The following is a 57,671-nucleotide window of genomic DNA, read 5'->3' on the forward strand; positions in this document are numbered from 1 at the left end:
GTTGATTCAGCTGCTGCTAAAGTTGACTCAGCTGCTAAAGCTCACTAGTCAATAGTTAACGACATAAAGATCCCGAGGTTAGCCTTGGGATTTTTTTTTACAATTTAACATCCTAAAAAACAATCAATTATACATTTATTAATTTTTTTTGAAATTTTTAGGGTTACCTTTTCAAAATAGGAGTATTAACAAGTAATTAATTAATTTATATAAAGTTTAAACTTAAAAACAAAATGAAAAACTTATTCAAATTTGGCTTTTTAGCATTAGCATTGTCTTTAACTGTAGTTGCTTGTTCATCTGAGAAAAAAGCAGAAGCTACTGATTCAACTGCAATGGACTCAACAGCTGTTGTTGATTCAGCTGCTGCTACTGTAGATTCAGCTGCTGCTAAAGTTGATTCAGCTGCTGCTAAAGTTGACTCAGCTGCTAAAGCTCACTAGTCAATAGTTGAAACAGCATAAAAAAGTCTCGAGTTTAATCACTCGGGACTTTTTTCGTTTACGACATTTCGCTTTTTAGCTATGTTAATAGCCAACAAATGTTAACTTTGCAAATCTTTTTAAAAAACCAGCAACTATGACTTTATCTCCATTGCAAGCTATATCCCCTATTGATGGCCGTTACAGAAAAACCACCTCAGCATTAGCTGATTACTTTTCGGAATACGCTTTAATTAAGTATAGAGTTTTAGTAGAGATAGAATATTTTATCGCACTGGTTGAAGCAAAAATACCCGGTACCGAAAACTTCGATAGTACTTTATTCTCCAAACTGAGAGCCATCTACGAAAACTTTAGCGATATAGATGCGCAAAGTGTAAAGGAAACAGAAAGTGTGACCAACCACGATGTAAAAGCCGTGGAATACTTCATTAAAGCAAAGTTTGATCAATTGGGCCTTGAAGCCTACAAAGAATTTATCCATTTTGGATTAACTTCACAAGATATTAACAACACCGCAATTCCATACACTTTTAAGCTTGCCCTAACTGAAAGTTACTACCCAGCCTTAGAACAACTTATTACCACACTTTCCAACATTGCAAACGAATGGAAAGAGGTTTCGTTACTGGCGCATACCCACGGTCAACCTGCATCGCCTACTAAATTAGGGAAAGAGTTTATGGTGTTTGTAGAGCGTTTAAAAGTGCAGTTGGCCAATTTAAAGCAGCTACCAAATGGTGCTAAATTTGGCGGTGCAACTGGTAATTTCAATGCGCATCACATCGCCTATCCACAAATTAATTGGGTTGACTTTTCAAATCAGTTTGTAAATGAAACCTTAGGCTTAAGCAGGGCGCAATACACCACACAAATTGAGCATTATGATCAGTTTGCTGCGCAGTGCGATGCTTTAAAACGTATCAACAATATTATTATAGATTTAGATAGAGATATCTGGACCTACATTTCCAAAAATTACTTTAAGCAAAAAATAAAAGAAGGCGAAGTTGGCTCATCGGCAATGCCACACAAAGTAAACCCTATTGACTTTGAAAATGCGGAAGGTAATGCAGGAATTGCCAATGCATTATTCGAATTTTTAGCCGCTAAACTGCCAATTTCGCGTTTACAGCGAGATTTAACAGACTCAACTGTACTTAGAAATATTGGCGTGCCGATGGCGCATACTTTAATCGCAATCAACTCAACGCTAAGAGGCTTAGGAAAGATCATACTTAATCAGGCAGCTATTGATGCCGATTTGGAAGAAAACTGGGCAGTAGTTGCAGAAGCAATCCAAACCATTTTACGTAGAGAGGCTTATCCAAATCCTTACGAGGCACTGAAAGCGCTGACTAGAACCAATCAAAAAATTACTGCGAATACAATTGCAGCCTTTATTGATGAGCTAGACGTTAATGAGCAGGTAAAGGCAGAGCTAAAACAAATTACACCTTTTAGCTACACTGGTATTTTTTAAGCGCTAATGGGCTAATTGGTTCTACTATCAATACTAAAATCAATAGACCATTTTAATGTTTAATGACCTAAATTAGACAAGAAGTGGAATAGCAATTCCATATTTTTGTATTATTAAATTTTACATCAATGACTATCAACGTATATACTGAGCAAACTCCTAACCCAGCTACCATGAAATTTATGGTAAATAAGCTGCTTATTAATGGCAGTGAGGATTTTGCCACAAAAGAAAGTGCAGAAAGCTCTCCATTTGCAAAAGAATTGTTCAAATTTAATTTCGTAAACGGCGTTTTTTTTGCTAGTAATTTTGTCACTATCACTAAAACTGAAGATGCAGAATGGACTGATATCGAGGCGATTTTAAAAGAATTTGTAAAAGGTGCGGTTGAATCTGAGTTAAAGATTAAAGATGCGGCAGACGAGGCTCCTAATTTTGAGGGAACGGAGACTGAAATCAAGATTCAGCAGATTTTACACGACTACGTAAGGCCAGCGGTAGAACAAGATGGTGGTGCTATTACCTACAAATCTTTTGATGAGGGCGTAGTAACTGTGGAACTTAGAGGTTCTTGCAGCGGCTGTCCATCAAGTACCATCACGCTAAAATCGGGCATACAAAATCTACTGCAGCGCATGGTACCCGAAGTAAAGGAAGTAGTATCAGAAGCGATGTAGAAAAAAAGAGCTATCACCAAAAGATAGCTCTTTTTCTATTTTACCTTAGCCTCTATCTGTGTTTTAAGACTGTTTGCCCAATCCGCTAGTTGCTTTTTCTGCATATCATTCAGCTTCGCATTTCCATGAATAATGGTGTAAGAAGACAAAGGCATGTCACCATTAGCCACTAATTCAGCTACTTCATCTAGTTTATGAGCTTGTTTTTTAAGAGAATAAGTGCCAAACGCTGAAAAGTTAAGCTCTTCCTTCCCCTCTACAATATGATTATTTAACCACCAAGCCACCGGCTGGATATTGGCATACCATGGATAATTGGTATTGTTAGAGTGGCAATCATAACAGGAAGTTTGAAGTAGCCTACCCGTTTCTGCAGGAACCTGATAAACGGCAGCAATGTCATTAACTTCTTTTACCTCTGATTTATTTTTCTCTGGTCTAAATAACTGTATAGCCAAAAAAGCGAGCAAAAGGCCCAATAATATTTTCTTCATTGCAGTAATATTGATAAAACAATATACAACTATTGAACGAAGAAAAAGATAGCGAAAAGAGCTTATCCTTAATTTAGAATTTGATTAAAAACAAATTGGCAAAAAGCAGCTTCATTTACGGCGTTAGAAAACAAAATATCAGAAATGCCTTTTAATCGTATCTAGGATTTCCTGAGTGATTAATCCATTTGTAGCTACAATTTCTCGGGTTTCCAAATACTCACTACCACCAGAAAAGTTAAGTAGCGTACCACCTGCCTGCTTCACCAAAAAGGCACCAGCAGCCATATCATAAGAATTCAGATTGTATTCGAAGTAAGCATCAAACCTGCCACAAGCAACATAGGCCAAATCTACTGCAGCGGACCCTATCCTACGCAAACCATGACATTTCTGCATCATTTCAGTAAACAATTTGATGTATTGTGGTTGCTTATCAAATTGATAATAAGGGAAGCCAGTAGCAAGTAAGCACTGTGACAAATCTGTCGCTTGCGAAACCCTTATTTCCTTCTTATTTAAGAATGCAGGAGCACCTTTGTAGGCATAAAACATTTCGCCCCTATTGATCTCATAAACTACGCCCAATATAGGTTCGTTAGCTTCATAAAGTGCAATGCTGATGGAGAACGTGGGAATACCATGTATAAAGTTGGTGGTACCATCTAAAGGATCAATTATCCAAGTAAACGGCTTGTGGTAAGAATTTTCTGTTTCGTCCTCCTCGGTAATAAAACCAGCTTCAGGGAGTATCTTACTCAAATTTTTAACCAATTGCCTTTCAGCAGTTTTATCCACATAGGAAACCAAATCGTTCAAACCCTTGTACTCAATGGCGCTACTATCAAAAGCTAGCGCTTCCTTACGGATAAAATTACCGGTAAGTCTAGCGATGTTGATTACCTTATTACATAACAGTTCTAAATCCATCGCTTAGTAATTAGCCAATTTTTCTTTGTTCTTATACGAATAACCAACTAGTGCAGCTCCCGCGATAAACAGAATAGCAGAAATTAACTCAGCCTGTGTAAATGGAATGCCTGCAACGTGATATTTAGAGTTCACACGGATAAGTTCTACCAAGAAACGCTCCAAACCGTTAAACATCAAATAAATGCCGAACATCATCCCAGGGGTTGTAATTTTATCCCTAATTTTCCAAAGGAACCAAAAGATTAATAAGGCAGCGATAACTTCGTAAATTGGCGTTGGATAAACCGGCTGGGGCAATTCATTACAAAATTTACCAACGCAACCTGGAATTGGATCACCTTCGCCCGCTACGTTATTTGGATAAGTGTAAGCCCAAAGCCAATCAGGCAGCCAAGAAAATGGTTTTGTATTCGAATTTACAATGCCCCAATCTCCATCGCCAGCCATGTGGCAACCAATACGGCCAACGCCATATGCCAACATCATTCCTGGAGCGCCAACATCAAGCATGTGCAGTGGCTTAATGCCATTTTTATGTGCGATATACAATACAGCAGCGCCACCGCAAATCAATCCGCCGTAAAATGTTAAGCCACTAAAAGAAAGTAAACTTTCGATCGGACTCTGTATGAAACTATCCCAATGCTCTAAATTATCGAAAATTTTAGCTCCTAAAAAGCCCCAAATTGCTGCCCAAACTACCATGTTGCTCATCAACTCATACGGATGAACGGTAACTTCAACTTTCTTGGGGCTTGGTAATTTATTTTTGTCTTTCTCTTTGTACGACCAGTAAACGAAAAGTGCCGCCAAGGCTATACCTCCTAGCACGTTGCCTTTTGTAGATAACAACACACTTTGCGAATCGGCCACAAAAAGTTTATAATTAACAAGCGCATAGATTAACTTGTAACCAATTAAGAAGCCAAATACTGCATTTGAAATTAATTCGCTAGCACTTGCGGGCTCACCTACATGAGTAATCCGTTTAGTTGGCATGATTAAACCCAATGCTTCTTTTCTTTTAAGTTCTTTAGTAAAAGCCCAGTAAGCGGCTAAAAAAGCCAAGGCTACAAAAACACCAAACGTATTAAAAGGCAAGGGGATATTTACACCAAATAAATAGGATAAGAAATGAGATACCGTAGGAAACATACTTAATAAGTTTTATCGCAAAAGTACATTTAATTGTTGAATTGTGCGATTTATAAACTCTTTTGTTTCGCTTAAGCTGATTTGCCCGGTAACTTGCGGATACTAGCTGAACACGGCTTCTGCCTCAGCCACTTCCACTTCACCATCGGCGGTGATAGCCACCAATTTTACATTTTTTAGTTCGTTCACCATCAGCGGATCGTACTTGGCTTTTACTTTTACATAATTTTTAGTAAAACCATGCATGAAACCATTTTTTTGATCATCTTCAAACAGTACTTGTGCATGCGTACCAATTTGTGATTGATAGAAAGCACGACGTTTTTTATCAGATAAAATTTGTAGCATTTTATTGCGCTCGAAACGAGTACTGCCCACTACTTTTCCTGTCATTACTGCGGCTTCGGTTTGTTCGCGTTCCGAATAGGTGAATACATGTAGATAGGAAATGTCTAGACCGTTCAAAAACTCATAGGTATCCAAAAAATCCTCTTGTGTTTCGCCTGGGAACCCAACAATTACATCTACCCCAATGCAGCAATTAGGCATTAATTCTTTGATTTTTGCTACCCTATCCGTATATAGCTCACGTTGATAGCGGCGTTTCATCAAGCCTAAAATTTTGTTAGAACCTGATTGTAAAGGAATATGAAAATGTGGAACAAAACGTTTTGAAGTAGCCACAAACTCGATGATATCATTGCTTAATAAATTAGGCTCTATAGATGAAATTCTAATTCTTTCAATTCCTTCGACTTCGTCTAAAGCCTTCACCAAATCAAAAAAGCGATCTTCGCGTTTGCCTTCCCTTATCCCGAAATCTCCCAAGTTAACACCTGTAAGTACAATTTCTTTTACACCACTAGCAGCAATTTGCTGTGCCTTTTGTAGTACATTTTCGATGGTATCACTACGGCTACCACCTCTGGCCAAAGGAATTGTGCAATAAGTACAAGGGTAATCACAACCATCTTGAACCTTCAAAAAGGTACGTGTACGATCACCAATGGAATACGCGGCAATGAAATTATGATTCACCTTTTCGATATCTTGTTGATGCACAACCGCCTTAGGTTGCTTTGTTAAATCAGTGATGAACTCAACAATTCGAAATTTTTCAGCAGCGCCTAGCACCATATCCACCCCTTCAATTTCTGCAATTTCCCGAGGTTTCAATTGCGCATAGCAACCCACAATAGTTACATAAGCATTTGGCGAATACTTAAGTGCCTCTTTCACTACCTTTCTACATTTTTTATCTGCATGATCTGTAACAGAACAAGTGTTGATTACGTAAACATCAGCTGCATCAGTAAATTCTACTACAGCATAACCGGCATCAGTAAACAACCTACCAATAGTTGATGTTTCAGAGAAATTCAACTTGCATCCCAGTGTATAAAAGGCTACTTTTTTCATTAGAGGACGCAAAGATACAAAATTGTAATAAGTTGTTGATTTTGGGTGGTAAGTTTTAAGTCATAAGTTGCTTTTATGCACCCTACTTAACAGTTAGTCGTTCCAGCGGTAACTATCTTTTTCCAACCCAGCTAAATCTATCACCCTATCAACTACCGTCTGAGCAACCTCTTCTATAGACGTTGGTCTACTGTAAAAAGACGGATTGGCTGGACAAATGATCCCTCCCGCTTCGGTTACAGTTTTCATGTTTTGCAGGTGAATTAGACTAAATGGTGTATCTCTAACCACAGCAATTAATTTTCTTCGCTCTTTCAAAATCACATCCGCTGCTCTAGAAATCAAATCATTAGATATGCCATGGGCGATACGGCCGAGTGCACCCATTGAACAAGGAACAATAATCATCGTATCATATTTTGCGGATCCAGACGCGAAAGGTGCATTGAAGTCCATCTTTGCATAAAAGTCGAAATTGTAGTTACTGTATCCTTCGTCACCTAGTTCGTAAGTCCAGACTTCCTTGGCATTGTCAGACATTACTACGCCTACTTTCTCTATTTGCTCAGATAGTTTACTTAGGTTGTCTAGCAACAATTTGGCGTAAATTGATCCGCTGGCACCAGTGATAGCTACTACTATTTTTTTCTTCTTTTGCATGACACAAATATACAAGCCAAACAGTAATTGTAAGCCGGGTTTAAGTCAGCCAAATCTCATCAATTACTAGCTCGGCATTATCAAAAACGCATAAATTTCAAATAATCGAACTATAAATCAAGGAAGTACAAAATATCCTTAATTTTTATTTGCAGGTAATTTAACATAATTCTATATTTGCACCTCCTTAGAACAAAGGAAGATTCCGTAGCTCAGCTGGTAGAGCATTACACTTTTAATGTAGTGGTCCTGGGTTCGAATCCCAGCGGGATCACATAAGGCGCAAGAAGTTGCGCCTTTTCTGTTTAAATGACAATTTAAACGGCCATCCGTAAAAAATAATAGGTCATTTCTACCCATGTATATCCCTGGTCATTGTTCCTAAATACTACAGCGAGCTGTCGTTTTTGTAGTTCGGAGATAAAGGTGTTTTTGCTTATCGATTGGTAGCTATTCAGCACTTTATCGATATGCTCCTTGATGCTGTCCCTATACGTTTTTCTGATTTCCCTGCTCCGTTCAAATTTCTTTTCTACCTTGTCCAAGGTTGGTCTGCCAGTAAGCTGGCTTGCCTTAAAGGGGATGCCGGTTCTTTTGCCGTTCTGGTCAATAATGGAATAGACTAGCCCACGTTTTTCGAACATTACCGTTTCCTCTTTGCCACGGTCTGCGGTGATATTGAACTGTTTCAGGATCGCGTTGTATTCGGCAACAGAGGTAAATTTATAGCTGCGCATGACGGCCGACACTACGTTATTGATCGCTCTTTTGGTGGGCGTTTTTCCGTAAATGACTTTTTCGATATCAATAGGTGGTATCGCCAATGCCTCGCTCTTTTGCCTGCCCTCGGCCTTGATCAGCCCATATTCGATTTCCAGTTCCTTACGTGCGGTTTCCGATACCGTTCTGCCAATGCCGTGGATATCCATTCTTTCGCCATCCGCATTGATATTCGTGGTCACGATGTGCAGGTGCGGATGGTTGGCATCTTGGTGCTGATAGACCAGAAATGGTTGTTCGCCAAAACCGATTTTATCCATATAGCTGTCGGCAATCTGTTGCAAAACGGGAAGTGTTAGCTTATCCTCCCTGTCGAAGTTCAGCATGATATGGATGGCGTTGGTCTTGACGTTTGGTTTAAGGAAAGTGAGGTGTTCAAATCGGGCAAGCTTGGCATCGAAGTCCAATCTGTCCAGTTCTGTACCAAAACGGCTGGCCATGATGAGCTTCGCTTCTTTATCCGCAACCTTATTCTCATTATAGAGCAGCAGCCCTCTGATGCTCTGCCCGCTGATTATCTTTGTAACCATTTTTCGGTAAGCTGGGAGATGAGAGACAGTAGGCGTTCTACTTTTATATCGACTTTTTTATAGAGGTCGGCAATTTGTAGCACGTATTGTTGCCTGTTGTTTTCTCTGGTCTTTTCTTGGTTGAATGTGCGAGTAATCTGGTTGATATTGATACCTATGGCCTTGAGCTCTTTGCGGATGCTGGTGAGTTCCTCCATTGGGGCATTCATCGTAATGTCCCTGTATGTGCAGTTGATCTTTTCCCTTGTGATGAGTTTTCGGGCAAGTTCGCCGATGCTCTGGCAGGTACTGTTTGCAAGTAGCCTTTCTAGTCGTTGGTAGGTCTCCTTGTTCACCCTTGTCCTAATGGGATGGATCAGTTTGTCGCTATCCTTATTGGCTGCTTTTATGCTCATATAGGTACATCTCTGAGAAGTTCAGGCAGGCACGAGTTCCGAGTGCCTGCTCCGACCGTAAGGGCGGCAAGATATTTTTGTCCTGTGGACAAAAATACATCTTGCCAAACACTCGGGTTTTTGCACTTGACCCATGGAACAGTGGTGCTGAACTTGGATTTTTTACTTGATTAACGGAAGCAAAAATGAGTGGTATTATTGGGAGTGATTGACAAGGTGGTGGGCAGTTGTCAAAGATAAATTAGCCGTATCTCAAAAAGCTAATTGGACAGCATTGGTAGCTTCAACGTAGGTTTGGATTTTGGTGTCGTTAGTTATAAGAATGCCATCAACATGTATGGCGCTAGATAAAATAATTTTATCATGATTTTCCAGTTTGATGATATTATTGTCAATTTGGGAATAAATCTTTAGCACCTCTAGCTCTATACCTTTTATCTCAACATCTTCGTTATCAAGCAATGGAGATAAAATTTCATATTTAAATTGAGATGCTATCTCATCGTCTTTTGTGTTTAACTGCTTTTGAAATAATTCTACCAATACTATACTTGGTAAAATAATTTTATGCGTTATGTAATCAGGGCTTAAGCAATGGTCTATTTCCTGACGTATTCGCTTAGAAAGTCTATCTTGCTCTTTGAAGAAAGTATTATAATAATTGATAAATGAAACTGAATCAAAAACATAAAGATGAGTCATGAGTGTGATCTTTATAATTTTGCAGTAAAATAATCAATGCGTCTTCAAGACTTTCACCAATCTTATACCTGCTATGGTTTAATATATATTTAATAAAATCTCTATTTAACAGCTCTATATCAAAACTGCCCACATTTGCTAAATCAAAAAAAGTATCAATCTGCTCCAATGTAACTGGCTTACCTGAATTAATCTTTTTCTGTATATAATGGGTAAAAAAATATGCAAGTATTGCCAAATTGCTTTCCCAATCATAGCATTGTTGGATTAAACATTTAAGATCTTCATCATCAATTTCTGAGGAGTTGTAATGGGATTCTAGAAATTTTTCTAGTCCATCTCGACTTAAACAAAAATTCATTCCTATTTTCCAGCTTTAATTTTACTTATCAGGTCAACAGTTTGTGATTTAGCTACCATCTCTTCATCACTAATTGATGTATCAGATTTTTTAGAAAAATATCCCTTGATAAAGTCTGTGTCAATATTTTTAACGTCAGCTTCTGATGCAAGCTCCAAAATATGATTGGCATTTTTTAACATCTTGGAAATATTCATCTCTGAATTATTTGCAAGTGAAACTATACTATCTTCGTTGAAAGGGTATAGCTCATCACCAGTATATGAACTCTCTCTAAATTCTAATAAATATTTTTTTATCAGAGTTACAGCATGCTTATTTTCCAGTTTACTAAAGTTGATTATATGTTTTTGTTCGGTTGAAGAAGGAATCATCGGCACACGCTGTTCCATGCCAGCTAAACTCCATGCTTCTTGCATTAAACGAGGAACACCAGCATGCAATGCTAAGAAAAAGTTAAAAAATCCGATTCTTGCATTCAAATATCCACCATCAAAAAGTACGGCTCTTAATTGAGTTGAGAAGTCTTTTTTCTGATTTGAACTTTGAAAATCAGGGATTTTCTCAAAATCGTCAACTAACACATAAGAACCGTTGAAACCAGCGGCTAGGAATAGACCAACTAGATGGTCAAACACGAAATCAAGCTTTGCCTTATCTTTTCTAAGTGTTTTGTAATATTCTACAAAAGTTTCTTGGTTAGAAAGTGATACAGTAGTCAAATCTCTATACAAAGGAAATTCTGACGGTAGGGACGTCAACCATGAATTTTCTAGAATTACTTTAGTGAAATACTTTTTGTAACATGAGACATTCGATCTGACCCATTCTGTATTATTTAGATTGTTAATGAGCTCCGCTTCTTCAAGTTCACTTGGATCACTTCCTTCATTCCACTTATTTAAGTTTGTTATAGCTTCATATCTAAGCACAGCTAATGCTTCATTTATAATATTACTCTTACATATCGCAAGAAAAAAATTGTCCACAAACTTGTCGAAATTCTTAACGACCCCACTACCTTCTGGAGAAAAATATATAGAAAAACATTTATTCTGATTGTCAGAAATATCCAAACAGTAATCTTTATTGATCGTTTTATGAAGCTGCAAAAGAAATGAAGATTTGCCATTTCCCCTTCCGATGAATGACGTATCAGATATAAAAGCTAAGCGTAAATGGTCGGGGTTTGCCTGAGGAACCTTTAAAAAATTAAGCGATATTTTGTTAAACTCATCCAGCCTAATAGATTCCTCATAAATGCTTCCATTATATTTTTTCTCTGGAGAATCTTGATTTACATACGGAGTACTCGGAAATGGATTTTCCACTAGAGCGTATTGCTCAAATTTTTTATTAAGTGTTTCTCCACTGATAACTCCGGTGGCTTTTTTTAATATTTTACTCATTTTATATCTATGGCTATAATATTCCTAAGCTTGTTGTCAATCAAGATTGGGTCACGTTTTAAATATATTGCTTTATTTTCAGACGGCAATTTATCTGCTTCTAAAGATATACTAATTTTTAGTTGTCCTCGAAGATTAAGATTGTACACTACAATTAATAATTCTAAAAATTTTCTATAGGAAATTTTTGTTTTGAAGCAGACTATATCTCTTAAATCTGCCAAGTTTACAAAGTAACTACTGTACGATCTCTTTAATTCCAAATATGATTCATATAGGGTAGAGATAAAATTATCATCAAAATCATCCCATTTCGGGTTATGGATGTATAAACTTTCACCATTACTATACTCAAATGCTTTATCAAAGCCATCAGAATTGACATCTCTGTAAATTACAGATGTGGGATAAACAATTTTCCCACTTATGCTTGGAAAGAACTCGGTAACGTTTAAAAATCCTAGTTGTTTGGCTCTATATGTCCAAAGGTCAAAATAACTCAAACTGTTGATCTTTAAGTTATACACACTCCTTAGGAAGAAATTAAGCCAGAAATCTCTAATTCTCTTAATAATTAAATTGTATTGGTCAGGATCTAAAAGTTGAAAGTTATTTCCAATTAACTTAGTTTCAATTAATCTGTTAATAAGATCGTTGTTAGCAGAAGAAAGAGACATTGTTTTAGAAATATGCTTTTTAATATCTTTTTCCAGTTGATCTCTTAGCACCTCTAGATACTCCTTAAGCATATTCTTAGCAACAATTTCTTCCTTTGAAAAATGCAATTTTAACGGTGAGTAAATGGGAAAAATTAAAGTTCCTCCATTTTTTGGATTGATCTTGTATAGTGAAGAAATTAGGTAATGAAATCCATAGGTGCGGCTTTCGATAAGAACGAACATTTTATCATTGAATTTGTCAGCACCATATTTGTTGTATATTTCAAGTAACTCTGTTCCTTTTTTTGTTAGTTCTAGTTTTAGATCACTTACCACTATTAGCCCCAAGTTAGAGGCTTCTTCCTCGACCTCTTGAAACGTATATCTGTATCTAGTTAACTGTTTATGCGTTAATTCTGTAGCAAAGGAGCCAATTTTTTTATATCGAGACTCTCCAAGATTAAGGTTTTCCTTTAACGTCCTAAAATGATGAAATGCTCTATCTTTTTCATAATACTTTTCTACGGATCTTAGAAGAATATGGAAGTACTCAAAGAAATAGAATTTCTTCAGTTCTGTAAGCTTGTAATCTAATTCTTCAAAAATGTTCATCTAAATCCGCAGAAATTATCTGCTGTTAAAGTTAGCTATTCTTATCGAAGAATAAAATCTTCGATAAGAACCGCAGATAGATAAAGTAACCTCGGTTTTTAAGGTGCAGCATTTTCATTTAAGTCATTTTCCGTTAATTAGGGATGCCACATCGTCATATTTGTAGAACATTAAGCCACCAACCTTACTGTACTTAAGCTTCCCCGAGTCCCGAAGGCTTTGAAGGGTTCCAGGTGAAATGCTAAGTAGCTTGCGGACTTCATAGCTTTTCAGCCATTCCTTTTGCTCGCTGTTTTTGTGCAGCTTTTGTCCTGGTCTTCTTAATTCGGAAAACAGTTCCTGTTTGAATTGTTCTAGATCTTCTTTCGTTATAAATTCGATAATTGCCATAAAAAACATTTCTATTGTATGGCACAAAACTGCTTGGAACAGCTTAAATTCGTTGACAAGTCCATAGCAAGGTTGCCAAAAAAAATAGCAGTAATACCGTTGGAATTGCCAATAATGGGATTTTAGTAATACCTGTACTTAGCTTTTAACGAACTTAAGCAATCGTTTTTGAGTTCTGTTCTCAAAACGTGAGAAGAGGAGGCTGTTATTTGATCTACCAATCCGACCTCTTTTTGTATTCTCCTAGAAACGATACGTCTTGTATAATCCTGATCAAACAAATTAAAATTACCAGCATATTGTATCATTTGGCTAACGTCATCTAGTATCGATTCATTAAAGTAAATTGGCCCGTTTGTTAATTTAAATCTAATACCTCTACAAATAAGATCAAATAAAGTGCCTCTAACAGCATTCAACGTTGTATTATAAATATGTGTTATTGAATTACCAATCCATAATCCAGCACCTATAAAATTTTCATTTTTAAAATCATGGACTGTTGAAATTGCTTCCTCCATTAGTGATGGGAATACCATGCTACTTATGCCATGATTTAACATAGGAGAAGCATCTTCTGAAAAAATTTTCTGAACATAGATAATTTCTGCTCTGCCATTAGCTATTTCATTATTAATAATCGTCTCGTAGTTAGCATCTAGCTTCTTGCCATTCTCATCAATTATTAAGATTAAATAGTAATCTTTAACATCAAATTCTTTCAAAGCAGAAATAATTTCACAGATAGCTCTGCCGGAAACTACCGTATCTAAAAAAACGAACCCTTCAGAATCGTTGTTCAGAAATCGTTCTGAAGGAAGTAGTTCCCAAGTGTTTATGGCAAATCTTGGCGCAAGTTCATCAACCATCAATCGGTAGAATGAAGTAAAAGGAGTAGATCTTTTATTTAAAAAATCATCAAGTACTTTTACCCAAAATCGCCTGCTTTGCTCAGATGTCATTTCTAAATCGGCATTGCCCCAATCAGATGTAAATGGTAAAAGCCATACTTTACGTTTTGTGTTGAAAGTATGCAAATCTAAAAATGAAGTGCGAAAATGATTATAAACATGATAAGTGTAGTAATAAAATGGATAAGCCCCACGGCTTGGAATTATAAAGTTATTGTAATTCTGTTTTTGTAATTCCAGCATTTTATCGCAAAGCTTAAAGCAGGCATCAGCATATGAAATAACGGCTGATGGGGTAATTATTTCTAATAATTTTTCATTCATTTTAAATGGCTGCTACATTATATTCATATGGCTAATAAAAATAGTCAGGGCCATCAATATTTAAGTCTTTGCTATTGTTTATTTCATCTATTTGAGGGTCATCGTCATATTCTTCAGTATCTACAATTTCGAAAAATATTTTAACAGGTATTTTTAAATCATCATCAGATAGAGTTAAATCTTTAGTTTCCCTCCAAAGCATTACTTTATCTTCGCTGTCCCAAATACCTGTTTCTTCATCATCAATATTTAAGACAACTTTGTACCGAATATGAGCCATTACTTCGATGTAAATATATTGATCGTCTATCTTGTCGCTTTCTACTCCTATAATTTCGTAAGATTTGGATACAATTTCGAGTTCTTCTATGGAGATTTCGTGTATATCCATATAATTTACAGCATTATCATAAGTGCTATCTATCCATAATTGATCTTCTACCCAATCTAATATTTCCTTATCAATCTGTTCTGATTTTTCATAGTAGATCTTTTCAAGTATACTAATTCGATCTTCAAGCAGTAATTTTAATTTATCTTGAACGTATTTTTCATACTCATGGTCGACAACGACACTGCCATAGGTATGTTTTGTAAAATCTTTATCTTGAGTTAGAATGATAGCTTTAGATTTATGATCCGCTGACCAAGAAGCTATATGGGCTAGAGCAAAGGCATCAGGAAATTCTGCTTTTTTATCAGCACCTCCAAATGGAGAACGGCCATGAAAATAATCCTCAAAGACACTTTTGATATTTAAAACAGGATATTCGAGAACTGTCGCCCCAGCTTCATCAATTGCATCAGATAATAACTCATTAAATTCTAGGCATAAATCGTTGACTTTAGGAAACTTTTGAAGTATATCTTTTCCAGACTTATTATTTCTCAGAACCCTGATATCATTCGTTTTATCATTAATTAGTTGATTGTGCTTTTCAATTGCTCCTGTAATCCTTTTTTTATATTGGTTTTTTACTTCTTCAATCGTAATTATTGAAAAATATAATTTAAAATAACCTTTAGTCGCAAGGGAGAATATCGACTTTATCCTTTTTCCTTCAAGAAAATTTTCCTTAATAAAAAGCGATGTATCTAAAAAAATGTTGTCTATTTTTTTTGCCATTATCCAAAGTTAAATATTTCTAAATTCAAAATTTGTTTAGTTAGAACATTAATTAATAATGGATATTAAGTACTAATTATCAAATAAATAGATTATATTTGTAAGTATCAAATTGTTCTTTAAAGTTAGTCAATTCATATTAAAATAACTGGTGCCCAATTTGGTGCCCAATTAGAAATGACGATTAATTATTATTTATAACTTGCTCATTTAGTATCGCTTGGATTATTAAGTTATTATCCCAGCGGGATCACAAGATGGGAAAGACTAGAAAATCTAGTTCTTTCCCATTTTTACTTTTATCTAACTCCTTACCGACCAATGAAATAAGCGATACACCAGGATGCCGCTTGGTTATTCGATACCCTACTCCATTAAACACCAATTTTTGCGGATAAATTGCCTGTATTACTTTTCTTTGATATTTAACCTCCTTTTTCGGATATTCCGAAATGATCTTCATAATCTTATTTACCATTATATCGATCAGTTCTGAAGGGCAATCACTAGGAACTCGCGACGCTTTGAACCATTAGAAAAGCGTCAATATCAACACTAGAACGGTAGTTGAACCATTCCATCACGGAAAAAAGCCCTCAAGGAAATCCAGTAGATTACCAAGCAGAGCGAAGCCGAACTGATGGAATTGGATAAGTGGTTGCAGAAAGCCTACAATGATTATAGGAGCGGATAATACAATCTATTTCTTGTTGAATATTTTGTCCCATAAATATAATATTATAGACTATCTAATGTTAAAGATCTCAATGATATAAGGCCTCATAAAAATTGCTTCGGTAAATAATCGGGTAACTTTATTCTGCTGTTTGTACAATCTTTCTGAAAGCGAAGTTTCTGCATCCCTTTCGTTGCTATATTTAATGACTGGATCATTTAAAGCAATTGCCGCATTGACTGCTGAATTAAAGCTGATAAGCGGCCTGCCTTCGTTGTCCTTATATTTTTTCTGCTCAGGAGAACTCCCAAAAATTATCACAGGAATCACAATTTTTGCTTTTGTCTTGCCCACTAAAATGGCAGAAAAATCGATTTTCTTAAGCTTGATGTACTCTGGGAATATTTTAAATGCGAGGCTATCATTGGCGACTATATTAGTGGCGAACGCTTTTCCATTGACTTTTAATACCGTCAATTCAAAATTTAGCGCATAGATCAGTAAACTATCTTTTGGGCTTTTCCATTCGGAAAGAACATTATGTATCGACTTTCCGATTTTTTCCTCAGCGACATATCTATTCTGGCCCAACGATACGGTCCAGATTAGACAAACAATTATTGATAAGACAGTGGCCTTTTTCATATGCATTAATTATGGACATTTAGTTCCCACATAGCCAACCAAAGTAGTATTTCTCTCTTGACCGTTCATCGTAACTTGTGCTGAAGTTAAAGATATTACGCCCGCTATCGCCATGGCATATGCACGGTCAGATGGAAAGTTAGGATTAAAGGCAAGGATTGCATCCCGCATACCGTTTACAAAATTAGTATAGCCCATAGGCCAATGTTGTGGGTCTTGAACGCCAATAAGTCGACCCCCATTAACGGTTAATCCACCAAATTGGTTGTTAAATTCTACTTCTCCCAGTAGCCGTTTTTTTTCGGCGAGATAGGCATGCAGCGCTTCATGGTACATCGTTACCAGAATGTATTCCTTGGTCGCATTATTCAGTACATCAGGATTCAATCCTATTTTATAACTGCTGGTAGTTACGCCGTTTACGGTGTATTGGCTTAAACCATTCTGATGACCATCAATGGTACCACCAGCAAGTGTTGAATCAACTGAGAAAACAACATTTGTTTTATCATCCTTCCCAAAAGCACTTTTAATCAAATTTGCAATATCAGCTTTCAACGTAGTTAGCTGTTTCACTAGATTCTTTGCGCATGGATATCCAGTAAGATTATCCCTTACATCTAAGCACGGCTCCAGTCCAGTATTCCCACCTACGCACTCTTCACATACATCATAATAGGCATTTCCATTAACATCTCGATTGCAGTCCACATAGATATCGGTATTACTTCCCCCGGGATTAGGACTGCCAGGATTGGTGGACTTACAGATGGTGTACTGGTACCCAAGATTCTCCCAATATACAATGTTGCCAAATTCGTCCCGCTCGATATAGACCAAGTAGTAGTTCTCACAGTCCTGTCCCTCAAACTCGGGAGTGATTGCACTGATGCTACCCGCCGTTACCGCGAGCTTTCCTATGCCTCCAGAGGTATTTCCCGAACCAGGCAGGGCAAGCTGGCCGTTAAGCAGTGTTTTTTTCTTCGCAACCTTTGCAATTCCCTTTCTGACTCTGCCATTTTCATAGTAGCGACCAATCTTGTACACATAATTCAAATTATATGTCATCACCGCTCCTGTAAATCCACTCAGGTTTTCATCCGATACCTCCATGAGTATCTTTTCGCCACTGTTGCCGATTTCCGTAGCGTTAGAAAATACTTCCACGATTTTGCCTTCCTTTATACTTTCACCTTGAGTCTCAAATATTATCTTCCTAGCATAGGCACTTGTCTTTGTGCCTAAACTAAATTCGGGCAATGGCACCGTTACCAGCTTTTTGCCACTTGATGTCGTCTCTATCACTGCTTGGTCCCAAATGGGATTTACCTTAACGTTACTACCATTGTTCGTGCCTGTTTTTTCTGAAGAGAGCACATACCTGTTACGAGACTCGAAATTAATAGTTTCCCGTTGGAAAAACTGTTTCGCATTTCCGATAAGGGCTTGATTTAATTGGGCCATTCCCTCATTGCTGTCACGCTTGCAGGAATACATTAAAATTGTAGTTAACAGCAGGACCAATGCCCATGCTGAAATTTTGAGGTTAATTTTTTTCACTGACTGCTGGCCTTACGTCTATTATCGGCCTATGACCAAGGTATGAATAGCAAGTCATCAAGCCAGTATTGTAAACAAAAAGTTACATCGTTAAATATAATGCCAATGAGCCAGGCCTCGGGAAAGAGAAGTTTATTTTTTTGCAGAAATTAAAAATATTACACCTTCTAAGCTGGTAAAAATTTTATACATGATTTTAAAAGCCGGCGTAAGAATTGCGCCGTTCCTGTTTATATCGCAACAAGTAAGGATTTCATCAAAAGTAACCACAAACCTTCGCTCCAAACTGGCACCAAACTCATAGATAACAACATTCACGATCTAAGATTCTATAGAATTTCAAGCAGCTGATCTTTCTAACTTTTTTGATACGCAAAATCCTGCATATCCTACATTTACAAACAAAATCTTCAGAAGATAAACCTACTACACCCGAGCCAGTAATGCTCTTTCGATTTATGTAATTTTAAGAGATTTAAAGTAAAAACAGCGTGATTAAATATTGCTAACTAGCAATTTCAATGCTATACAAACCTATTAAAATCAGTCGTTTGTTATTTTTCCTAACACATAAATCTTCTGCTAAAGGGATCAAAATATCGACGATTACTGTTCAGACTGTAAACTATGAGTCTTATTTTTAGATGTGCGGTTTTTTACGTTACACACAATGTAAAACGGCATTAACTTGCAGTTTTAATTTATTATTCTTACACTTACACTATCAGACAGTTATCTATGAAGTTATTATTCTCTTTATGCATTCATTTACTATTAAACTCTTTATCAAAACATATTCAATATGAGACGAAAAATACCTTCTATTTTAAAAACTGTCGTTTTAATTTTAGCACTGTCGTATAGCGCCAAGGCACAAATCAAAAGAACCGACGAAGACTTGATTAAATTGGTAGATAAAAATTTAAGCTCACCAATAAAAAAAAGTGTCTATAAAAACGGTGACGTGTTTTTGCAAAGAAGTATGAATGACTTTCTTTCAAATACCAATCGCGAACGCCAAGCTGCGATACAAAAACAAAATCAATCAACTAAGCTCCAAGGCGTTGTCGTTGAGTATGATCATGAGGGCGAAGACCACGAACACCTTGCCGATATTTTAAATCGTCCGCATCCATCTGTAGCAACAACAGAAAAATACATCAATGACGCAGCAGCTGAATTTCGAGTACCTGCAATCATATTGAAAGCAGCCGCTCAAGTACAAAGTAATTGGGCACAAACGGGACCTTCTTTTTATGGCTCTTATGGGATGATGGGCTTGATAGAATCTGACAATATAAAACAAATTACACTTGCTGAAAGTTTGACGAATTTAAGTGCAGACGATATTAAAAATCAAGCCAAAGCAAATATTAGAGCCGCAGCCGCACTGTTAGCCTATTATCAAAAAGGCAAACCTGCATCAGGTAATTTAGTGGATTGGTTTGAAGCAACTAGAGATTTGACGGGTTTAAGCAACGAAGAAATGAAGACTTCACTAGCAACAAGTTTTTACAACGTGATCAAAAACGGAAGTAAAACGGTATCGCTTTGGAGAGAAATCATTCAAATTGATCCCCAATCGGTTAGTATTCCTGAATATAAAACCCAATCTGAAAGAAAAAATGAGCGTGTTGGAAATGTTGTTCAAGCAGGTACCGATTACCCAAATGCAATAAATAGAATGACTACTTGTAATTATGCTTCTGGGCGAAACGGCTATAAGGTTGATTATTATTTTGTTCATTATATGGCGACAGGAACTTATGCTGGTGCCATATCTTGGTTTAGTGATTGTACACGTACTTCACCATCTAGCGCCAATTATTGCATTCGAAATTCTGATGGTGAAATATCGCAGGTAGTGAGAGAAAGTGACAGAGCCTACGCACAGGGTGTAACTGGTTTTCCACAATGGAACGGTGCAGGCGTAAGTACAGAACATGAAGTTTTAGCGACCAACTTGGCGATGTGGGATAGCGAACCTATGCTAGTTGCTGCCGCAAACCTGGCTATAGATGTTTGTAATAGAAATAACATTCCAAGAGTAAGAAGAGCAGTTAATGGCGATCGAGGGATATACGGCCATAATGACGTTAAATCCACCGACTGCCCTAATTTGACGACCGCACGTTGGACAAATTTATTAAACAGAATTGCTGGCGGAATTGTAATCCCATCGGTTTCATTACCAACGCTTTATTATATTACAGGGACAGGAGGTTCAAATGTAGTAAATGCGGCATGGAAAGCCAATACTGAGCCTACCTTAAAAGGGTATCGTTTATATTATGCTTTAGATGATGATTTTAGTGGTTGGGCATTGGCTGCTGACGAATCTACGTTAACACCCACCACAACGAGTATCAGTTTAAGTCCGAATCAGTTTTTAGTGGTGCCTACAACAAGCGCAGTTCACTTTAAACTTACTGCGGTTGTTACCAATGGTGCTAATCCTGATGTTGAAAGTGCACCAAGCGATGTTTATAGTAGAACTGTAAATACTACCACAGGACCAAGGGTGCTTATTGTTGACGGATTTGACCGAATTAAAGATTATAAATCAGGATCGCATAATTTTTCTGCCATTTATTTTGAAACGCTACGAGATAACGCCACCCTTCGAATTAATTCTGCTGCCGACGAGATGATAGACGCAGGAACCATTTTACTAAGTGATTACGATATAGTGTTATGGTTTAGTGGTGATGAATCTAGCGCTGATAGGATTTTTAACGGAACAAATAAAACAAAAGTTAAAGCTTTTTTGGATAATGGTGGTAAACTGATCATTACAGGATCAGAAATTGCATACAACTTGGGCAGGTCAGGCGCAACTGAGTATGATTTAAGTTTTATGAATAACTATTTGAAGGCAAATTATGTTAGTGACGGGGTAATTACGGACACCCCTGTTTCAGGCGTAACCGGAGGTCCATTTGAAGGCGTGATACTCAATCTTGGAGAGAACTATCTAGCCACATACCCTGACAATATTAGCCCATTTGGAACTGCAACAACAATTTTAAATTACAATACTGCGGGACGTTTTGCGGGAACTGCCTACAAAGGTACATTTGGGTCGGGAACAACGCCTGGTGGGGTTATTTATCTTGGATTCCCATTGGAAACTGCATCTCAACCACAAATTACAGCTTTTATGGCAAAAGCATTGACCTATTTTCAGGTAACTTTGCCAGTTACACTACACAGCTATAATGCAACGCTGCAAAATACAGGAGCTGTTAAGTTGCAGTGGCAAACCGCTTCTGAAACTGATAATAAGGAATTTATCATTTCCCGATCGATGGATGGACAGCAGTTTAGCGCTATTGGTAAAGTTGTAAGTTCAGGAAATACAACAACCGGAAATAATTATGTTTTCTATGATAAGAAACCAGTTAACAGTATTAATTATTATCGATTAGAACAACAAGATTTTGATGGTAAAATAACAGACTTAGGGATACGAGACGTTAATGTCTCTTTAAAGGATAATAAAGTTGAAGTTTATCCAAATCCAACGCAAGATATCGTTAACGTTGCATTTGTAGCGGGTGTGTACAATCAAATACAGCTTATAGATATCAGCGGTAAAATATTAAAGCAAATCTCATTAGGGAGCTCAACAACGCAAACAACGATTAGCTTAAATAACCTAGCTTCAGGCACCTACTTATTAAAATTTAACGGTAACGTACCTTTAGTGAAAAGGATTGTAAAAAACTAGAGTTAATGATTTTTAAAGATACCGTAGGATAGCACCTACGGTATTTTTTTATCAGGCTTTTCGGTCAATTGAAAATTAAACTAACGTGTTTGAAATTTTCATAGCAAACAACTTTTTTTGATTAGCCATGTTTAGATATTGCCTTTGACAGCAACTCAAAACTTACTGTTTGATCTTTTGATGCTACTGTTTTAATTGCACAGTATCGCAATATATTATCGATTGATCGACCTGTCAACTCATACTTATCGGCAATTGCAGCCAAATCAATGTCAGTAGCTAATTTGAGCTTTCCGTTAAAAGCATTTTGCCACAAGCGCAGTCGTTGTTGGGCATTGGGTTTTGGAAAATGAATATAGTTTTGAAAATAACTTGGCAAGTTTTTTTCTATATTTTGCTGATCAACATTAATGGAAAGTATAGCTAAACCTGGGAAGTTCTGTAGCAGCTCTAAAAAAAGCAAATCGCCGTTTTCCGGAACTTCATCTTTAATTCTATTCAACATCGATTCCATATGCGCAAAATACAAAATAGCGTTACGTTGAGTAGCCAGCTTAAAAAGTTCTTTCAACTTTTTTACTGTATCTTCACCTTTGAGATGAAATATCTCACTGGAAACGAGGTACACGTTGCAAGCCAACTCTCGTCCTAAAGCTGCCGCCGCTAGTCTTTTACCGGTTCCTTCAGCACCGTAAAAGAGCACTCGATAACCAGGCTTAAGTTTTTGATGTAAATCCCAATCTTGCATTAGCGTTTGGCGATGGCGGTACCATTCTAAAATTTCAACTAGGTCATCGGCAGTGTTGGGTGTCAAACCTAAATCCTGCCAATTTAACGGTGTAACTAGCAAGTCGCCCAGTTGCTTCCCAATGATCTGATCAACAAGCTTACCAGTAAGAAAATAATTAAGCCAGTTGGTATTTAATGCAATTACAGCATTTAGTTTTGGTAGATGCTTAGCCATTTCTACAAATTGCAATACCTCCTTTGCTTGTAGCATGTGCTCTGGCTGTAGCAACTCAAAAACTTTTGTTGAAAGCACCGAATCTTTTACAGACAAAATGAAAAGAAATGTTTGGAAAGTCGGTAAAAAACCATTGTGGTGTGCATCTTTATATCCTCCAAATTCCGAAAAATTATTATCGATGATTGTATTTTTCGTCAAAAGAGCATCGAGCAGTTGTGGTTTTAAATTTGGCGCTATTGCTAATGCCAAAGCCAAGCGACTTTCGCTATCCAAGGAATGATTTAACACAAAACTTCCGTAAGCGCTTTGATTATCTAATGTAGGTGCTTGAATATCCTGCCAACAGTTTTGACTTTGATCCTGGTTGAAATAGCTCTGGAGCGTGCAGTTGATTACCTGTTCCAGCCAAGCAAGTTCTTCGTTCAGCGTTTTGAGGTTTAAATTGATTGATGACATGGATTTGAGTTAGTTAAGGCTAAGTTACATACTTGATCTTATTTTTCTATAACACGACAATAATTGCTAATGTAAATGGATAATTATCAATTTAACACGTATTGAATTACCTAGTAAGCCTTAATCTTACTGCTTGAAAAACCAAAATTTATTCCTGCGAGCGCAATGATGTTATTGGTTCCTGAAAAGTTTTTCCCGAAGGTAGAAGTGATGTAAAAGTTTTCGGAAATTTGATAACTTCCAACGGCGGCAAGCCTAAAATCTGAATACTTTTTCGCCGTAACATTAAGTCGTTGCAAGTATTCCAAGGAAATACAAAACTTATTGATATCATAGTTAAGTCTAGTTCCAAGATCTATTAAATTGGCATTGATGTTATAATCTTCAAATTTTTCGTTGTTAATGTACCTCGTTAATGCGGTAATGTAAAAATCGTCACCTTTTGGTCTAAAGTTAAAGGATAACCAAGCGGCCCATCGATTTAGCGTTAAATTATCGAATGAGTTTGTTGTTGAACCTCCGGCAAGAGCCGCAGCCATATCTATAGTGAAAACTGGCTTTTCAATTAAAGCTGCATATTGCTTTTGCAGTTCTTCAATCTTTTTTAAATCTAAATCTGCCAAGGCATTTTCTAATTCACCTTTTACCGCTTTTAATTTTGTGGTTTTGCTTTCTGGGTAAAACTGAAACAATCGAGTTCTTATACCACCGGCTAAATAATTCATTTCGTCAGATTTGGTGGAGGCGACTGATATTGAAAAGTTGTAGAGAATAGGAAATTTGTTTTCAAACATCATTTCGGCAGTCAATTTAGGATGCGATAAGAGCCAAAAAGGGGCCACCTCCATAGCACCTCCCGTACCTTGCAAAATACCTATTACATTTACACCAAAGCCTTGCGGCGTAGTTGGTCGTTGAATGGAAGAAGGCGTTTTATCCAGCAAAATAAATCCTGGAGACGACGGCGTTTCTAAATCTTGGAACTTAATTTCATTAGCTTTTTTTTGTGCCGATGAAAGTGTTGTGCTGAATGCAAACACTAAAAGCAACATCAGTAACTTTAGCAGGTAATTTCCTTTAAAGCTAGCAATTCCACCATCAGGGGCCTCCCCTTTATCAATTTTAGAAAAAATTAGTTCGTTATGTTGATTATAGAACTTAGTTGTTATCACACAGGTATTGGTGAAGGAATTTACATCTAAAACATTTGTTTCTACCTGAATGACCTTATCATTTAGCGTTACGGCTTTTGCCAGGAATGTTTTATTTGCTAAGTTTCCCTTGGCTAGCAATTTATCACCGAGTGTTACTTTGCTACCTCCAATTTGTCCGTTTCCAATTTCTATTGAAAGGTAAATTTCATTTTCATTGCCTGTTACATTTAGCTCCCTGGGAGTAGGCAGTAATTGATGTTCTTTAATATCCATTGTAGTTAATTTAGTGACGTTTTAACCAATTTTTGCAGGTTGACTTATAGTTTCGCAGTTGTCCACTTCGCTAGACTTTGCCTTACTACAAGCTATTTCTTAAACTTTAAAAAGGTATATCCCTTACTTGTAAGCAACTGCATCACATCTTCATTAGGATGCAAGATGTTTTTGACGTTAGTGGATACTTCTGCAATGCTTCTTTCTGAAAGCACCCAATTCATTGGAACTTCCTTGGACCTAAATGGCGCATCAATTGAAATTCCATCGAGATTTTTGACGAATTCTTTCAGCTCTTGTCTGGCTGTTTTAGTGCGACCCGCTCGAGTATTATAGGTCGCTAAAATTACTTCAGACAATTCATTAAGCCATTTAACTTCGGTTTTGTCGGTACTTTCATCTGGTGCAAACAACAGGGTGATTACCACGGGAGCTACCTCCTTACTAAGCGTTCGATCTGCATTGATATCCTTCAATAATTCCAACATGCTTGATGATCCCGTATTTTCTACGTAACCTCCATCAACAAAATGAAGCGTTTCATTAGCATTTTTAACGGCAGCGGCAGGCGAAAATAGAGGAAACCTAGAACTAAAGTTTAACGCAGTAGAGTAAGGTAAGTTATTAAGTTTTTGATCAAATAGATCTCGGTTTAAACCAAAACGCAACGTGCTAATTTGATGGTTTGAAATAATGCACTGCAAACCAGTTTCAACCTCCGTTGTGTTAATAATAAGCGTAGGCGAAATGTTTGTTGAACTATCTATAAACTTCGATTTATAGACATTTTTTTTGCTTTCAAATATATTTTCATAAGCATACTCCCAAGTTCTTTCAAGGGCTATCGCTCTATCAAAAATCTCCATTGGGTAAGGAATAAATAGATTGACGAACTCTCCAAATAACATCTTTCCAATTAATGGAGAAAGAGAATCGTTTGTAAAAAACTTCTTCGCTTTTTCTACTGTGTTGTCTCCTATTGGCAGCTTGTCCCTAAAAGCAATAGCATTGTAATACCCTAGGCCTACAGCGCCTCCAGACACACCAGACATCCCATACAATGAGTTCCTCAAATCAACGCTTTCTTTTGACTCCGCTAATGCCTTTTCGAAACTGGACAGGAAAATACCCGTATAAGCACCCGTTCTGAAAGCACCTCCTTCTGCACACACGAAAATTACAGGATATTTACTTTTTAGTGGCTTACCTTGCATCTTATACTTTGTTTTATAAGCAGTAAACCATGCTCTAAAATTTTCTTTAGCGGTTACCCTATTTGTAACCTGTTGCTTTGACACCCTTGCAGGATGATCACTATTGACATAAGACACTACAAGTAACAACAATAACAAGAAAAATCGAAGAGAAAAGAAACGCCAACTCCTGAAAACGGATTTATCGAGATAGAGCAACCCAATGTAAAGACCCGTATAGCAAGCAAAGGCCAAGCAAATTAAACCTGGCGCACCGAAAGCTCTAAAAAAGAAACAATCTGCGGGCAAAAATGCGACGAAAAATATAACAACTACACTTATCCAAAGAAGTTGTTTTACCTGCTTATGGAAACCATTGTAAAAACTCGATGGAATGTGGTAAACCCATTTATACAAATAGCTGGTTTGCGTTTCTACATATCCACTATTAATCAGCTCAAACTGTTCTGGCACCAGCCTACCCTTGGTAAATATCTTTTTATCCTGAGGCAAATTTTCTAATCCAGCTGACGAGCTATCGACCAACTGATTCAAAAAATCTTTATAGCTTTCCTTTGGAGAGGATTTAAAACCAGATGCCTTTGGAAATGTAAACGTAAAATCATTGTATATTCCGTATAATTTATTCAACCACGATTGCTCTAATGGCGGTAAAGAGCGTTTTCCCAAAATGGTGCGTTGAGGCTGATTTGGCCCATATTGACCAAACTTTGAGAAATACAGATAAATTACAAACGAAAAAAGTAAACCGACAATGAACACCGAACTTCCTAAATAAATTCCTCTTTCAACAATGGGAATAAATGTGGCCAAAAACATTAACCTAATGAGTTCTGTTAGTACAACAATAAACGGAAAAACCAGAAAAAAAGCTGCCAACATGCGTTGCACCGCTTTCCGCCAGCGTACGCGTTGTTCGCTAAGGTTAAGTCCGGAGTTATCTGAAATAGCTATTGCGTAGCGTACACCCAGTTCGGAAGCGTAGGCCCAACAACAAATACTTAACAACAAGCAAACAAATTGCTGAAATTGCCCTGAAATCATTTTTTCGATAACAAGAAGGAAAGCGTCTCGGCCCTGTGGAACAATTAACAGGCACAATCCAAAAACAAGCGAAGGAATAATCACAAAACCAATACTCAGAGATATCGATAAAAAATCGGCCACTAAAATCCTAAACGGAATACACCTAAAAGAGATCCGAATGTGGATGCTGAAATCTTCGAAGGTTGTTTTGATTGCTTGAATCAAAGAGGTTAAATAAAATTTCATATAGAGCGTTTGTTTCGATGGTTAATCGTGTTCTTCATAGGACTTGTGATACAGGTAGATAGATAAATGAAGTTACGAAATTTAGCTGACTATCTTATGGCGCTGATGTTTAGCTGAGCATTGAATTGTTCAATTGCTTTGAGAACTTTAAACAACTGGTTTTCGGTTAGCATTGGTTTAAAAATGCCGACACAATTTTGAACTATAGAAGTTGACTCTTCCGACTGCCATTGCGACATTCCTAAAAATATTCGTTGGTTGTCGTGTCCGAAAACAGTGTATCCATAATCTATATTTACTGCCCTATCAAATTGAATGTTTTTGGTATCAGCATTAGTAGTTCCAACATTAAATCCCAGGGCACCAATGTAACTTCCGTTTACATCGGTTCTTGATTTGGTGTAAGATGAGCCTCCCGTTTGCACATATAGTTGATTACTGTAATTTGTAATGCCCGGAGTACGTGTAGAGCCTAAATTCCTGATGCTCAAATACTGTCCATTTTTATTTATTAGATCTTTATTAGGATGACAATAAGTAATTATCGTAACATTATTAGATAGTCCACTATCCCATGTTAAACCAGTATCGGCTATGCCGTTTAAACCGCGTGGTAACGCTGCGAACGATCTAATTGGGACTGATATTGAACCACAGTACGCTGAAGCGCCTAAATCCAAATTTGGATTTAGCGAATTGATGTTTTTTTTGATCATATCGTTTGTCCCGCCTATCATTGGAAAAAAACAAACAATATTTTGATATACGCCCCAAGCTTTTAAACTTGTAATTAAATTATTTATGGCAGTTCTTGCCTGGGCTGCATTATATAATCCTGCAACATTCAGGTTCGAATCGTTATTTAAGCCGGCAGCATCAATAAAGTCTTCTGCATCTTTGTCAAAGCTCGATAACAATCGGTTATTGCTAATTCTTCCCCACATTAGATATTGTATTTAAGTTTAATATATGTTTGTAGCCTTTTCACCTCATTTTGAGAGAGTGTCCTTTTCCAATAAGCAAATTCATAAAGACGATTTTTACACTTACTCCCACTATTGGAAGATGAAATCACAACATTATTCGGATTCCCGGTGTTACTGCGCCCTCTAAAACCAAATGTTATGGGATAGTTTAGTGTAGATATATTACTCGAAGTAACCGTATTTACAGTCTCTTTGAGAAGAATATTATCAGAAGAAATTATTTTTGAACCGATTTGACCGTCAAATGTCCTAATATCAGAAAGAAAGCTTCTTTTATGCCTATCTGCATTGATAAATCGTATATCACCAGCAAATTGTGTTTCTACATTTCCTAAATGTGTCTGTCCGTTTATCGTTGAATAGTCATTACTAGTACTTACTGCACCAATTACAATACTACCAAAATTTGTACCTATGTCTCTAGATACGACACCGTAATTATTACTGTCAATTATGGTGATATTTGAAGCTACAATCAGGAAGGAAAATTTGTTCACACCAGCAATCCAATTATTGTCAGGTATAAATAATGCTTTTGACACACCTATACTCGGATCAATATCGATATATGGTTTATTATTTAATCCACCGTTTGCCCTAAATGTCGGTGGGAATATATTCACATTATCAACTATGGCATTAGCAACATTCCCAATTGAGCCCAAATTTGTAAAAACATTCACTCCTGCGTTATCCAAAGGTTGAGGGTTATCCAGCCCGTTAACATTTTCCGAATCCAGCCATACTTGTGGATTTGTGGAAGTTATATATTCTTGAAGTGCGTTCATCATGCCCTCCCTATTGACCTTTGTGCGATAAAAATGTCATGTGAAAATATTTTAGCATTATAATCACTCATGCCATTACCTACAGATGCAAAAGCACATCTATTGATTTCAAAGCTTCCTGCTGTCTTATTCGCTGTATTTCCTCCCGCAAATAAATATATTGTATTTGATACAGGATAGCTATAAGTATTATCAGAGTTGCTTTGAGCTATTATATTTGCATTATGATATAACTTATTTGAATTTATAGCATTTCTATTACCTAAAAACATACCTTGCCTCGTATACGTAGAAGAAGAAAAAGCGGCATTTGCATTTTCAGTGCCAATAATAGAATTAAAATTATTATTAAAGTTTGTTCTCAATAACAGAAATGTTGTTCCTGCAACGTAAGGTTGTGTCCCTAATCCTAGTAAAATTCTTGTTCCTCCTGTTATATTTTCATTACTATAATAAGATAAATGTGTGTTATTTAAAATTAGATTAGAGGAAGAAATATAAGTTTCCGCATATCCGGTAGTTCCGTTAGGTTTAACACCCAAAGCAGAATGAGTTAAACCACCAAAAAATGCTAATCTAAACGCTGAATCCAAATCTCTTGGATCAAGAAGATTAAATTGATGACTAAACGCAGTTCCACCAATAAATGGATAAACTGCGCCAATTGTAATACCTGATTTTACACAAGCTATATCAATCAATCGTAAATAATTCAAATTGGCCTTACTATTTTTAATGTTGCCTCCAACATCTGCGGCATCAACAAAATCTGATACCCTTTTTGAAAAAGTTAAACCAATCATTTACCACCTCCTTACTACATTATCATTTACCGCGAAATAAGTGAAGCTGCCGTCATCATGCATTTGACCTTTCAACATCACTTTATTGTTGGCAGGAGTAATGGTAGCCCTGTTGGATGTCCATGTGGCCGAAGAAATGGCGGATAAAATTTCACTGTCGTAAACCCAAAGTTCTCCAGCTTCTACAGTTGCGGATATATCTCCGTATTGATTGGCCAGTAAGAAATAGTTTCCAGTAGATTTTAACAGTTCGTTATTATAAGTTTTTAACAACCTATTAACGATGGTATTATCAACCAACTTAATCTCTCCATTGTTATTCCAAACATCACCGTTTATTGGCGCATTAACGTCAACTGCGGATGGTGTGAGGTTAAGTTGTGATTTTGCAGTAGTATTTGAACCTATTTTCAAAAATGAACTAGTTACGCCAGCTATGCCAATGCCAATACCAACAGTAAACTGCCATAGTGCGCTGATGTTATTTGCTATTGTTTTAAGGTAAGTCCAGTTTAGCGGAGTCAAATACTTATTTCCCGAAGTACCAGCTTGCGCCTCCACATCTGTTGCGGCAAGTTGCGCTGCCCTGCGTGATATTCTTATTGGTGTGGTATCGTTATAAAAGTAGTACCAATAGTTGGCGTCAGCGTAAAACTGCATTTGATATGCTCCAACAATAGCGCTGCCAGTATATACATCTGAGGCATTCCAATTACCAGCCGTGGTTAGCTGGCTAATAATTGTTGTATTGGTAATTACAGGTAAAGTAATTTCGTAAAAACTTTCTATTTCTTTAGCTGCCGAAAGTGACAGTACCCTATTTCCTGTTAAACTATTTAAGCTTGGTGCCTGCTGAAAACTTTTTTTGCCAAAGATATTCTCAGACACGTTTCCAGATTTGCGTACATAATCGTTTGCAACAGCGTCAATAGCTCTTGTTGATGTAAAATAGAGGTTACTGGTTCCTTCGGTAAGTTGGTCAGTATTATTTGCGCCGGAGCCCGGACTCCCCTCCACCCAAGTGTTATCATCTACATCCCAATTATAATTTTTTACATTGGAGCCTGTACCAGCATCAACCTGTGCATAATCACCAGCTTGCAAAGCCGGATTAAACACAGCACTTTGCAAAGCAGCCAACGAGGCGTACTTTCCCCTAAAATGTTGGTTGTAATCGGCAATATTTAATTTCAAGGCTAAAACGTCCGCTATTTTTTGCGGAATATCGACCCAAGCGGCATCGCCATTTACTACACTCTTTTTTTCTAAACTCTGACCGCTTGTACCACCGTTAATTACACCGTTAATAATTAAGTTTTTCAAATCCCCAAACGCTGTGATACCATCGCTAATTTTAAGCTGGGTCACCACATAAGACTCGCCATTAAATTCAGTGGCTACCAACATGGTATTTACCGGCTGGTTGCCAGTACCAAACACTTCATTCGGATCCCAATCTTCCAATGGCTTAATAATAAATGGATGCTTTTGATTTCCCTGATTAGGTATTCCGGCTAAAAATGCAGCATTTACAAAATTCGAATCGTTAACTAAGTCAGATGTATTTTTGGGCATCTCCTGATCGAAGTAGTCCCTCAACATCTTAATCAGCTCCCTTAACTTTATACCTTGTGTTTTATTTATTGTTTCAATAAAAGGGCCATCAGATTTTATTACGTCATTAATATAATCGTTAGATATTGGTGGGATTTGAGGCATAATTTAATTATTTAATGGTTACTATTTTACATCGGTAGTATAGCGCTATCCTGATAATCAGCAGATAGAATATTTGAGAACATATCTACTTATCAATAAGTCATATACTCATTTAGCATTAAACTGATAGATAAGCAGATATTGAATGTACCAACTAGCCGATAAGCTTAAAAAATACATCCAATCTTAAATTGCTAGAAACGTTATCGAACATGTCGAGATTAAACTCTGCATGCTCAATTTCGATTTCCTGATTTAATAATTCTTCAATTTCTTGGTTGAACTTTTCATAGTTTGGATTTTTCTCTCCATCATCATTTTTCACTTTAACTTCATATACATCCTGATTTTTTTCAGATGGCTGTCCGTACTGCTTCACTAATTCGTTAATTGTGTTGGCAATTTCTTTTGATTCTTTAGCAACGATAGCGGCCAATTTTGAAAGCCAATATTTTGTTTTGATGGCAATATTTTCGGTTAAAAGGCCATTAATTTGATAAGCTGCATTACCGTTCAATTCGATATCCAACATTTGGATTTCCCTTAATTTTAAGTTTGATTTTTTCATCCGTGTATTACTAGTTTGTTTAAATTATTATTTTAAAGCCAGTTCTTAAGCGCTAATAGACTTTTAGTAGACGGCATTAAATGTTCGATTAAATTTCAATTAAGATTAATTCCCAGCCCGAGTAGCTGAAGCCGTAAGGTTCAATGGTAGGTATGTCTGGACTGTTATATAAGTCGGCCGGAAAAGTACTTGTTTTACTTCCAATTTTTTCGGTATTTCCTATAGTTATTACATCACCATAATCATCGGTGTATAATTGCGTATAGTTATTAAAATATTGATATATGGTAGCGTAAATAGTGATATTTGAGCTAAGCGGTTCGCTGATGTTGAGTTTAATTTGTGAGTAAACGATATCAATATATTGTCTCACGTCCCAAGGATCACTCGGCGGTGCGTACTCGTAAGGCTCAGTTACATCCCAATCAAGTACTTGGCCAGCAAAGATTAATACAACATAGTCTACTCCGAGAATTTTACCCGAAGCATTGGTAATGATGATTTTATCAATACTTTGATCATCAGCTGCAGAAAAGTATGCATATGACCCAGGTTCAAAATAACTCCAACAGCCATCCCAAAAAATAAAAACTTGTGAATTTACAGCCCACCCGCCCAATTCCTGCACGGTGAATACTTCACTTGCATACGGGTTATTATCAGGATTTCCTTTATATGGATAATGCTTCACATCGAATTTTGGAATATCTACCAAATTGGAATCTCTGCCGTACGCTGTCTTATATAAAATCGTAGGATTTGCTATCCATTTTTCGGTAACCTGTCCTGAAGCTACATTAAATGTAATCCAAGAGCTGTACGTTGCAGACCAAACTGACCAAAAGCCATTAGATAAATTTACCGTCCCCGCAGCATTTGCATACACCGCATCCCCCACTGAAATATCGTTTAGACTTTTGAGTGAATATAAATTGATGGGGGCGTCGCATAGCATTTCGCGAATTGTAGAAATCCATCTATTTGATGCATCGTAGTACGACTGATATGCTATCAAAACCGGACCGCTAGCGATAATTGCAGATTTTACGACAAAATCGGTGCCTGAACCGCTACTAATTGTTACATTAACTAAAGCCTCAATTTGTGCTTTAGCCAAAAAATTATTGACAGCAGGTATGCTTTGGCCAGCTTTCAAAGAAAAGATTGCATTATTTACAGCATCTTGTAAATTGTTGCCAGTTACAAAATCATTAGCTCCTAAACCTGCCCAGCTCATTGCCTAGTAAGTGCCTCCAGTTCACTAACTCTTTGTTTTAACCTTGCCACTTCTAGCATCAGCAGTTCTTCTTTGTTAAGCGTTTTGTGATCCTCTGTTCCCATGATAAGATGTGGAGTAATTTTTTCAACTTCTTGCGCAATGTAGCCCCAGTGTTGCCTGTCCCCCTCATCAATATGGTTCCAGGTAAATTGATGAATCAACAAGGAATCTAGCGCTCTTAAGTTGAAGTCAAAAGACTTGATATCCTTAAATCTTTTATCCGATGTTCCGGCTCCGCCTATAGCAGTTAAATAGCCGTTAAATGTAGCGTTTCCATTATTCGATATAGATGCAACATTGCTGTTAGCTTTAAATACCCAACCTCTACCCGAGTCGCCAGACATTGTTAAGTAAGTTGCATAATCACCATTTACAGAACCATGAGTACCCCAAGCTGCTGTTTGAGCAAATGCTATTTTATAAGCACTACCTGGGCCTCCGTATAAAGAAAGCCCTCTTCCGTCAGCAGCAGTAGAGTTTATAGCTAAATCTTGTGCCGCTTGAATACTTGAGTCAGCAATAATCCCTGTAGTTCCAGATACAAAAAGTCCTTTATCATTGTAAGTTCTTACCCAAGTAGAATCTATCATATAGATACCACCACCGTGAGTGGAGCTAAACCAACCAGTGCTGCCAGAGCTTCTAAACCAGTTTGGTGAATTAAATGAATCTGCGTAAACGTATCCAATACTATCTACTCTTAGTTTCCAGCTTGCATCATTGGTTAAAAACCCTATATCGCCAACACTATTCACATGTAAGTAGCCGCTTGATACAGATCCATTAGTCGTAAGTTGTAAATAAAGAGTGTTTGTATTTGTACCCATCCTAAAAGTACTACTGTCAATCCCCTCTAATGCTATGCCGTGAGTAGCCCACCAAATACCACCACTACCAGATGTACGCAAATAGTCGGTAATGTTTACAGACCCAGCTACACCACTATCGTAGCCTGCTGTAATTCTACCACCTTGTAATGCTCCAGTTGTAGATATGCCTCCATTTCCAGTTGTAATGCCATTCCCAGTCCAAATTAGCGTACCGCCTCCATTCATATATAGTGATGCTCCATAAGTACCCGGGAAATGGAATCCAACACCTGGATTTGTTCCTTGTATTTCTACATGTGCATTAGTCCAATCATTACCATTCCCACCAGATTTGATAGCAAGTAACCTACCATTTGTGATAACTTGATCTCCAACATTTATACTTCCATTTGGCACAAAAACATCAACAGTGCTACCATTTTTTAAAACACCTAAACCTGCCACTGACTCAACATCATCTACCGCATAGATATACTTTGTTTCTGCAGCTGCGTTGTAAAAGCTTAAACCACCATTAGCAATGAAAATACCAGACGAATAGTGCGTACCGCTAAAACGTCCATCACCTTGAACATCTAGTGTGTAGTTTGCTGTAGTTCGACCAATAGCTACAGATCCTCCGTTTGGATTTATTATGAGATTGAAAGGAGTTCCATCTGTTCTAATCGACTGCATCCAAGATCCGTAATTTCCACCACTAGAAAGCTGACCAAAAGCAACACCTACATCAACACCACGTAAATGTGCGCTTGCTTGATTCAATGTTGGACTATCTGTTTGCAAGCCAGCATACCCCCTAAAAAAGGACGATTCTATAGCTCCTGCTACGTGTAGTTTGGCAGATGGCGTAAGTGTTCCAATGCCAACGTTACCGTTAACCAAAATCCTAACTTTTTCATCATCATTTACAGCAAATACTAGAGGGGTACTTGTTACAGTTTTTAAACTCCCTATGCCTGCGCTACCGTCCACTGAAAATACCATTCTGTGTGCAGCTGTTGCGTCTGTTGAAATAATTCCTCCACCTCTTCCTCCTCTAACTTCTAAATTCGCACCATAACCATAAACAGAATAATCTATAGGAGAGATTGTTCCTACTCCTATATTTCCATCTTCTTTTATAATTAAATTAGTTGTTGCGTTATTTGAACTCCCACTTTTCTTAGTCAAAAATCTCATTTCTGAGCCTACTGTCCCGTCAGCATTTGCGACAATATCAGTTGTTTTAGTAAAAGGACCCCCCGCAACACTTTGATAAGAACTTATTTCAACGTTCGCATCTGAATTATAAGTTCTGTAAGCAGTAAGACCCGGGGTATATGCTTTTAAATTCTTTGAAGTAATTGAACCGTCAACACTAACATTATTCCCAAAACTAGCGCCGTTAGTCGTAGTATTACCTCTATCTGTTACGCTTTGTAAATCATATCCTCCGCTAGTTGGCAGCCCCAAATATCTTCTCACGTCTTCCGGGTTGGCGTGCCGTACTACTTGGTCACTACCTGTTGCTAATATTGCACCTACACTTGTTACAGTGCTATATAAATCTGCTTGTCTGCTTCCCCAATAATTGGCATTTGCCGCACTTCCATTAATATTCAAATCCCAAGTTCTTGCAAAGCCGTCGTTCACTATTTCTTTCCAAGCATTCCAAGTTGCGGTATCTCCATTTCGATTTCTAAAAGCAAGCCTATTTCCGCCATATTCTCCATTCAATTGAATACCATAACCACCATTACCAAAATGCGCTAAAGCACCATTATAAGGCGCATTATTTGCATAACTAAATGATGATGTGTTTTCGGCTACCGTATCTGCATTTGAGCCGGGATGACCACCCGCAAAGCCTATTGACCTATGGTAATAAGTTGCAGCTATACCACCTAAAAAATTAGCATTATCGGCGGTTCCGGATATGTTGTTATTCAAGGCAGAGCCGTTATTTAAGCCTAACCATGTCTGTATTCTAGCCGAATTAAATGGCCTTACAAATCCTACCGTATTATCGTATCCGGCAATCCAAGCTAATCCAGAAACATCTCCTTGCACTGAAAAACCCGCTAATTCTCCACCCCACCTATCCGCCACGCTAGCACTTGCAGCTGTTCCTGATATGTTGTTATTCAAGGCCGAGCCATCATTTATATTTACATAGCTTTTTAACTGTTCAGAGGAAAAATATGCAATCTTTCCGTTGGCACTATCCAGACCCAGCAATAAACCTAGTATAGAGCCTAATCCAGCGGTAGACAGCTCCTTGCCGTTCCATTTATCAGCGCTTCCGCTGATGTTGTTGTTTAGAGTTGAACCGTTGTCTAAGCCTAATGCAGAGAGATAAGTTGGTCTCCAATCTGAATTATTATAGTCAAATGCCAATATTAACGGCGTACCTATATTAGCGTTGGTTGCATCTGTGTAAGATTGTCCATTCCATTTTTCAGCGCTTCCATTGATGCTATTGTTTAAAGTTGAACCGTTGTTTATCCCTAAAGATTCACTTACTTGACCTAACGAACTATAACCTGCATTTGTTGCGGTATCGTTTAATGTAATAAAATAAGGTGTACTAGCGATGTTACCTGCCGTAAAAGGAGTATTGTTCCATAGTAATGCGCTTCCGTTAATATTTATGCTGTAAACGCCATTATCATTACTAACTACATTAGTCGGTATCTGACTTACCAAAGCCAATACACCAGATGTAGACGGTAAACTAACCGTATTATTAACTCCAACCGCCTGGCCTTGCAAACTTGTGTAGCCTGCGCCACCAAATTTAAAGTTAATGTAACTGCTTCCAAATTGTGTGATGTAATTTCCAGAGGAACCAGAAAACTGCATTCCATCGCCCCTTAAATAGCCATTATATGTATTTCCGGCAGTTGAAAAATTTAACTGATTGTTATTTTGCAACTGCATACCTGCATTAAAAATATGTAGGCCTGCCCAAGTTTTTTGTCCTGTTATTGCTGATTGTGCACTATCAGTAGTCACATAGTTGCTCGGAATTTCGGATTTCAAGGCATACCTCACATCACCGTAACTTTGTAACCTTGCTGTATTGAAATACAGGTTTGTTAAGCCTTCGGGCAACTCATCGGTTGTAGTAGCACCACTTCCATAGCCACCAATAACCCATCCATCATTCTCATCCCAGTTATAAGTTTTCACCAATACACCAGCACCTTCATCAACCTGAGCATAATCACCTATGCTTGCAATAGGAAGTGCGGTTTGCAAAGCCTCCAAACTGGTGTACTTGCCTTTAAAATACTCATTATAGTCTGCTGCGTTTAGCTTTAGCGCAAGTGCATCTGCTATTTTTTGAGGTATGTCAACCCATGTAGCATCGCCATCTACTCCAGATTGTTTTTCCAAAGTTTGTCCTTCTGTACCGCCCTTAATTACACCTTCCCCAATTAAATTTTTTAAATCCTTAAAGGCAGTAATCCCATCACTAATTTTAATTTGCACCACCTCCTGAACACCGTTCGTTTCTTGAGTGGCCACAAGCATAGTATTAATCGGCTGGTTGCCAACACCATATACTTCATCAGCATCCCAATCTACCAAAGGTTTGATCACAAAAGGCTTCTTTTGACCATTTTGTACCGGCAACCCTGCCAATAAATCCGCGTTTACGAAGTTGGCATCATTAGTAAGCTCAGAAGTCTTTTTAGGGATTTCCTGCTTAAAGTAGTCACGTAGTAATTTGATCAGTTCTCTTAGCTTTACACCCTGAGTTTTATTTCTGCCCTCTACGTAAGGTCCGGCAGATTTGATGACTTCATCAATATAGTCATCGGTAATAGGAGGAATTGACATAATGTGATCAGTTAATAGGTTAAACCGTTAATTCGTTATCTAAAATATTTAATCGTCCTGCTGAGTTAGCTACCTGCACTTTAAAGCGGTGATAAATCCTGTCACCATCCTCATCGGTTGTTGGCAAAACACCCAGCTGGAAAGTCATTAGTTGGTTACTTGCAGGAGGCTGTACGTTGTATACTTGCTCCCAATTTGCCCTACTATTCTGTTTAAATAGATAATAGGTTCCATCAAAAGTGGTAGGCTCCCATAGTAAACTGTTGGAAGGCTCGTCATAAATCAATTCAGGTGCATCTGGACTAAATACATCAACCAACTTTACTGAAACCACAGCACTTGGTTGGGAAAGCACTTCCTCCAGCTCATCATATTCATTAATGATTGTTCTCACCGCAGCTACGCTATAGTACACAGTTTTACCTAAGGGTACAGATGGCAGGTCGGAAAAATCGTCCTCGAAAACATACGACGTTTCTACATCGTTATCCACTGGAACATCAAACAATTGATCCATTTGAGCAATAGATACTGATGCTTGTTCGTCTGTAGTTCTAAACAAACGTAATTGCTCAAACTGTTCAACCACAGGAAGCGTTGTAACTTCAAAACTAACCGCTGGTGTGTCTATGGTTGAAAATGAAGTAGAAAATTGGTAGTCACTGATGATTGGGACAAAGCTGGTTTCTGTGTTTAGTACTTCAACCGGGCCAAGGAACTCGCTAATTGGCCCAATGTTCAATTGGCTATTGATTTCCGCACTGGTGTAGAAATAAAAATCTCTAGAAAATGCGCTTAGGAAATAATCTGTAATCCTTATATAGCTTACACTAAGGTCATCTGTTTTTTGGTAGCTACGAACGGTTGGAAATGGGTTAAATCTAGGATCTGTTGGGTTCAGCAAGTCTCCGTTTGCATCTCTAATTACCGGCAAATCATTACTAGTTTGAACGCCCGTTTTTAGGTACTTAAGTATTGGAGGCTGCTCAGTTAATGGAAGTAAAGTAGCCAAAACTGTACTTTCCAATTTAGCCTTTTTTTGCTCAATGGTGTCTTCAGGTAAAAATAGGCCCGCTTTGTTAGGTGTAGGAAATCCATAAGGTTCAGGTAAAGCATCGTAAACTTGGAAAGTAAAATTATCGCTATCAACAAAATCTAAATTAACCAAATCCAAATAACGCTGACCAAAGTATAAATCAGTGGTAAGTGATTGCAACTCCGTTAGGATATCTCGTACCGTGTTTTCATTGTACAAAGCGTTAAGTACATTGATATTTGATGTACGATAAAACATAAACCCGAAAGGCTTTCTAGCTGATGGAAAGCGTACATCAAATGTAAACGCAGCCTGTTTAGTGGCGTCAGGCCTCACTTTTAAACTTGGAGCAATTGGCTTTTCTAATTCCTGCGGTTCGTAAATATTTCTAGCTAATAAAACTGAAGGTAAGCCTATCGGCGAAAAAAATACAGGATGTTGCGCATTTATAGCTTGCACCGACATCAAACTACGCTTATCATTATCATCTGCTGGCGGCATGATATACCCAGCATTGAAGTTGTAATCGGGCGATGGTTCCGAAAACAAATAAGCTTTATAACCCGGATGGTAATTAACGTTAATCAAATCATCATCATCAACCGAAATTTGTATTGGCTGATCTGCATACCCTGCGTCATAAACGTAAAACTTCAAAGGGTTGCTTTCCAGTACCAAAGTTACCTGCAACAGTTTTTTTTCTGTGCTATCGGCCACGTTAAGCCTTACCATTCCTTTATACCATTCCACATGAGCTTGATGCAGTTGTCCTGGTTCATTTTTGGCAGGATTACTACTATCAAATGGAATGTTGATTTGAGGATGTGGACTAAGTGAGGCTGTATCGTAGGTGATTTCGTAAAATCCTTCGAAACCGTTCTCGTATGTAACCAGTTCCTTAATTACTGCTGGCGCATTAATACCACCGATCCAGTATTTCGTATCAATGCTTTCTCCGGTATCAACCTCGATAACAGGGTTGGTGGCACTGGCAAAGCTAAGCAGTTCAACTGTTTCTTGGAGCGCAGTCCAGTTCGCTATGTTTGAAAGATTTTCAACCATTGAAAAACGGGCACCCATGGCCGGAATGGTGTAGTTTTTATACGAGCCAAAAAGGAGCTCATCCTCTCTGTCGTCGGTTCTTTCTTTAACAAAGATCTTCTCAATAGTAATACGCGGCAAATTATTGGCCTCGTTAATTACCTCGATTACTTTAAATTGTCCTTCTTGGGTTGATAGCACACTCCCCGTAAACCTTGCCAAATCTTCATTTGCGATGGTAGGCATTTTCTCAGCGCCATTACCCATTAACAGTTGGTATCCGCCGGTAAATAACATCAACTGATCATCATTCCCTGCAACCGGGCGCATATCTGTAATTACACCTACAACTTCAAGCTGCAAGCCAGGTTTAAACAGCAGCTTAGCAGTATTGGCTCTAAATAAATTACTTAGCGTTTGTTGATTGATAACTTCTAAACCAGATACGTCAATCATATCAACCCAGTTAAAGGTAACACGAGTTAACTCCGTATCCTGATTAGGAAATTGAGTCATACGACTCTTTAACCAGCTTTGCTCCTGAGTTGTGGTAAATATCAGCTCGTCTTCCTTTTGTATGTATTGCACACTTACATCGGTTGGCGCAAACAACAAATTTTTAGATTGAAAAACGGTTTCATCTGTACTTGTTTCATCACTTTGAAGCGATGGCCTAGAAAACCAATTGATGCCATAGATAGCATAATGGTGTATACCTTCATTTTTTTCGAAGTGTACAAATAAACTTACCGGATCATCTGGCAGTGGGTTTACTTCCGGAATACCATCAGAAAAACTATCATCGTAAGCGTAGTACACATCGCCCATTACCTCATCTAAAGTTGAAGTTATTTCTGGCTTAACGTAGCTACTTTCTCCTTCAGCTCTATATTCTACGCCGTAATATACCGGCTTAGGATGTTGAAAAAAGTTCTCATTGATTTCAACATTTGATGTAGAGAAAAAATCAAAATCAACTTGCTCGCTATAAAATAATTCCCTACCTAGACTAACTACCCTTACGTTTTCACGTTTACCATATCCATTTTCGTCAAACATAAACGAAGCGCTATCCACTACAGGCAGGCGATAGCTTACTGGCCTCATCACCGGAATTGCAGGAAGCAAAGTATCCTGTTTTGAGGTTGGCAAACTCAAATAAACGTAATTGGTACGTGCTGGGGAGCTTAAGCTTTTTTTATTTTGATAAAAAAGTTTATAAACAAACTTCTGCTCGCTACTTGAGGTTACCGGAGTATCAATATGTCCTAATCCAAGCATCCTTGCAATATGATAATCAAGCGCTTGCATTTGGATTACATCTAGCAGACTAATCTTTTGTGCTTCTTTTTCTTCATCACCGTCTATGTAAATGTCATACAATGCTCGGGGATTAGTTTCACTAAGGGTTAAATACTGTGATACCAATTGCCCAATTGATTGATCAAACTGATCAGGGCTGTCGGCAAACCATTTGTCAATGTAATTACTAGCTCTAACTTTGGTTCCGCCATTATATTGTGGCCACAAATTATCAATTGGATAAGCGGTGCTTTCTAGGCGATTTTTAACTTCATTTTCATTTAAACTAAGTGCAAAATTTGAACCTACCAATTCCCAATTGGCCTGTATTCTCGTTAGCTGAAAGTCATGATAAGTTTCGAAACTTACTTTATCTAGAGCAACGCCTGCCGGCTTTTTGCAACGAAGTAGATTTAAGTTATCACCCACCAAGTTAGCTACAGCAGCACTGTTGTCTATCACGGTAGTTTGCTTTACACTTTCCTTGATGCTATCATGATAGCAAAGTGCCTCAGTTTTAATATAAGCAGGTGTGGAACTACTTTGACTGGAGAAGTTTAAATTGAAATGGAAAAAGGTTTTATTTAGCACAGTTATTTCAATGATCCCATCGTAAGCGCTTAAAAAACCAAAACTGTTGTTGTTTGGGTTAATGGTGCTGGCTAAATCATAATACTTAGCCGTATCTGGAAAATAAATTCTTAACTGATTACTAACATAGGCATTGTTTACCACCTGATTTATGCTGTATGTCCAATATCTTTTTTGAGAATTTACTACCGGACGACTTTGCTGAAAGTCTATCTCTACTTTTGCCAATTCGTCATAAGGTGTCCTGTAAATTTGTACAAAATCATTAGGTTGATTAAAACCTTTGTTATTGCTAGGATTAGTAAAATAATTTCCTTTTGGTAAGTGATTATTGGCCAACTCGTTGGTGAAAGTCCACCTTAAATGAAAACCTTCAGCTACGTTTTCTCCATCTGATCCGGCAACTTGCAAAAATACACCAGTAGAATTGTTGAAGATGTTGAGATTTGATGTTTCACAAGGATTAATATCTAGCTCTGCCAATAAAGCTTTCAGGGCATTAAAAGCATCTAAAAACGACATCAAAGAAGCATCTATTAATGCTCTTTCGTAGTCACTTAACTCGCTACTACGTGAACATAGCTCTCTAAAAATATTAAGTATGGTTTGAAAAACCGCTACGTAATCTTCATAGTTGCCGTCCATGTAGCCAGTCCAAAAATCCAGTTCAAGGAAATTTTGTTCAAAAAAATCACCTGATATATTTGCGGTAGAGAAACCAACCCAAAAATCAAGTTCCTCAAAATCTAATTCACTATAGTCGCCGGTAATATTTATTTCGGGAAAGCCTTCTTCCCCATTAAGAATTCCGAAAATGGTAATTACTCTTAAATACAGCTTACGTAAAATATCTCGATCTAATCGAGTAATACTCTCTTTAACCTGCGGATATCCCTCATATTCACCATTTTTATCAGCTAGCTGAATTGCTAACAAACAATCGGTAATATGGCTATAATCTGAACAGAAGGCGTTATTATTTGGCATATAAATTTGTTTTAGAGCTAGTTAATTTCAAGGTTAAATACTGGACTGGTATACTCTTCGTACGTACTGGTATAGTTCTCGCCATTGTATATTCGGTATTTGAATTTTAAACTTGCCGCTCCCAATGGGAAATTCATTGTAGCATTGGTAATTAATACCGCCGATGTATTTTTAGCATGGATGTACTTAAATACGGCCGCTTCGTGTTGAGGCATGGTTAAAATTATAGTGTCAGCTCTTAAATCAATTGGAGCAGGTGTGGCAGGAATAGGCTCTACTGGCAGTTTTGGATCGTTAAAAGGTTCTGGATTCCTTATAAGCAAACCTAGCACACGCTGCTCAGCAGTAATTGGATCAATATTTACGAGCAAATGCAAAACGGTATGCTCAATACTTTCCAGGTTCTTTAATTTGAGTCCTCCATACACCATTCGATCGTACTGCGAAGCATAGCGCATCACATCGTCGGCCGCACTGGCATTGCTATCCAATAAAGGAATGATATTATTTGTGATTTCCTCCGATGTAAATGAAGTATACAACTGATAAATCGCATAACGCTCATTCCCAGGAGTTTGATCTAAAATAAAACTCGAAGCCTGCTCTTGAAAACTAGCGTACCTAGAACTAATGAAATTAAAACGATGAACTTCGGCACTTAACCAATCGTTACCCGGTTTGTATTTTGCATTAAATATGGCTGTGTACACTTTGTTTGGAGTAAGATCATTCAACTCGTACGAACCCTGCTTAACACGCTTTTTCATTTCTAAAGGCTGTGCATTGCAAGTTCCCATAGTAGCCGCTAAATTCATTAAAAAAATCACCTGCTGATCTGGAGGCAAACTTCTATAGTTATCTATTGTGATTTCCTTATCCGGCAACTGTTGCCAAACCAACGCAGGAGTATCGGCCGTACCGAAAACATCCACTACCGTTAACTCGAGGTGGTTCTCTACAGCTGGAAGCCCTTGATACGCATCAAAATTTTCGTACATGGCATAGATGTAAGCTTTATTGAAAATCAACCTAATTTTTGGTAAATGGTAAAATACTGGCTTACTTAATTCGTACCTACTTTGCGCATCAGGGAAAGACCGCTCGTAATCTATATAATTTTTTAAGTTACTAAGCTTAAACTCATCCGCTCTATCTTGCTGTGCTAGTGCCTCATATACCTTACTTTCGTTGTGGAAGTGTCCAATCGGACCAGCTGTTCTAAAACCAAATACTTCCCTGCTGTAGTTTTGGTTTTTGTTCACTATATCGGCAGTAGTTAAAACAAGGGCATAAATGGTATTAGGTCGCCACACAGGTTGGATGGTTTTGCTTAAGCCATCTCCCATCAGCTTAATCTCATCAATTAGTTTTTCTTCTGTAAGCTCAGTTTCCTGTTGTCTGCGATGAATCTCTTCAGTTAAATAAGAAATTTGACGTAATGAGGTGTTTTTTGGCACCGGCGGTACGATATCAAACTGGATTGGCACCGGAACACTCAGTTTTTTAACGCTATCAAAAAATATCTCCAGTAAATTATTGGTTCTATCTACCGATATCAATACCTGCTTATACTGCTTCGCCGAAATATAGCCTGTTTCGCAATCAACAGTTAATTGATCTGTAACCTTAAAACAAACTTTTGTTAAGCCACTGTAGCATGTAAAATAGAATGCGCAAGTTGGCAGCTCATTTATCGGATAAGTTGTAGTGCTAAATACAGTATCTTCTTGAATCAAATGGAGCGCATATCCTTTTTTCTCGCCGGTAAGCAAATCTTCTTCAACCTTACTGAAAACGGTTGAAATGCCTTTGCTGAAAGGGTTAAATAACACCATTGTTTCGATAGAAAAATCACCCTCCTCTACCCTTAACAAATCTTGATAAGGCACCAGCAACTCGTCTTCAATAGAGCCAAATTGATACACCTGTCCGAGATTTTGTTTAGCAGCACTATCTTCCCTAAAATACCCAGGCGTTAAATCAGGACTTCCGAATGGAATTGCTACAAAATTTCCAACGGTGGAGATAGAGCTACTTAATAACCAATTAGCTACCGCACCGCTGGTATCTTGATAGCTTTTTCCAATGACTTCCGTTTCTACAAATGCCTTATTGTAAATGGTAAGGTAAATTAATGCCTTATCTTTTTCTTGGTCGTGTCCTTGTGTGAAAATAGAAGGGTTTGTGTATTCATTCGGTAATCTGTAATAACCACCCAAGCTCAAATCGCCTTTAAACGACAAATATGGATCACTAATAAAAGTAATTTCTATCCTACTTATTTCGTTTTCCAAATTGTTATATTCTACGGTATCACCGTCATTTGGAGCAATAAACACTGGAGTCATATATTGGTCCTTGGCCTTTGTAACTACCGTTGTGCTGCTATAATCATCCGCTATTACATTTTCTGTAACGTACACTGTTTTTACAAAATCAACCTTGATATTATTTTCATTTTCACCTAAAAACAACTTAATAAAAGTGATGGGACTTGCTGGATGAATTAGCAATTTGCCCCCCTTTGTAGTTAACTTCAAGCTATTTGCGCCAAAACCGGCATCATTTACAACCTCACCACTTACACCATTTAAATTGAAGGTGTAGCCGCCTCTGTAAAAATCTAACAAGTCTGGGTAGTCAGTAGATTCCGCTACATCTTTCCAGTTAATAGTTTGCTGTTTGGTGATGGTTTCATAACAAAACAAGTCCTTACGCTTAAAGTTAAGTCCATCCAAATCACTTAAAATATCCGTAGATTGGTTGCCATAGCTAAACATATTTTGCGACAACAACCTAATTTTATTGTACTTATTGGGCTGTGAAAATTGCCAGTAACCTAATTTTAATTCGCTAAGGTTAATAATTGGCTGACCTTGTTGATCTTCGTTTTCGCGTACAATTGCAGTTACTGCTTCGTATATTTGGTAAGGCTTCCACGACGTGCTGCTAGCATCCCAGCAGTAAATGCTCAAATCAGTTACTTCATACTCATGGCGCACTTGCGGCGTGAGCCCTTTTTGGGGAGGAATAAGCTCCGAATAAGCTTCGGCGAGCTGATTAGCACCACCACCAAGTTTAGCAATGGTAGGTTTTACTGATTTCAACAAATCAATATCAATGTAACTATCCAATGGAATGGTAATTTCCTTGATATCATTTCCTAACATATTGTACTTCCAAATGCTATCGGCTGGATTTGGTGGCAGCACATTACTGTATGCAGCAGTAAGGTAGTTTATGGTGAAAACATCACCCGACTGAATATTGGTTGCCGCTGCAGGCAAATATCCTTTTAGTGGGTCAGGTTGTGAAATTACAGGCTGAGGCTCGAAAAGTGGAGCCGTATTGTTATTGAAACGCCAGGTTAGTTCCAAAGTAAATTTCACTTTAAAGAAAATTACCCTAAATGAGATGTAAATAGATCCTTGGATAATGAATGGTTGTGGCGCATCCACTGCTAATCCAACGGCAATGGTCATACCAATTTTGGCTTTCCATACTTTGATATAAGCGTAACCGCCTACTTGTATAAATGCACCAATTTGTACAGGTTTGAAGCTTAGCGAACCACCCATATCAATCCAAGCGCCAAATGCAACGGACACCGGGCCAAAACTTCGGTTAAAATCAAACTTGGCCCCGGCACCCGCTTTAAAGCCCCTCGAGGAAATCATCAGATAGGCATAACCTTGGAATAAGGTTAAAATTCGCGAACGAATCCTTTGATTTTCTGGCTGATCTTTACCCAAATTTAGGTACCATCCCGAAGCATTGTTGAAGAAGAAAGCCAACTCCATAGAGCCACTTAACGAAAATATTGCACCGTTAAGTGAGTTTTTTGTTTCTGGCAAGTTGTAGTTTACACCCAGACCGGCCATAAAGGCATTGCTATCAATGGAAATGAAGGCACTAAACGGCGGATCATCGGTATCAGCCAGCCCAATTCGAGATCTTAAAATGCCAGCCTGCCCCTGCATTAAAAACACGTCAGGTAGGCCCAGCAACAAAAACAGCTTGCTCGAAAAAACTTTACCCGAATCGAACGCTGTGGCTATGGAAGCACCTGCACCCACCGAAAAGCCCGACTTACTGGCGAACTTGTCAATTTCAATACCTTCCCTTTTGGTACTGGTACTTTTGGCTTTATAATATTCCCACCAGGTATTGTTTTCGTTAAGTGGTGGCGTGGTGGCACTTTTTGATGGCAAATAATGTTGCCCAATAATGCCTCTGAAACCGTAAATACCCAAACCCGTGGCACCTAGTATGATTGGTGTAGGCAGTTCCAAACCAATATCAACAATAAATGCTGGCACACCTGGATTAAGGCGCATGCCCGCACTACCCGACATTTTTAAGCGTGGCAAGCTAAAGGTTACTGCACCACCATATTCCATATTGGCCGTTGAGCTTTGCGCACTTTCACTAGGGTTAACCATACTCAGGTAACCGTTAAGTAGGAAGGCTGCCTTTTCCTTGGTAACGTTACCAGGAATACTCATATCAATGTTGATCCTATCCACACTTAAGAACGAATGGAAAGGGCCATCATCAATGGTAAAATAAAACTTAATACCGTTACCTGAAGTGTTTACGCCAGCCCTGCCGGTGTTAATTGTACCATCAAACGTAAATACCAGATAATGCCTTTCAACATCGTTATGAAGCGCCTTATGGCTGCCAATACTGATGTTTTTTACCTCCATTTTTACCGGACCAATGTTAATGTTGAAAGTCCTGGAAATGGTGATCTTATCAAAGCCTGGCTGGAATTCTAGGCTACCATCGTCCCAAATGCGTAATTTGTTAATGGCTACGCCTTTTGGCAGAATATCCCCAAGTAGAGGCACCACGTAATCAAAATCCAGCACGCCGCTGATTTCGGCATAATAACCTCTCGCCTCTTTACCCAGTTGCAGTGTTTTTACGCTGATGGTGAGTACATCCAAAAAGTTAAGTGGAATAATTTCTTTGGAAACCGCAGTGATATTGAAATTACCATCGTCTTTTATTTGAGCGCTGATATCTATTACAGCAGCTTGACCATTTTGCTTAAGCTTATTGAGCGTAAGTTTACCTTTGATTTGTGAGCTCACAATGGAGCCCATTTTAAACTCCATTTGGAAAACATCCAACTGGGCTTTAAAGCCACCAAAATCGCGGTTCAGTATGCCGTTATTGGTTAAGGTAAAAACACCTGATACGCCACCAGTACCAATGAAAAGGTTTTCGGCCTTTATTTCGGCACTGCCTGCTCCGGGGGTGCCAAAGTTGCGGAAACCTAAAATAGCGTGTTGTGCATATACCCCTGTAAAATCTGTGGGGTAGCCCGCAGCATCTGCCTCTGGGATATTGGTAGTTTTGCTGAAATCTAATTTGGCATTGGTAAATCCAATGGTAAGACCTGTATTACCTATTTGGGATTTATCAAAATTAAAACTATTGGCTTGTACAAATTCAAATCCGTTTTCGGTACTGAAATTCAATCCACCAACATTGTATCTGAGTTTCGATTTTACATCTCCCTCTATAATATTACCATTAGCATCCAAAGGTTTTAACCAAGTTCTTGGAAATGCCAATGCTAACTCCAAATGTTGTATTGAGGCAGAAAATTTGGGAATGAAAAGATCCTTAAATGTATTAAATGAAAAATTACCAAGCCAATCTTTGAATAAAAACGATATATTATCAAAAGCCTGAATTAAATCATCTATACCAATATAGTTTTCTAAAATATAGCTAAATACATTAACTCCATTTGTGTTTAACTGGATAAAGATGTCGTCTATGCCATCAAACAAATCATTTGTAGCGGGAACGGTTAATCTTGGGTAGGCAATATATTCTTCGTTATCATTAAACTGGTTGACAAACTCCTCTAGCGGGTGTTCATAATCTGTAAAAAACGCACTGACTACCTGAAACAGCAACTCTTCTTCCGGAAATTGAAGAATTTCTAGGATAAGTTTGAGAAAATCGGCAACGGTGGCTAGGTTTTGTAATTTTGCTTTTCTGATATATCTTAATACTGGTAAACTATAGCAGAAAGAAACCGGTATTTCGGTAGTACCACTTAAACTCCCAGGATTAAAAAGCAATTCAAGCCCCTCATTTCCTCCTAAAATATTAAAACCCAGTTTAGAACTAAACACCAAAGCTAACTGATGATAGCCAACATCACCATACTCACTAACTTCAGCATAGTAATTTTTATAGAACAGTTTATCCACTGCTGTACCTACAAAACTATCAAAAGGCTGCGGTAAACTCTCTGTGTTTAGGAGTGTTTTTAATGCTGGATATAGTGATTGTTGTTGTGGCATATGAGGTTAATTTTTCTGTATATTTCATAGACTTATCTGGTTCGCTTCCTATGATTAAGGTTTGTGGTTGGAATTGTATACCAAAGTCCTTTTACGTATTGAATTAATATAAATATTTATATTTCCTGCGGTCCTAATCATTACCTTTGGTTTTGCCAAAAACAAATTCTTTTTTACTAATAGAGAATGCAAAATCCCTATCCCATTCGAAATTATATTTTGTATTTGTATATATCATAACATTACTTTTTTTAGGAATCTCCATCTTTGTATTATATTTTAGATATGTAAGTTTATGTTCGGCAGTGTCTAAATGGAAAGCGACTGGAGTGTATAAAAAATATCCATCTTTCTCGGGAGGCATAAATCCGTCCCAGTCTTCATATTCTGGAAAGCCTACGATGTAATATTCTCCATTATACTTGACACTACTAAACTTCGATGTTAGCCCTAACGTATTTCTCTTATCAAAACTATATAATGCAATAAGCCCTGTCGCATCACTAAAAACGTTAGAAGTGAAGCATCTATTTCTATTGTTTCTTAATTTTTTTCCTTTATAAGTATATAGTATTCTTAGCTTACGAACTATATAGTTACAGCTATCACCAAATTGTTGAGACGCTTTTTCACTTGTTCTCTCAACGAAAAGCTCGCCACTAATACAATTCAGTTCAACAGGTATGCTCTCAATCCACATGTAGCTACTATCTAAAATTTTTCCTCTGCTTTTTAACTTATCGAAGCCTTTATTGGTATTAACATCTCTTTTCTCAGGGTATCTGCATAGGGAAAGTCCAAAAAAGCCCGATATGGCAATAAAAACGAGTATCTTTTTATTAATTTTCATCTGTATTTGTAACTGCTCTGACATAATAATTCTTTTGTGGTTTTTTATTGTCATCATAATAGCCAGCATCTTCATGTATCGATAGAACAGGCTTAGAATTTGCCTCCTGCTGAATATCTAAAAAATGAAATTGCCCCAAGCTTTTTACCCCTAATCCATTATAGGTTTTCAGAAGCATTGCGTCAAAAAAAGATTTTTTTGTACCTGTTGATACTTCAGATGGTAGAAATAAAGCGTTTATTTCGGAAGTGCTGAATTCTGCTATTGAACTTTTTACCCAATCATAAGTTATGTCTCCATAGACAACTGGGTTTGGCTTTATAACTTTGTCATCAGGATGGGTATTGTTCCAATTTAACACTCTAGTTTTTATAGAATTGATTTTATTTAAAACAGGAGGTACCTTAGATTCCAAGACGTCTATAATGCTGTCAATATTAATTTTCCAATTCCAAATAGCTTCATCAGAAGAAACTATTTTACCATCTTTGTCAATTGTTCTTCCGTGAATATCTACTAAAGTTTGATATTCTTTTACGCCTCCCGGTTTTAATAAATTTAAGTCTACTCCAACATTCATCGCTTGTTCTCTCGTAAGTGAACCGTAATTATCAATTTGCCCTAGCCCATATCCTCTTGGAGCGCCAAAAACAGGTAGACCATTTTTTATCAAAATACCGTATCCATCCTTTTTGTAGGGATAGAACTGATGAAGTCTATTGTCTTTACCAGAGGCGGATTCGTGCCGAATTAGGCGTCTTAAAAACCAAAATCTACTTAAATATGATGTATTAGGTTGTCCTGTTATTTGAGGTTTATCTAAATAGCCTTTTACTTGTTGAGAAGCCGGGTTTGTACCTCTTATGTAAAATATAAACCTCCTTATTGTATCAGAATTCCAAGTTTCATTATTAGGAAGATACTCTATCGTACATTCTCCTCCTCGTATTTTATTCTCATAGTTTATCTGCCAGCTTGAATTTGGTGCAATATTATGTGTTATTAATTGACTATTTATTTGTTCTGGAAAATAATTTTTAATTATTCTTTTAATCAATCCCTTACTTTTCTGGATATGTTCGATTCTAATTCTAAGCCTTATTGTAGTATTTGAATAATTAAAAAGTGTAGTAACAGGCATCGAAGGGCTTGTCTCTATTTCTAAAAATCTTCCAGTGCTAGCAGGCTTAATATTTAATAATTTTAATGTGTTTTCATTTGTAGAGTTATAAACTCCTAACTCGTGTAATTTTTGTAAATCAGCATTCTGCATTCCTCGTATTATATTTGCTTGTTGCGCCCATGTGCCTACTTTGAAAGCATTCTTTGCTTTTTCTATATAAGATTTAAAAATGATTAATTCATCAATAATAGCGCTTGTTATTTTATCTAGATTATTGGGTTTAGCACTAAAAATAAATGTACCGTCTACCGCATTCTTCCCAAATCCCACCAAGCTAAAAAGAGACAATACCCTTATAGGGTAATTAATATCAAACGGTACGAAAATGATATTGCCAGGTACGTTATAATAACTATTACTAATGCTTACCAAAAGATTTTTAAGAGCGGTAGTTATTTGAGTAGTTTTAAACATGGCACCTTGGATAGAGCTATTGATAACGCTTGCGCTAGGAACCTTATTTAAGGCATCAAAAGATGTTTGTACGTCAAAAGCCGTTGTATTTGTTATTGCTATCATACCTTACTATATGTTGATAAGAATATCTCTTATTGTTTTTCTAAATCATTAAATTTTAACTCATAAAAAACTTTGCTAAACAGCTCATCCAAAACATTTTTATTACTAACCGTATCTAACGCAAAATGTCTTCTAATCTCTTTTTGCCGTTGCATTGAGGCTAGTTCGTCTATTCTCTCCATTTTCTTAAATCTTTCGTATTTTTTTTTAATGAAGTTGCCTTATCTAATTTTATAGATGATGACACATAAAATCTGCCACTTTTGAATGGTATTGAATCTATGTATATATTCTTTCCTATAACTTTCTTATCAAAATATAACACCATTGCCTTTTCGTTAAACACTATATCGAGGCGATTACCATCATACCCAGAGTGTTGCCCTCGGGTATAACTATATGTGTTCACTGCCCCTACAACCAAATCTGCGCACAAGATTTTCTCATAGTTAGTTGATGTCTTTGGAAAACCACTGTAATAGGAATCAAACATGTTCTCTTGCAGTTTCCCTCCAACAAATAATCTGTATACAATAACACTCCTTTTTATTCCTGATGCATCAATATAATTTTCTTGTTTATAGGATGATTTGCTTGCACTACATGATAGCAACAAGAAAATACTAATAATTAAATATTTAAACTCCTGTAACGTCATTATTTATTGCAGTTTTTAAAATGGTTTTAATTTCTGTTATCAGATACTTGTTTTATGGTTTATCATTATATGGGCTCTTTCTAATTTCCCCATTTATTATATATTCATAACTAATTCCATTTATAACATTTTTTTTGACTGTAAATTCTTTATCAAGGTTACCGTTAATATAAATCTTATACTCTCCATCTGGCAGATTCTTTTTAAAGGAATATGAAGAAGGAAAACTTTTGTTATCAACATTTCTGTTTAGTTTGATATAACTCGTATCAGCTGCATTGAGGAGTCTTATGCTCGTTGTTTCATTTTGATCGGTCCAACTCTGTAAAAAGATATAAGTGCCTTTATTATTATCCCTGATTTTTTCTGTTTGAATACCTGCATATTCCCCTGAAGAACAAAAAAATGAACTATGTTTTAAATTCTTATCGGTAGTATCTTCAATATATTCTCCTTTTTTAAAATCAATATTGGCATAGGTGCGTCTAACAATATTTTTAAGAATAACTGTCATTGTATCTTTATTTCTATTATCCAATATTTTGACTTCACTGCTTCCCTTCCACCCAAAATTCTGTTTTAAAATAGAATACTTAACATTTTCTACCTTCTGTTTATCATTAATGAAATTATCTCTACTCAACTTATAGGCACTATTAAACCGCTCACTATGAAAAATTATCGTAAAGCGGTTATCACTCGAATAAATCGTATCGGTTTTACTTAATGCCCCTGAACTTGTTGCTTTTATGAATGATATACTATCAAGAACTATATTTAGTGCCTGTAAAAAAGATAAAACTTCGGACATTATGCCTGTTGACGTTAATGTAAAGGTGAGTTATCAAACTGAAACCGGCGGTTACACACTTCCACTTCAAAACATCAGTGTAAAAATCAAAAATGTTAATACTGGAACTTCTCAATCGTTAACTACAAACGCAGAAGGAAAAGTGCTTTTTTCTTCGGTTGCGGCAGGAACCTACGATATAGATGCCACTATTAAAATCAGTTCAGACGACTATAGAACGATAACGGGCATTGCAACCAACACGGATATCGTTTACAATGCATCAATAAAAAATACAGTAATAAGTGTTGGCTTTAATGGCGTAGTGGAACTTAAACTATTAACTGGAAATATTGGCGATTGGGTGATCAAACAAGTTTATTATGCTGGTTCGCACCGAAATAATGGCGCAACATTCCGTGATCAGTTTATAGAATTTTATAATAACTCGGATAAAACCTTGTATGCAGATAGCCTATACTTTGCGGAAATTACCGGTGTAATTACCTCTGGCAGTTCGTACAACTTACTTGGCAACGGACAAATGGATTGGAGCAAAGCTGTTGGCATGCCAGGCAACGTTGATGCAAACAATGATTATGTATATGCCAGAGCGGTGCTTATGATTCCAGGGACGGGAAAGCAATATCCAGTTCTACCGGGAAAAAGCATCGTTGTAGCTCAAACTGCGATCAATCACAAATCGCCATTTACCGGTACCGATGGCAAGGTAGTGAGTGTGGTTGATCCTTCATTAACTGTTGATTTAAGCGGCGCAGATTTCGAAGCTTATTACGCACCTTTTTTAGCAAAGCCTTTATCTTCTGATGTAGATACACCGGCGCCAAATTTAGAAGTAATTTCCTATTTCGGTACTGATATGATATTTGACAACCCGGGAAGGTACTCCTACATCCTATTTAAGGCTGATGCGAAAACTAGAGTTAAAGATTTGCCGCAATACCCGTATCCAACAAAATCAACACCAAGTTCTACGGCAACAAAATACTATCAAATTCCAACTAGTTTAATTTTAGATGCTGTTGAAGTGCAATCTAACCTACCAGACGACAGGAATCCCAAAAAGCTTAACGCCTCGTTAGACGCTGGATTCACTTTTGTTCCGGCAGGTTCTTATACTTCGCAATCTATTATTAGAAAAACGGAGAAAACAATAAATGGCCGCATAGTTTTAAAAGACACAAATAACAGCACCGAAGATTTTGATTTCTTTAACGTAGCCATACCTCGAGGATTTAAATAAAAAATTGCGGCAGCTATTAACAAGCTGCCGCATGGTTCAAATGAAAAGTTTTTTATCTGTACTCTTGATACTTACATTTTCTGTTGGCGCTACTGCGCAGCAAGATTCTGTAAAAACAACGCTGCAAAGGCGTCAACTTTATTTCACTAACGTTGTGAACGTAACCGGCTATGAGTTTGCTAAACAAAGTCCGCTGCTAATTGGCGATTTAATGCCAAAACAAGTTAGCGTTATCGCCTTAGGGCACCAATTAGATAAGGGAAATTTGATTGAAGCCCAAGGCAGTACAATGTCCAATCAGCTTTTTTTGAAATCAGAAGGTTTCACGGAAATTAAAGGAATTAATCTTTTTGGATCATTTAGCTATCAAAAAATCTTGGAAGACAGCACACGGTTTGCACATCAAACTAGAAACAATCCTACCACACCATATTACTTCGGGTCGCCGGCCAATAACCACTATGAGCGTTCAATTTACGATTTTAACTTGTTAGCCGCAAAAAAGTTAGTTGACGGAAAGTTGACTGCTGGTTTTGGCTTGAATTACCACATTGCCGATCACTTCTCCAACAACGATCCCAGAGGTTCCATTAAAGAGTACAAACTGGAATCGCAGTTGGCGTTAAGTTACCAAGTTGCTAAACACATTAACTTCGGAATGACCTATTTGTTGGGATATGGACAAGAAAAATTCAACATCGGCTATAAAAACCGAACCTATTACGAAAGCTTGGTCTATCCCGAATATGTTAACTATCTTATTAACGGTTATGGAGAACCTCAGCCTAAAGTATCACGAAGAAACTATAATAACTTTTTAAAAAATAGTGGCCCGCAACTGTCAATAAGTGTAACCAATACAAACCTGGGTGACTTTTATTTGCTTGGCTCATTGCGCAATGAGACACAGGCTTACGACTACCGAACGGGGGAAGAGATTACCGCACTGGCAAATTACGACTTAGTGAATACAACATTGAATTTACTTTGGATTAACCAAGATTTTTTGACAGGTAAATTAAGCACGAACTTTACTTACCATAATACTCAGGGAGAAGATTTTAATCGGATCTTTTTGGCTAAAAACTATTTATTCAGCGGAAAGAATTTAGGCATCATTTCCAGCTACGCTCAAAATCTTAAAAAGGCAAGCTATAATTACACCATCGGCGTATCGAATTACAGTGAAGAAAAAATTGACGGCATTACCGGCAACAATGTTTACTTCAGTAACCTGTTGTTAAAAGCGAGTTTTGGATTTAATCGGATGTTGATGAGAAATAAATCCCTTGCTGGTAGCCTGGGTGTCGCTAACGACTTCAATTTAGCTAAACGTTTATCTATCAGTCCTGCAAATGAAAGCTATTTTACCAGAGAAGTAATTTTACACGATTACCTTTATCACACTGCTATCAAATACACGGTGGAAGCGAGTGTGAATTACAGTTTTCCGTTTTTTAACGCGATGCAATCCGCTTTAGGCCTACAGGCTAACTATCAAATCAACGCAGGGATGACCTCACTTCAACGTAGCTTAACTTCGGCACCAGGCAATGATAGATTTTCGAGCAAAATTAGCTTTAATCTTTATTTCTAAATTAAATGATGAAGAAATCAATTATCGGCTTTGTCCTAATCCTTTACTCCGTATTACTCAATTCATTTAAACCTTTAAAATTTGATTTTAAGGATGAAATTGAGTTAACTGAGTTGCGTAACATATATGCTAAACCGAGTAGTGAATGGCCTAAGCCAACAATCGACTCAGGTGTAAATTATGTTGAGTTGGGAGAGCTACTCCCCTCTCCACTAAACCTGAAAAGTGACAGCGTAAAAAACCAAGTTGCGCTTGGTAAAATGCTATTCTTCGATCCCCGACTTTCCGGTTCCAATCAGATATCGTGTTCAAGTTGCCATATCCCAGATTTAAATTGGCAGGATGGCAGACGCGTTTCCGTAGGTCATGACCATTTGGAGAATATAAGGAATGCTCCCTCGTTAGAAAATGTGTGGTTTGTGAAAAAGCTTTTTTGGGATGGCAGAGCCAATAGTTTGGAAGAACAGGGTGCTATGCCGATTGCTGCCCATAATGAAATGCATCAGGATATGAAGCAGCTGCCTAAAAAGCTGAAGAAAATAAAAGGTTATAGGGCCTATTTTATCGCGGCCTTTGGCTCTCCTGAAATTAGCAGTGAGCGTATAGTAAGTAGTTTGGCTACTTTTCAACGAAGTATAGTGAGCAGAAAAACTGCTTTTGATCGATTTTTAGGTAAAGATAAGAATGCACTTACTGACCAACAGCTAGTGGGCCTACACCTCTTTAGAACCAAAGCTCGTTGTATGAATTGCCATCACGGCCCCTATTTTACCGATAACGAATTTCACAATGATGGACTAACCTACTACGGCAGAAAATATGAAGATTTAGGTTTATACAATTTAACTAAAAAACCAGAAGATGTAGGAAAGTTTAAAACACCTGGTTTGAGAAATGTGATGAAAACTGCGCCTTGGTTTCACAACGGCCTATTTCCAGATATAGATGGCGTGATGAACATGTATAACATGGGCATGCCAGTACAGAGGTTAAAGCCAGGACAAGAAAATGACCCTCTGCTGCCTAAAAACGATAAGTTGTTAAAACCACTAAATTTAAGTAAAGGTGAGAAAGACGCAATTATTGCATTTCTAGGAGCTTTATCCTCGCCTCCAGTTTTGATACGGCCGGAAGAACTTCCTAAATAATACGCTTACCATGCATGTGCTACGTTTAGATAGCACTCCAAATCTTCCACGAAATGGCGAGCCTTTTTAAAATCAGCTTGTAGGATACCTGAAGGAAAATTAGGCTTAAGGCGTATTTCTGAGCGTTGAAAACCAATGTTGATACTAAAGCTTGTTCCATTAAGCAGT

Annotated in this window: 41 protein-coding genes and 1 tRNA gene (1 of these 42 cut by a window edge); 8 read left to right on the plus strand and 34 right to left on the minus strand. The window is 37.4% G+C overall.

Annotation, left to right across the window (positions count from 1 at the left end; all coding sequences use genetic code 11):
• The first annotated feature begins 233 nt into the window (after window positions 1-233).
• The 3 genes from DUT68_RS16000 to DUT68_RS16010 all read left to right on the plus strand — a co-directional run bounded on the left by DUT68_RS16000 (window position 234) and on the right by DUT68_RS16010 (window position 2,603).
• The gene (locus DUT68_RS16000; protein ID WP_113639234.1) at window positions 234-443 is read left to right on the plus strand and encodes a PG1828 family lipoprotein; all 210 of its coding nucleotides are present in this window, start codon (window positions 234-236) and stop codon (window positions 441-443) included.
• Between the two features lie 136 nt (window positions 444-579).
• The gene (gene purB, locus DUT68_RS16005; RefSeq protein WP_113639235.1) at window positions 580-1,926 is read left to right on the plus strand and encodes an adenylosuccinate lyase; all 1,347 of its coding nucleotides are present in this window, start codon (window positions 580-582) and stop codon (window positions 1,924-1,926) included.
• A 128-nt stretch (window positions 1,927-2,054) separates the two neighbouring features.
• Window positions 2,055-2,603 (plus strand): NifU family protein, encoded by a 549-nt coding sequence (locus DUT68_RS16010; RefSeq protein WP_113639236.1) that lies wholly within the window; start codon window positions 2,055-2,057, stop codon window positions 2,601-2,603.
• A gap of 35 nt (window positions 2,604-2,638) precedes the next feature.
• On the opposite strand, the gene DUT68_RS16015 is transcribed toward DUT68_RS16010, so the two are convergent.
• The 5 genes from DUT68_RS16015 to DUT68_RS16035 form a co-directional block, all read right to left on the minus strand.
• On the minus strand, window positions 2,639-3,097 hold the full coding sequence (locus DUT68_RS16015; protein WP_113639237.1) for a heme-binding domain-containing protein: 459 nt from the start codon (window positions 3,095-3,097) through the stop codon (window positions 2,639-2,641).
• 138 nt (window positions 3,098-3,235) lie between these two features.
• Window positions 3,236-4,027 carry an inositol monophosphatase family protein gene (locus DUT68_RS16020; RefSeq protein WP_113639238.1) on the minus strand — a complete coding sequence of 264 codons (792 nt, stop codon included), beginning with the start codon at window positions 4,025-4,027 and terminating at the stop codon, window positions 3,236-3,238.
• A 3-nt stretch (window positions 4,028-4,030) separates the two neighbouring features.
• On the minus strand, window positions 4,031-5,185 hold the full coding sequence (locus tag DUT68_RS16025; protein ID WP_113639239.1) for a prolipoprotein diacylglyceryl transferase: 1,155 nt from the start codon (window positions 5,183-5,185) through the stop codon (window positions 4,031-4,033).
• Window positions 5,186-5,287: 102 nt separating this feature from the next.
• Window positions 5,288-6,604: a tRNA (N(6)-L-threonylcarbamoyladenosine(37)-C(2))-methylthiotransferase MtaB gene (gene mtaB / locus DUT68_RS16030; RefSeq protein WP_113639240.1), complete on the minus strand. Its 1,317-nt coding sequence runs from the start codon at window positions 6,602-6,604 to the stop codon at window positions 5,288-5,290.
• Window positions 6,605-6,697: 93 nt separating this feature from the next.
• Window positions 6,698-7,264 carry a UbiX family flavin prenyltransferase gene (locus tag DUT68_RS16035; protein WP_113639241.1) on the minus strand — a complete coding sequence of 189 codons (567 nt, stop codon included), beginning with the start codon at window positions 7,262-7,264 and terminating at the stop codon, window positions 6,698-6,700.
• A gap of 201 nt (window positions 7,265-7,465) precedes the next feature.
• On the opposite strand from DUT68_RS16035, the gene DUT68_RS16040 reads away from it, so the two are divergent.
• Window positions 7,466-7,538 (plus strand) — tRNA-Lys (locus tag DUT68_RS16040).
• Between the two features lie 43 nt (window positions 7,539-7,581).
• Here the strand turns inward: DUT68_RS16040 and DUT68_RS16045 are convergent.
• The 11 genes from DUT68_RS16045 to DUT68_RS16100 form a co-directional block, all read right to left on the minus strand.
• Window positions 7,582-8,574, minus strand: coding sequence for a relaxase/mobilization nuclease domain-containing protein (locus DUT68_RS16045; protein WP_113639242.1), 993 nt, complete (start codon window positions 8,572-8,574; stop codon window positions 7,582-7,584).
• Window positions 8,559-8,969, minus strand: coding sequence for a plasmid mobilization protein (locus DUT68_RS16050; protein ID WP_113639243.1), 411 nt, complete (start codon window positions 8,967-8,969; stop codon window positions 8,559-8,561). Before DUT68_RS16050 ends, DUT68_RS16045 begins: the two co-directional genes overlap by 16 nt.
• Window positions 8,970-9,221: 252 nt before the next feature.
• Window positions 9,222-9,671 carry a PIN domain-containing protein gene (locus DUT68_RS16055; RefSeq protein ID WP_113639244.1) on the minus strand — a complete coding sequence of 150 codons (450 nt, stop codon included), beginning with the start codon at window positions 9,669-9,671 and terminating at the stop codon, window positions 9,222-9,224.
• Window positions 9,649-10,032, minus strand: a complete 384-nt coding sequence (locus tag DUT68_RS16060) for a hypothetical protein (protein WP_113639245.1) — start codon at window positions 10,030-10,032, stop codon at window positions 9,649-9,651. The genes DUT68_RS16055 and DUT68_RS16060 overlap by 23 nt, the downstream gene beginning before the upstream one ends.
• Window positions 10,033-10,034: 2 nt before the next feature.
• Window positions 10,035-11,441: a hypothetical protein gene (locus tag DUT68_RS16065; protein ID WP_113639246.1), complete on the minus strand. Its 1,407-nt coding sequence runs from the start codon at window positions 11,439-11,441 to the stop codon at window positions 10,035-10,037.
• Window positions 11,438-12,712 (minus strand): hypothetical protein, encoded by a 1,275-nt coding sequence (locus DUT68_RS16070; protein ID WP_113639247.1) that lies wholly within the window; start codon window positions 12,710-12,712, stop codon window positions 11,438-11,440. The genes DUT68_RS16065 and DUT68_RS16070 overlap by 4 nt, the downstream gene beginning before the upstream one ends.
• A 123-nt stretch (window positions 12,713-12,835) precedes the next feature.
• Window positions 12,836-13,102 carry a helix-turn-helix domain-containing protein gene (locus DUT68_RS16075; protein ID WP_113639310.1) on the minus strand — a complete coding sequence of 89 codons (267 nt, stop codon included), beginning with the start codon at window positions 13,100-13,102 and terminating at the stop codon, window positions 12,836-12,838.
• 122 nt (window positions 13,103-13,224) lie between these two features.
• Window positions 13,225-14,337, minus strand: coding sequence for a hypothetical protein (locus tag DUT68_RS16080; protein ID WP_113639248.1), 1,113 nt, complete (start codon window positions 14,335-14,337; stop codon window positions 13,225-13,227).
• A 31-nt stretch (window positions 14,338-14,368) separates the two neighbouring features.
• On the minus strand, window positions 14,369-15,463 hold the full coding sequence (locus DUT68_RS16085) for a PIN domain-containing protein (RefSeq protein WP_113639249.1): 1,095 nt from the start codon (window positions 15,461-15,463) through the stop codon (window positions 14,369-14,371).
• A 745-nt stretch (window positions 15,464-16,208) separates the two neighbouring features.
• Window positions 16,209-16,784, minus strand: coding sequence for a hypothetical protein (locus DUT68_RS16095; RefSeq protein WP_157960887.1), 576 nt, complete (start codon window positions 16,782-16,784; stop codon window positions 16,209-16,211).
• Between the two features lie 9 nt (window positions 16,785-16,793).
• A complete protein-coding gene (locus DUT68_RS16100; protein WP_157960888.1) occupies window positions 16,794-18,344 on the minus strand; it encodes a hypothetical protein in 1,551 nt (516 codons plus the stop codon).
• Window positions 18,345-19,146: 802 nt separating this feature from the next.
• Between DUT68_RS16100 and DUT68_RS16110 the strand changes: the two genes are divergently transcribed.
• Complete coding sequence (locus DUT68_RS16110) at window positions 19,147-22,074, plus strand: N-acetylmuramoyl-L-alanine amidase (protein WP_113639254.1); 2,928 nt, start codon at window positions 19,147-19,149, stop codon at window positions 22,072-22,074.
• Window positions 22,075-22,195: 121 nt separating this feature from the next.
• Here the strand turns inward: DUT68_RS16110 and DUT68_RS16115 are convergent, their stop codons facing one another.
• The 17 genes from DUT68_RS16115 to DUT68_RS16190 all read right to left on the minus strand — a co-directional run bounded on the left by DUT68_RS16115 (window position 22,196) and on the right by DUT68_RS16190 (window position 53,515).
• Window positions 22,196-23,497: an ATP-binding protein gene (locus DUT68_RS16115; protein ID WP_113639255.1), complete on the minus strand. Its 1,302-nt coding sequence runs from the start codon at window positions 23,495-23,497 to the stop codon at window positions 22,196-22,198.
• A 110-nt stretch (window positions 23,498-23,607) separates the two neighbouring features.
• Entirely contained in the window at window positions 23,608-24,924 is a 1,317-nt protein-coding gene (locus DUT68_RS16120) for a hypothetical protein (protein ID WP_113639256.1), read from the minus strand.
• A gap of 92 nt (window positions 24,925-25,016) precedes the next feature.
• Complete coding sequence (locus DUT68_RS16125) at window positions 25,017-27,410, minus strand: patatin-like phospholipase domain-containing protein (RefSeq protein ID WP_113639257.1); 2,394 nt, start codon at window positions 27,408-27,410, stop codon at window positions 25,017-25,019.
• Window positions 27,411-27,499: 89 nt separating this feature from the next.
• Entirely contained in the window at window positions 27,500-28,354 is an 855-nt protein-coding gene (locus DUT68_RS16130) for a hypothetical protein (protein WP_113639258.1), read from the minus strand.
• Entirely contained in the window at window positions 28,354-29,187 is an 834-nt protein-coding gene (locus DUT68_RS16135) for a hypothetical protein (RefSeq protein ID WP_113639259.1), read from the minus strand. The genes DUT68_RS16130 and DUT68_RS16135 overlap by 1 nt, the downstream gene beginning before the upstream one ends.
• Entirely contained in the window at window positions 29,184-29,987 is an 804-nt protein-coding gene (locus DUT68_RS16140; protein ID WP_113639260.1) for a hypothetical protein, read from the minus strand. The genes DUT68_RS16135 and DUT68_RS16140 overlap by 4 nt, the downstream gene beginning before the upstream one ends.
• Window positions 29,988-31,706, minus strand: coding sequence for a hypothetical protein (locus tag DUT68_RS16145; protein ID WP_113639261.1), 1,719 nt, complete (start codon window positions 31,704-31,706; stop codon window positions 29,988-29,990). It lies immediately after the preceding gene.
• A 154-nt stretch (window positions 31,707-31,860) separates the two neighbouring features.
• Entirely contained in the window at window positions 31,861-32,274 is a 414-nt protein-coding gene (locus tag DUT68_RS16150) for a hypothetical protein (protein ID WP_113639262.1), read from the minus strand.
• An 88-nt stretch (window positions 32,275-32,362) separates the two neighbouring features.
• Window positions 32,363-33,511 (minus strand): hypothetical protein, encoded by a 1,149-nt coding sequence (locus DUT68_RS16155; RefSeq protein ID WP_113639263.1) that lies wholly within the window; start codon window positions 33,509-33,511, stop codon window positions 32,363-32,365.
• Entirely contained in the window at window positions 33,508-38,208 is a 4,701-nt protein-coding gene (locus DUT68_RS16160; RefSeq protein WP_113639264.1) for a tail fiber domain-containing protein, read from the minus strand. Before DUT68_RS16160 ends, DUT68_RS16155 begins: the two co-directional genes overlap by 4 nt.
• 19 nt (window positions 38,209-38,227) lie before the next feature.
• Complete coding sequence (locus DUT68_RS16165; RefSeq protein ID WP_113639265.1) at window positions 38,228-43,165, minus strand: hypothetical protein; 4,938 nt, start codon at window positions 43,163-43,165, stop codon at window positions 38,228-38,230.
• A 17-nt stretch (window positions 43,166-43,182) separates the two neighbouring features.
• A complete protein-coding gene (locus DUT68_RS16170) occupies window positions 43,183-49,494 on the minus strand; it encodes a hypothetical protein (protein ID WP_113639266.1) in 6,312 nt (2,103 codons plus the stop codon).
• A 133-nt stretch (window positions 49,495-49,627) separates the two neighbouring features.
• The gene (locus DUT68_RS16175) at window positions 49,628-50,368 is read right to left on the minus strand and encodes a hypothetical protein (RefSeq protein ID WP_157960890.1); all 741 of its coding nucleotides are present in this window, start codon (window positions 50,366-50,368) and stop codon (window positions 49,628-49,630) included.
• Complete coding sequence (locus DUT68_RS16180) at window positions 50,334-52,046, minus strand: hypothetical protein (protein ID WP_113639268.1); 1,713 nt, start codon at window positions 52,044-52,046, stop codon at window positions 50,334-50,336. The genes DUT68_RS16175 and DUT68_RS16180 overlap by 35 nt, the downstream gene beginning before the upstream one ends.
• 29 nt (window positions 52,047-52,075) lie before the next feature.
• Window positions 52,076-52,228, minus strand: a complete 153-nt coding sequence (locus DUT68_RS18395) for a hypothetical protein (RefSeq protein WP_157960891.1) — start codon at window positions 52,226-52,228, stop codon at window positions 52,076-52,078.
• Window positions 52,216-52,704, minus strand: a complete 489-nt coding sequence (locus DUT68_RS16185) for a hypothetical protein (RefSeq protein WP_113639269.1) — start codon at window positions 52,702-52,704, stop codon at window positions 52,216-52,218. The genes DUT68_RS18395 and DUT68_RS16185 overlap by 13 nt, the downstream gene beginning before the upstream one ends.
• 52 nt (window positions 52,705-52,756) lie before the next feature.
• Window positions 52,757-53,515 carry a hypothetical protein gene (locus DUT68_RS16190; RefSeq protein ID WP_113639270.1) on the minus strand — a complete coding sequence of 253 codons (759 nt, stop codon included), beginning with the start codon at window positions 53,513-53,515 and terminating at the stop codon, window positions 52,757-52,759.
• 1 nt (window position 53,516) lies between these two features.
• On the opposite strand from DUT68_RS16190, the gene DUT68_RS16195 reads away from it, so the two are divergent.
• The 3 genes from DUT68_RS16195 to DUT68_RS16205 are packed head-to-tail and all read left to right on the plus strand — an operon-like array spanning window position 53,517 to window position 57,503.
• A complete protein-coding gene (locus tag DUT68_RS16195) occupies window positions 53,517-54,758 on the plus strand; it encodes a DUF4876 domain-containing protein (protein WP_157960892.1) in 1,242 nt (413 codons plus the stop codon).
• Window positions 54,759-54,798: 40 nt separating this feature from the next.
• A complete protein-coding gene (locus DUT68_RS16200) occupies window positions 54,799-56,355 on the plus strand; it encodes a DUF6850 family outer membrane beta-barrel protein (RefSeq protein WP_113639272.1) in 1,557 nt (518 codons plus the stop codon).
• 5 nt (window positions 56,356-56,360) lie between these two features.
• The gene (locus tag DUT68_RS16205; protein WP_237088360.1) at window positions 56,361-57,503 is read left to right on the plus strand and encodes a cytochrome-c peroxidase; all 1,143 of its coding nucleotides are present in this window, start codon (window positions 56,361-56,363) and stop codon (window positions 57,501-57,503) included.
• A 5-nt stretch (window positions 57,504-57,508) separates the two neighbouring features.
• Here DUT68_RS16205 and DUT68_RS16210 read toward each other — a convergent pair whose 3' ends face one another.
• On the minus strand, window positions 57,509-57,671 hold the end of the coding sequence (locus DUT68_RS16210; RefSeq protein WP_113639274.1) for a hypothetical protein. Its footprint extends 182 nt past the window's final position; only the last 163 of its 345 coding nucleotides appear in the window; its start codon lies beyond the right edge, outside the window; the stop codon is at window positions 57,509-57,511.

Source organism: Pedobacter zeaxanthinifaciens, assembly GCF_003313335.1.
GTDB classification, from domain to species: Bacteria; Bacteroidota; Bacteroidia; order Sphingobacteriales; family Sphingobacteriaceae; genus Pedobacter; species Pedobacter zeaxanthinifaciens.

Excerpts from the sequence above, each read along its gene's own strand:
- DUT68_RS16000 (WP_113639234.1), top strand. The coding sequence starts at position 234 with ATGAAAAACTTATTCAAATTTGGCTTTTTAGCATTAGCATTGTCTTTA.
- purB (WP_113639235.1), top strand. The coding sequence starts at position 580 with ATGACTTTATCTCCATTGCAAGCTATATCCCCTATTGATGGCCGTTAC.
- DUT68_RS16010 (WP_113639236.1), top strand. The coding sequence starts at position 2,055 with ATGACTATCAACGTATATACTGAGCAAACTCCTAACCCAGCTACCATG.
- DUT68_RS16015 (WP_113639237.1), bottom strand. The coding sequence starts at position 3,097 with ATGAAGAAAATATTATTGGGCCTTTTGCTCGCTTTTTTGGCTATACAG.
- DUT68_RS16020 (WP_113639238.1), bottom strand. The coding sequence starts at position 4,027 with ATGGATTTAGAACTGTTATGTAATAAGGTAATCAACATCGCTAGACTT.
- DUT68_RS16025 (WP_113639239.1), bottom strand. The coding sequence starts at position 5,185 with ATGTTTCCTACGGTATCTCATTTCTTATCCTATTTATTTGGTGTAAAT.
- mtaB (WP_113639240.1), bottom strand. The coding sequence starts at position 6,604 with ATGAAAAAAGTAGCCTTTTATACACTGGGATGCAAGTTGAATTTCTCT.
- DUT68_RS16035 (WP_113639241.1), bottom strand. The coding sequence starts at position 7,264 with ATGCAAAAGAAGAAAAAAATAGTAGTAGCTATCACTGGTGCCAGCGGA.
- DUT68_RS16045 (WP_113639242.1), bottom strand. The coding sequence starts at position 8,574 with ATGGTTACAAAGATAATCAGCGGGCAGAGCATCAGAGGGCTGCTGCTC.
- DUT68_RS16050 (WP_113639243.1), bottom strand. The coding sequence starts at position 8,969 with ATGAGCATAAAAGCAGCCAATAAGGATAGCGACAAACTGATCCATCCC.
- DUT68_RS16055 (WP_113639244.1), bottom strand. The coding sequence starts at position 9,671 with ATGACTCATCTTTATGTTTTTGATTCAGTTTCATTTATCAATTATTAT.
- DUT68_RS16060 (WP_113639245.1), bottom strand. The coding sequence starts at position 10,032 with ATGAATTTTTGTTTAAGTCGAGATGGACTAGAAAAATTTCTAGAATCC.
- DUT68_RS16065 (WP_113639246.1), bottom strand. The coding sequence starts at position 11,441 with ATGAGTAAAATATTAAAAAAAGCCACCGGAGTTATCAGTGGAGAAACA.
- DUT68_RS16070 (WP_113639247.1), bottom strand. The coding sequence starts at position 12,712 with ATGAACATTTTTGAAGAATTAGATTACAAGCTTACAGAACTGAAGAAA.
- DUT68_RS16075 (WP_113639310.1), bottom strand. The coding sequence starts at position 13,102 with ATGGCAATTATCGAATTTATAACGAAAGAAGATCTAGAACAATTCAAA.
- DUT68_RS16080 (WP_113639248.1), bottom strand. The coding sequence starts at position 14,337 with ATGAATGAAAAATTATTAGAAATAATTACCCCATCAGCCGTTATTTCA.
- DUT68_RS16085 (WP_113639249.1), bottom strand. The coding sequence starts at position 15,463 with ATGGCAAAAAAAATAGACAACATTTTTTTAGATACATCGCTTTTTATT.
- DUT68_RS16095 (WP_157960887.1), bottom strand. The coding sequence starts at position 16,784 with ATGAAAAAGGCCACTGTCTTATCAATAATTGTTTGTCTAATCTGGACC.
- DUT68_RS16110 (WP_113639254.1), top strand. The coding sequence starts at position 19,147 with ATGAGACGAAAAATACCTTCTATTTTAAAAACTGTCGTTTTAATTTTA.
- DUT68_RS16115 (WP_113639255.1), bottom strand. The coding sequence starts at position 23,497 with ATGTCATCAATCAATTTAAACCTCAAAACGCTGAACGAAGAACTTGCT.
- DUT68_RS16120 (WP_113639256.1), bottom strand. The coding sequence starts at position 24,924 with ATGGATATTAAAGAACATCAATTACTGCCTACTCCCAGGGAGCTAAAT.
- DUT68_RS16125 (WP_113639257.1), bottom strand. The coding sequence starts at position 27,410 with ATGAAATTTTATTTAACCTCTTTGATTCAAGCAATCAAAACAACCTTC.
- DUT68_RS16130 (WP_113639258.1), bottom strand. The coding sequence starts at position 28,354 with ATGTGGGGAAGAATTAGCAATAACCGATTGTTATCGAGCTTTGACAAA.
- DUT68_RS16135 (WP_113639259.1), bottom strand. The coding sequence starts at position 29,187 with ATGATGAACGCACTTCAAGAATATATAACTTCCACAAATCCACAAGTA.
- DUT68_RS16140 (WP_113639260.1), bottom strand. The coding sequence starts at position 29,987 with ATGATTGGTTTAACTTTTTCAAAAAGGGTATCAGATTTTGTTGATGCC.
- DUT68_RS16145 (WP_113639261.1), bottom strand. The coding sequence starts at position 31,706 with ATGCCTCAAATCCCACCAATATCTAACGATTATATTAATGACGTAATA.
- DUT68_RS16150 (WP_113639262.1), bottom strand. The coding sequence starts at position 32,274 with ATGAAAAAATCAAACTTAAAATTAAGGGAAATCCAAATGTTGGATATC.
- DUT68_RS16155 (WP_113639263.1), bottom strand. The coding sequence starts at position 33,511 with ATGAGCTGGGCAGGTTTAGGAGCTAATGATTTTGTAACTGGCAACAAT.
- DUT68_RS16160 (WP_113639264.1), bottom strand. The coding sequence starts at position 38,208 with ATGTCAATTCCTCCTATTACCGATGACTATATTGATGAAGTCATCAAA.
- DUT68_RS16165 (WP_113639265.1), bottom strand. The coding sequence starts at position 43,165 with ATGCCAAATAATAACGCCTTCTGTTCAGATTATAGCCATATTACCGAT.
- DUT68_RS16170 (WP_113639266.1), bottom strand. The coding sequence starts at position 49,494 with ATGCCACAACAACAATCACTATATCCAGCATTAAAAACACTCCTAAAC.
- DUT68_RS16175 (WP_157960890.1), bottom strand. The coding sequence starts at position 50,368 with ATGTCAGAGCAGTTACAAATACAGATGAAAATTAATAAAAAGATACTC.
- DUT68_RS16180 (WP_113639268.1), bottom strand. The coding sequence starts at position 52,046 with ATGATAGCAATAACAAATACAACGGCTTTTGACGTACAAACATCTTTT.
- DUT68_RS18395 (WP_157960891.1), bottom strand. The coding sequence starts at position 52,228 with ATGGAGAGAATAGACGAACTAGCCTCAATGCAACGGCAAAAAGAGATT.
- DUT68_RS16185 (WP_113639269.1), bottom strand. The coding sequence starts at position 52,704 with ATGACGTTACAGGAGTTTAAATATTTAATTATTAGTATTTTCTTGTTG.
- DUT68_RS16190 (WP_113639270.1), bottom strand. The coding sequence starts at position 53,515 with ATGTCCGAAGTTTTATCTTTTTTACAGGCACTAAATATAGTTCTTGAT.
- DUT68_RS16195 (WP_157960892.1), top strand. The coding sequence starts at position 53,517 with ATGCCTGTTGACGTTAATGTAAAGGTGAGTTATCAAACTGAAACCGGC.
- DUT68_RS16200 (WP_113639272.1), top strand. The coding sequence starts at position 54,799 with ATGAAAAGTTTTTTATCTGTACTCTTGATACTTACATTTTCTGTTGGC.
- DUT68_RS16205 (WP_237088360.1), top strand. The coding sequence starts at position 56,361 with ATGATGAAGAAATCAATTATCGGCTTTGTCCTAATCCTTTACTCCGTA.